Consider the following 53,674-nt stretch of genomic DNA (forward strand, 5'->3'; position numbering starts at 1 on the left):
GGCGCGCTCTTGGCGGGAGCGCATTTGCGCCGGGGCCAGGAGCGGGAGGCGCCGTGGGGTGGGGCCCCACAAGGCCTTCCGCGACGCCGCCCCGGCGCAAATGCGCCCCGTCCCGAAGGGATCCAGCGAAATCGGCCCGCTGCCGCGTTGCTCGTCGTCGAATATGCCCGGCATGTCCTTCCTCCTCGCGCCTAACAGCGGGCCGATTTCACTCGGACCAGGAGCGCGCCGTAACTGTCAACAGGCCCTAGGGGGCGGCGAACAAGAGGGAGTTGCGTCTCAGGCCGCGATCGCGTCGGCGCCGACCATGCGCACGCCGGCCTCGGTCATCGCCTGGCGCGCGGCGGCGAGCGAGCCCTCGAGGTCGATCGCCCGGCAGGCGTCCTCGATCACCAGGGTCTCGAAGCCTTCCCTGGCCGCGTCCACGGCGGAGAAGTGCACGCAGAAGTCGGTCGCCAGCCCGGCGGCGAAGACCCGGCGGAAGCCGCGCGTCTTCATGTAGCCGCTCAGCCCGGTCGCGGTCTTCCGGTCGTTCTCGTAGAACGCCGAGTAGGAATCGATCGCCGGGTCGAAGCCCTTGCGGACGATCAGCTCGGCGCGGTCTGTGTCCAGGGCGTCGTGGAAGGCGGCGCCGGGCGTGCCCTGGACGCAGTGGTCCGGCCAGAGGGTCTGGGCGCCGTAGGGCATCTCGACCGTCTCGAAGGGCTGGCGCCCCCCGTGGGAGGAGGCGAAGGAGCCGTGGCCCCGGGGATGCCAGTCCTGAGTCATGAGGACATGATCGAAGGCCGCCATGAGCCGGTTGATCACCGGCACCACCTGGTCGCCATCGGGCACGGCCAGCGCGCCGCCGGGGCAGAAATCGTTCTGCACGTCGATCACCAGGAAGACGTCTCCGGGCTGGCGCGCGATCTTTTCCATGTCGGGCTCCTCGGTCGGTCGGGCTCGCGGCCCAAGTCTAGTATCGGCGCCGTGCCGGCGCATGCCCTTCTTTGGCGCCCCTGCGACGCTCGTTCCAGGTCTTGTCTTGGTCCGCCTTCCGGCTATCTTGCCTGGGAAACCAGAGCAAGGGAGCGCGGGGAGGCGTCATGAGCGAGCTCATACAGCACTACATCGGCGGACGGCTGTCCGAGGGCAGCGGCGGCCGCCGCGGCGACATCTACAACCCGGCGCTGGGCGAGGTCATCCGCCAGGTCGCCTTCGCCGAGGTGAGCGACGTCGACGCCGCCGTCGCGGCGGCCAGGGAGGTCTTTCCCGAATGGGCGGCGACGCCGCCGCTCCGGCGCGCGCGGGTCATGTTCAAGCTGAAGGGCCTGATCGAGGCCAACATGGACGAACTGGCCGCGCTGATCACCGAGGAGCACGGCAAGACGATCACCGACGCGAAGGGCTCGATCACCCGCGGCCTCGAGGTCGTGGAGTTCGCCTGCGGCATCCCCCACCTGCTCAAGGGCGAGTACAGCGAGGACGTCGGCGCCGGCGTCGACAGCTATTCGGTGCGCCAGCCGCTGGGCGTGGTCGCCGGCATCACGCCTTTCAACTTCCCGGCCATGATTCCGCTCTGGATGGCGCCCATGGCGCTCGCCTGCGGCAACACCTTCGTGCTCAAGCCCTCGGAGAAGGACCCCTCCTTCTCGCTCAGGCTGGCCGAACTCTTCAAGGAGGCGGGCGTGCCGGACGGCGCGTTCAACGTGATCCAGGGCGACAAGGTGGCGGTCAACGCCATACTGGAGCACCCCGGAATCCAGGCCGTCAGCTTCGTCGGCGCCACGGCGACCGCCGAGCACATCTACCGGACCGGCTGCGCCCACAACAAGCGGGTCCAGGCCCTGGGCGGCGCCAAGAACCACATGATCGTCATGCCCGACGCCGACATGGAGCAGGCGACCGACGCCATCATGGGCGCGGCCTACGGCTCGGCCGGCGAGCGCTGCATGGCGGTCTCGGTCGCGGTCGCGGTCGGCGACGAGGTGGCCGATGGCCTGATCGACCGCCTCGCGCCTCGGGTGCGCGGCCTCAAGGTCGGCCCGGGCACCGACCCGGAAGTCGAGATGGGCCCCCTGGTGACCAGGGAGCACTACGACAAGGTCATGGGCTACATCGACCACGGCATCAAGGAGGGCGCCACGCTGGCGCTCGACGGCCGCGATCTCAAGCTCCAGGGCTACGAGAACGGCTACTTCATGGGTGGCTCGATCTTCGACAGGGTGACCACCGACATGAAGATCTACCAGGAGGAGATCTTCGGCCCCGTGCTCTCGGTGGTGCGCGCCCCCGACTACGGCGCGGCGGTCGAGATGGTCAACGGCCACGAGTACGGCAACGGCACGGCGATCTTCACCCGCGACGGCGACGCCGCCCGGCACTTCGCCAACTCGGTGCAGATCGGCATGGTCGGGGTCAACGTGCCGATCCCGGTGCCCATGGCCTTCCACAGCTTCGGCGGCTGGAAGCGCTCGCTGTTCGGCGACCACCACATGCACGGCCCCGAGGGCGTGCGTTTCTACACCAAGCTGAAGACCATGACCACGCGCTGGCCGACCGGCATCCGCGCCGGCGCCGACTTCAACATCCCGACCATGTAGCAGTCGCGGCGGGCGCCTTACGGCTTCCGCAGCACCATCATGCGCGAGAAGTAGACGCGCTCGACCTGCTCGACCTCCAGGCCCGCCTCCTCGAACAGGGCCGTCAGGTCCGTCTTCGCGTAGTCGATGTAGTAGGGCTCGTGGAAGGCAACGGGGAAGTAGGACAGCAGGCCGTCGAACTCGGGCCGGTCGCCGTACTGGATCGAGTCGATGAAGATCAGCTTGCCGCCCGGCTTCAGGATGCGCGCGATCTCGCGGGCGACCTCGGGCCGCACCTTCTTGGGCAGCTCGTGGAACAGGTAGATGCAGGTGACCACGTCCTGGCTGGCCTCGGCCAGGCCGGTCGCCTCGGCCGGCGCGACCAGGTAGTTGATGTCACGCCAGGACTTGAGGTCGTCGCGCGCTTTCTCGACATAGGGCCGGCTGAGGTCCAGGGCCGTCACCTTGAGCCGCGGGTAGTTGTCCTTGACGAAGCTTAGGAAGCGCCCGGTGCCGCAGGCGATGTCGGCGAGGCGCGTCTCGCTCTGGCGCCGGTCCTTCATGATCTCGTAGAGCGGCACCAGGGCCTGGCGGCGCATGGCGTCGGCGCCGCCTACGAAGAGCACCTCGACCTGGTGGTCGTAGAGTTCGGCGGACTCGCGGCTCAGGTAGCCGTCGGTCTGGAAGTGGAAGTTCTGGCGGTAGTAGTTCGGCAGGGCCGCCGAGTCGGGATGGGTCTGCAGCACGTCGCGCCCGCCGCGGCCGTGGCGCCGCTTCTCGACCTTGTTGAGGTCGGAAAAATAGCTGCCGGCCTGGGCCAAGGCCTTGAAGGGGCTGGCCGCGAGGTCGTGGGGCATGCGGTAGTAGCCCTTCTCGATGTTCTCGAGGTCCCGTTCCATCAGCTTGGCGAGGTCGACGAGAACCTGCCGGGTGTCCGGCATGGGGCCTTCGATCGGCTTCCGCGCCTTGACCGGCGTGGTCAGTCGCGCCGAGAGCCAGTACTGGCCCCAGTAGAGCCCGACGCGGGCGCCCTGCCCCAGGACGTAAGCGGCGCGGGAAAGCGGGTCCTGCATGCGTCAGCCTCCTGCGAACTTGCTGGTGGCGATCCGCCGGGTGCCGCTGCGCAGCACCGAGCGGGGCGCGAAGCGGCTGGCCAGGGCCGCCAGGCGGTTGCCGCCGCCGACCACGTGGACCGTGCGCCGGCCGAGCTGCGCGAGGCCTTCCCGCGCTACGCGCTCGGCGCTGGTCATGCCGAAGGGGTTCATCCCGACGATGCCCGCGCGGTCGAAGAAGTTGGTCCGGGTCGCGCCGGGGCAGAGCGAGAGCACGTCGACCGGCTGTCCCGAGAGCTCCGAGGCCAGGCTCTCGCCGAGCGCCAGGCCGAAGGCCTTGGTCGCGGTGTAGGTGGCGAGCTGCGGCAAGGGGAAGAAGGCCGCCGTGCTGGCCACGAAGATCAGGCCGGCGCGCCGGCGCCGCTCGCCGGCGCGGGCCAGCATGCCCGGCAGCAGCGCGCGGGTCAGGGAGACCGGGGCCAGGCAGTTGACCAGCACCATCTCCGACTCGCGCTCCGGCGGGTTGTCGGCCAGGGCGCCGAAGGCGGCCAGGCCCGCGTTGTTGATCAGGAGGTCGACCGGCCGCTCCGCGGCGAAGTCGATCAGGGCCGTTCGGCCCTCGGCCTCGGAGAGATCGGCCGCCAGGGTCTCGATCCGGCGTTCGCCGCCGCCCAGCTCGGCCGCGAGCGCGTCCAGCCGGCCGCGGTCCCGGCCCGTCAGGACCAGGTCGGTCGCCGGCGGCAGGGCGCGGGCGAAGGCTTCGCCGATCCCGCTGGTCGCGCCCGTGATCAGAGCCAAGGCGTAGGGCATGTTCCTCTCTCGCATGTCATCCTGCGGCTCCGCGCCGCCCTGTCAATCGCGGCGCCGCCGTTCCTCTTGCCCGGCCTCTCCGCCTTTCCTATCAATCCCCCGGGTCCGGGTGAAGGAAGGGGAACGACATGTCTGATACGCCGCGGTTCAAGACCTTGGATGACCTGGATATGGAGGGGCGGCGCGTACTCTTGCGCGCCGATCTCAACGTGCCGGTCAAGGACGGGCGCGTCACCGACGCGACGCGGATCACCCGCCTGGTGCCGACCCTCGAGGCGCTGCGCGGGCGCGGCGCACGGGTCGTGCTGATGTCCCACTTCGGGCGGCCCAAGGGCAAGGTCGTGCCCGAGATGTCGCTCGAGCCCCTGATCGGCCCCTTGAGTGACGCCCTGGGCGGCGCTCCAGTGGCCTTCGCGGGCGACTGCATTGGCCAGGCGGCCGAGGCGGCGGTCGCGCGCCTCGGCCCGGGCGAGGTCGTCCTGCTGGAGAACCTGCGCTTCCACGCCGGCGAGGAAGCCAACGACGCGGACTTCGCGGCCGCGCTCGCCGTGCTCGGCGAGCTCTACGTCAACGACGCCTTCTCGGCCGCCCACCGGGCCCACGCCTCGGTCGAGGCCCTGGCGCGGCTGCTGCCGGCGGCGGCCGGGCGCCTCATGCAGGCCGAGCTGGAGCACCTGGCGCAGTGCCTCGACGACCCGCGGCGGCCGCTCGCGGCCGTGGTCGGCGGCGCCAAGGTCTCGACCAAGCTCGACCTGCTTGGCAACCTGGTCCAGCGGGTCGATCTCCTGGTGATCGGCGGCGGCATGGCCAACACCTTCCTCAACGCGCTGGGCGTCGGCGTCGGCAGGTCACTGTGCGAGCACGACCTGGCCGAGACGGCGCGCGCCATCGTCGAGAAGGCCAAGGCCGCGGGCTGCGACATCGTGCTGCCGACCGACGCGCGGGTCGCCGGTGACCTGGCGCCCGGCCAGGAGGAGCAGATCGTCTCGATCAAGGCGGTGCCGGAAGACGCGATGATCCTCGACATCGGGCCGGCCTCGGCCGAGCACCTTATGCGCCGCCTGGGCGAGTGCTGCACCCTGGTCTGGAACGGGCCGCTCGGCTGCTTCGAGACCCCGCCCTTCGACCGGGGCACGACCGTGGTGGCCCGGGCCGCGGCCGAGCTGACCGAACAAGGCAAGCTGCTGTCGGTCGCCGGCGGCGGCGACACCGTGGCGGCGCTGGCCCAGGCCGGCGCGCTCGAGCGCTTCTCCTACGTCTCGACCGCGGGCGGCGCGTTCCTGGAATGGCTCGAAGGCAAGACCCTGCCCGGCGTGGCGGCGCTGGAGGCGGCCAACTAGCCCTCGCCCTTGGGAGACGGAGGGGACCGACGCCGAAGGCGTTGGGAGGGTGAGGGCCGGTCGTTTCGAGAATTGGGCAACTGGCTCACCCGAACTAACGCGCCCTCACCCGGCTCGGCGGTGCCTCGCCACCCTCTCCCGGGGGGAGAGGGTACTGATCAGTGCATCGTGATCAGCAGGTTCTTGAGCGTCGCCATCTCTTCCAGGCAGCGCCCCGTGCCGAGCACGACGCAGGACAAGGGGTCGTTGGCGAGCACGACCGGCAGGCCGGTCTCGCGGCGCAGCACCGTGTCCAGGTTGCGCAGCTGGCCGCCGCCGCCGGTCAGCACGATGCCCTTCTCGATGATGTCGGCGGCGAGCTCCGGCGCGGTGTCCTCGAGCGCGTCCTTGACCGCGTCGACGATGGCGCTGACCGCGTCGCCGAGGGCCTCGGCCACCTGGCGCTCGGTGATCACCAGCTCTTTCGGGATGCCCTGGGTCAGGTCGCGGCCCTTGACCTCCATGGTCAGGCCGTCGCCGGTGCCGGGCGCGCAGGCGGCGCCGATCTCCTTCTTGATCCGCTCGGCGGTGCTCTCGCCGATCAAGAGGTGATGGTTGCGCCGGATATAGTGGATGATCGCCTCGTCCATGGTGTCGCCGCCGACCCGCGCCGAGCGGGCGTAGACGATGCCGCCGAGCGAGAGCACGGCGACCTCGGTCGTGCCGCCGCCGATGTCGACTACCATGGAGCCGGTCGGCTCGGTCACCGGCAGGCCGGCGCCGATCGCCGCCGCGATCGCCTCCTCGATCAGGAAGACGTGGCGCGCCCCGGCCGACTCTGCGGCCTCCTGGATCGCCCGGCGCTCGACCGCGGTCGAGCCGGTCGGCACGCAGATGATTACCTGGGGACTGACGAAGCTGCGCCGCTTGTGCACCTTGCGAATGAAGTACTTGATCATTTCCTCGGCGACTTCGAAGTCGGCGATCACGCCTTCGCGCAGCGGCCGGATCGCGTGGATGCCGCCCGGCGTGCGGCCGAGCATCAGCTTGGCCTCGTTGCCGACCGCGACCACGCGGCGCCGGTCCTTGACCTCGGCGATCGCCACGACCGAAGGCTCGTTGAGCACGATGCCCTGGCCCCGGACCGCCACCAGCGTATTGGCGGTGCCCAGGTCGATGGCCATGTCGGCGGAGAAAAATCCGAGAAGACGAGAGATCATATCTGTTCTTCCAGCTCTTCCTGCTGTGCCGCGGTGCCGCGGCGTTGAACCACTCCCCTGGGTCCGCCCGTCCGCCGGCCGGACCCGGCTGTTCAGGTGCCCAGGCCGGGCTCCTTCGGCTTATGCGTCGCGCTGCGCCAGCCCTCACCGGCCATGAGGACACAGGTCTCGCCGCCGGGCTTGGAAACGATCAGGGTCCAGGTCTTGCCGTCGCCGGTCGACAGGACTTGGACCATCTGTCCGTCCTGGGTCAGCCCGCGGGCCACCGGCGCTTCGTCGTAGACTGCCGAGAAGCGGTCAAGAATCTTGTCGTGCGTGTAGCAGGCCGGCTGAGCCTGGGCCGGCAAGCTTGCCGCCGCGAGCAAAGGCATCGCCGCAACGACCCGCAAGATCCAACTGTTCACCATCGACGGCAATCCTTCCACAACCCCGCAAAATGGCCCTGAGCGGCCGGCATCAAGTCGCGCCGCACCGCCATTCCATCGTTAAGTAAGAGCGTTAAGATTTCCTCAATTTCCTGGCGGCGTGCCGCGCCGCAAGGCGCGCTTGTTCGCCGTCGGGCGCTGGTCCACACTGCCGCGATGACCCGAACAGAGCGCGGCGGCCCCAGCTTCGAGCGGAAGGTTCCCGAAGGCGACGACCACGCGCGCCTGGTCTGCATCGATTGCGGCTTCATCAACTACGAGAACCCCAAGATCGTGGTCGGCGCGGTGGTCTCCTGGCGCGAGGAGATCCTGCTCTGCCGCCGGGCGATCGAGCCGCGCGAGGGCTACTGGACCATCCCGGCCGGCTACATGGAGCTGCACGAGAGCGCGGCGGACGGCGCCCGGCGGGAGGCCTGGGAAGAGGCGCGGGCGCGGATCGAGATCGATCAGCTCATGGCGGTCTACTCGATTCCCAGGATCAGCCAGATCCAGCTGATCTACCGCGCACGGCTCGCCGATCCCGAGTTCGGACCCGGCCCGGAATCGACCGAGGTCGGACTCTACCGCTGGCCGGACATACCCTGGGACGATCTCGCCTTTCCCTCGGTCCACTGGGCGCTGAATCATTTTCATGACCTGCGCGACGAAAAGGCCTTCGCGCCGCGCGGCAACCCGCCTGACGCCAGCGGCTGAGCGGCGCGGCGCAGCGGCCGTCATGCGCACTGCGGGAGCCGCCCTGCTACTCCTCGGTCTCCTCGCCGTTGAGACGAGAGCGGGCTCACATGATCGCCCTGTCGACCTGGAGCTGGTCCTGGCGGTCGACGTCTCGGCCAGCGTCGATGAAGCGGAGTACCGTCTGCAGACGGTGGGACTGGCCGCGGCCTTTCGCGACCCGGCGGTGATCGCGGCGATCGAGGCCGCCGGAGACCAGGGCATCGCCGTCACCCTTGTCCAATGGGGCGTGGGACTGGAGCAGAAGCAGGCGGTCGGCTGGGCCCACGTCCGCGACCCAGCCTCGGCCGCCGCCTTCGCCGACGCCGTGCTCGCGAGCCCCCGTCTCTTCGTCGGCAACGGCACCTCGATCTCCCAAGCGCTGCTCTACGCGGCGCGCCTGTTCGAGGACAACGGCTTCGCCGGCCGCCGGCGGGTCATCGACGTTTCGGGCGACGGCCGCAACAACTCCGGCCCGGCGCCGGGGGTGGCCCGGGACCGGGTGCTGGCGCTGGGCATCACCGTGAACGGGCTGGCGATACGCGACCGCGACCGGGGCCTCGGGCGCTACTTCGCCGACCACGTGATCGGCGGCACGGCCTCCTTCGTCGTGGTGGCCGACGACTTCAGCGATTTTCCGCGCGCGATCCGCCGCAAGCTCCTGCGCGAGATCCAGGCGCCCCTGTCTCGGAGAGCGCCGCAACCCGGCGGCCTGACCGTCAGCCGGCGTTGAGCAGGACCGCGCCGGCCGCCACGGTGGCCGCCGCGGCGATCCGGCGCAGGCCGAAAGGCTCCTTGAGCGCCATGGCGCCGATCGCGGCGGCCATCACCACGCTGGTCTCGCGCAGGGCGACGACGTGGGCCATGGCGCCCAGGCTCATGGCCCAGATCACGATGCCGTAGGCCAGGGTGGAAATCGCTGCGGCGCCGAACCCAATCTTAAGGTTGGGCAGAAAGCTGACGCCGATCCGGCCGCGCCGGCGCCAGAGCGCATAGAGAAAGAGCGGCCAACCTTCGAGCGCGAAGAGCCAGAGGATGTAGCTGATCGCCGAGCCCGCGTTGCGCACGCCGATACCGTCGGTCACGGAGTAGAGCGCGATGCTGAGTGAGGTCAGCAGGGCGAAGGCGATCGAGCCGGCTTCGCCGGCCCGGAGGACATGACCCCGGCGCCAGGCGAGCGAGAGGATTCCCAGCGACACGACCGCCACGCCCAGCATCTCGCGCGGCCTGAGCGCCTCGCCGGCCCATATCCAGGCGGCCGCGGCCACCAGCACCGGCGCGGCGCCCCGGGCGATCGGGTAGACTTGACTCAGGTCGCCGTGCCGGTAGGCGTGGATCAGGAAGCCGTAGTAGGCGGAGTGGATCACGATGGACGCGACGAGATAGGGCCAGCTCGCGGGGTCGGGAAAGGGAACGAAGAGGGCGCCGAACAGGCAGAACGGGGATGCGAGGATCATCGCCAGCGCCATGATCACCAGGCGGTCGCCGCCCGCCTTCACGAAGGCGTTCCAGGTGGCGTGCATGACTGCCGCCAGGAGCACGAGGGCAACGACTCCGGTATCGAGGGCTATCGGGAGAACTCCTCAAATCGGAACAACCAAGTATCGTCGCCCCGCTACTAAGAGGGCGCGATTAGGTCGGGGCGGCCTTGCGGCGGACGATGGCCTCGGCCAGCGCGGCGAGCAGGCCTTCGAGGCGCTCGCGCCGCTCCGTGTCGATCAGCCGCCCGGCTTCGTCGAAGGCGGTTCGCGCCCCGGGGATCATGACCTCCGGGCGGTTGATCACGGCGGCGTTCAGGAAGACGAAGCACTGCCGCAGGTGGTACTGTGCCCGGGCGGTCCCCAGGCCCCCAGGGCTGGTGCCCATGATCGCGACCGGCTTGCCGTCGAACGGCTGGTCCGGCGCCCTCGAAGCCCAGTCGATGGCGTTCTTGAGCACGCCGGGAATGGAGTAGTTGTACTCGGGCGTCGCGATGAGGACGCCGTCCGCCCGGGCCAGGGCGGCACGAAACCCCGCCACCGCCGGCGGAAAGCCGACCTCGTAGACATCGTTGTCGTAGAGCGGGATCGGTCTCAGGTCGAAGCTCTCGATGGTCATGCCCGGCGGCGCCAAGTGCCGGGCGGCTTCGATCAGGACCTTGTTGAGCGACTGCTGCCGCAGGCTCCCGGCAAAGGCCAGGACCGTGCAGCCCGCGCCTTGGCTCATGCGGACGTGCCGCGACGCCGCCAGCGGGTCAGGAGCTTGGACATCCGGTTGGCCAGCGCCAGTCCGGGCATCCGCGCCCAGCTGGCCAGCCGGCCACGCAACGACCCCGCCACCTCGGCTTGCTCGAGGAGCACCTGCGCGCCCTCGCTGTCCGGCTCGCGGTTGAGGACGGCTTCGGCGATCAGGCGGGCCTTGGCCGTGTCTCCCTTGCGCAGCGCGGCGAAGCCGAGCAGGAGCTGGGCCAGGTCGTTCTCCGGCTCGCGGTGCAGGATGTCCTCGGCGCAGCCCTCGGCCTCCTGGTCCCAGCCGGCGTCCTCGGCGTTGGCCGCGACCGCGAGCAAGGCCTCGACGTTGTCGCCGGCGGCGGTTCGCGCCTCCTGGAGCGCCCGCCGGGCCTCCCGGTCCCGGCCCAGCTGCCGGCAGCACTCGACCAGTTCCAGGTGGCCGTCGACGTTGGAGGGATCGCTCTCGATCGCGGCCCGGTAGCTCTCGACCGCCTGATCCAGGGCGCCGCGGGCACGGTCCAGCCGGGCCTGGGTCAAGCGCACGTAGGCGGCGTCCGGGTCGATCTCGATCGCCCGCGCAACCGAGGGCTCGGCCGCATCGACGTCGTCCTGGAGCAAGGCGACGTGGGCCAGCATGGCGTGCCCGAGCGCGCTTCGCGGCGCCGCCTCGAGGTGCGCCTCGCAGGCGGCGCGCGCCGCCGCCAGGTCGCCCAGGCTGGTCAGGCTGTCGAGCAGGACCGCGAGCGCCTCGCTGTCCCTCGGCTCGTGCCGCAGGATCACGGCCGCGTTGTTCCGGGCTTCCTCGGGCCGGCCGGCGCCGAGCTCGACCGCAGCCAGGATACGCCGCGCTTCGAGGTCGTTCGGATCCAGCTTGATCGCCGCCTCCAGGCACTCCCGCGCCGTATCGCGGTCGCCGCCCAGCCAGGCGAAGCGGGCGCGCAGCACCAGCACCGAAGGGTCGAAGGGGTCGAGCGCCTCGATCTGCGCCAGCGTGACCCGGGCCTCGTCGAGCCTTTCCAGGGCGATCTGCGCTTCGGCCAGGGCGCAGAGGAAGCCGACCTGGTCCGGTTCCAGGTCGACCGCCCGGCCGTACCACAGCACAGCCTGGCGCCGGTCGCCCTGGACCTCGTCGATCAGGCCGGCCACGAAGTAGGCGGCGGCGAAGTCCGGGTCGATCTCCATGGCCCGGCCGACCGACTTCTTGGCCGCCGGCAGATCGCCGGTCAGGGTCAGAATCCGGCCGCGCAAGGCGTGGCCGCCGGCGTGCAAGGGCTCCTCGGCCAGCGCTTCGTCCACCAGGCTCAAGGCGCGCGACAGGTCGCCCCGGTAGAGCAGGTCGGAGGCGGTCTCAAGCTTGTCGTGGGCGCTCATCATGGGGGCGCTCGGTTCCTTCGCCTGCCCGTTCAGTCGTCCAGGCCTACCAGGGCGTTGGCGAACTCCCGCGGATCGAACGGACGCAGATCCTCGGGTCCCTCGCCGACTCCGACCGCGTGGACCGGAATGCCGAAGCGCTCCGCCAGCGCGACCAATACACCGCCGCGCGCCGAACCGTCCAGCTTTGTCACGACCAGGCCGGTCACCTCGACCAGCTGCTTGAAGGTCTCGACCTGGGCGTGGGCGTTCTGGCCGGTGGTCGCGTCGAGTACGAGGATACAGTGGTGCGGCGCCGCCGGGTCGATCTTTTTCAGGACCCGGCTGATCTTCTGCAGCTCGGCCATCAGGTCGGCCTTGTTGTGCAGGCGGCCTGCAGTGTCGATCAGCAGCAGGTCGCGCTCCTCCTTGCGGGCCTGCTCCAGGGCCTCGTAGGCGAGGCCCGCGGCGTCGGCGCCCGGCGACTTCGCGATCACCGGGCAGTCGGTGCGGCGGCCCCAGATCTGCAGCTGCTCGATCGCGGCGGCGCGGAAGGTGTCGCCGGCCGCCAGCATGACGCTGCTGCCCTCGGCGCGGTGCCGCTGGGCGAGCTTGCCGATCGTCGTGGTCTTGCCGCTGCCGTTGACCCCGACGATCAGCGCGACGTTAGGCGTGAGCGCCGGGTCGAGCCGCAGCGGCAGGGCGACTGGCGCCAGGATGGCCGCGATCTCCTCGGCCAGCACGGACCGCACCTCCTCGGGGCTGATCTCCTTGTCGTAGCGTCCGGCGGCCAGCTTCGCGGTCAGCTTGGCCGCCGTGGCCACCCCCAGGTCGCTGGTGATCAGCAGCTCCTCGAGCTCTTCCAGGGCCGCGTCGTCGAGCTTTCGCTTGACCAGGATGCCGCGCAGCCCCTCGCCGATCTTGGACGAGGAGCGCGACAGGCCGCTCTTCAGGCGGGCGAACCAGCCGCCCTTGCCCGCCTCGTCGGCCGGCGTCGCGGTCATGGCGCGGCGGTCCCGACCAGTGCGCCGTCCTCGACGGCGGCGATCCGGCAGGCCGCAACCGTGCCGACCGCCGGGCCTTCCGCTGGGCTGGTCAGGCGTACCGGCGCGTAGTGCTCGCTGCGGCCGAAGCCTGGCTTCTCGATCAGAACGTCGGCGCGGCCGCCGACCCGGCTTTGCAGGAAGCCGTCCAGCGCGCGCTCGCCCGCGGCGCGCAGGCGCGCCGCCCGTTCCCTGCGTTCGGGCCCCGGCACCTGGGGCATGCGCGCGGCCGGGGTTCCGGGGCGCGCGGAGTAGGGAAAGACGTGCAGGTAGGTCAGGCCGCAGTCGGTCACCAGGTCAAGCGAGCGCTGGAACATCGCCTCGCTCTCGGTCGGGAAGCCGGCGATCAGGTCGGCGCCGAAGACCGCGTCAGGGCGCCGCCGCCGCGCCTCGGCGCAGAGCTCGATCGCGTCCCGGCGCAGGTGGCGGCGCTTCATGCGCTTGAGGACCAGGTCGTCGCCGGCTTGCAGGCTCAGGTGCAGGTGCGGCATGAAGCGGGGCTCCTCGGCCAGCAGGCGCAGCACGTCCTCGTCGAGCTCGACCGGGTCGACGCTCGACAGCCGCAGGCGCGGCAGCTCGGGCACCTGCGCCAGCAGCCGGCGGATCATCTGGCCGAGGCGCGGGCGGCCTGGCAGGTCCCGGCCGAAATCGGTGATGTCGACCCCGGTCAGGACCACCTCGGCGACGCCATTCTCGGCCAGCAGGCGGACCTGGCGCACGATGTCGCCGAGCGGCACCGAGCGGCTCGGCCCCCGGCCGAACGGTATGATGCAGAAGGTGCAGCGGTGGTCGCAGCCCTGCTGAACCTGGACGAAGGCCCGGGTGCGGCCCTCGAAGCCCTGGATCAGGTGCGCCGCGGTCTGCCTGGCGGCGGCGATGTCGTTGACCTCGACCCGCGCCTCGCCCGGCGCGCCGTAGCTCTCGAGCTTGAGCTTCTCCTCGTTGCCGAGCACCCGGTCGACCTCGGGCATCTCGGCGAAGCCGGCCGGATCGATCTGCGCGGCGCAGCCGGTGACGATGATCCGCGATGCCGGGCGCTCGCGCCGCGCCCGCCGGATCGCCTGGCGCGCCTGCCGCTCGGCCTCGGCGGTCACCGCGCAGGTGTTGACGATCACCGCGTCGCCCAGGCCGGCGTCCCGGGCGTGGCCGCGGATGACCTCAGACTCGAAGGCGTTCAGCCGGCACCCGAAGGTGATGACCTCGGTCTCGCCGCCCGGGCCGCTCATGACGGCAGGCCTTCCGGCAGGCGGCCGTGGAACGCCGTCGCCGCGGGGCCGGTCAGGATCACGTGGCCGTCCTCGCGCCATTCGGTCTCGAGCTCGCCGCCGTCGAGCTGAAGCGTCACCTGGCGCTCGGCCAGGCCGCGGCGGGCCGCCGCGACCCCGGCGGCGCAGGCGCCGCTGCCGCAGGCCCGGGTGATGCCGACGCCGCGCTCCCAGACCCGGTAGCGCAGGCGCCGCCGCGACAGGACCTGGACCAGGCCCACGTTGCAGCGCTCGGGGAACAGCGGGTCTTGCTCGATCTGCGGGCCCAGGGCGGCCAGGTCGACCGCCTCGGCGTCGGCCACGAAGAAGACGGCGTGGGGATTGCCCATGTTGACCGCCACCGGGTCGCCGAGCGGACCCAACGCAAAATCGAGGTGCAGGGTGTCGCGGGGTTCGGCCAGGGGGATATCCCGCCAGTCGAGGCGCGCCGGGCCCATGTCGACCGCGACGCGGCCGCCGCCGGCCTCGGACGCGGCGAGGATCCCCGCCGCGGTCTCGATCCTGGCCGTGGCGCTGCCGCTCTCGTCCATCAGCAGCCGCGCGACGCAGCGGGTGCCGTTGCCGCAGGCGCCGACCTCGCGGCCGTCGGCGTTGCGGATGCGCAGGAAGATCTCGGCCGCGCCGTTGGTCGGCGGCTCCATGACCAGGAACTGGTCGCAGCCGACCCCGAGCCGGCGGTCGGCGATCAGCCGCGCCTCCAACTCCGTGGGCTGGAACGGCTCTCGGCGCGCGTCGATCACGACGAAATCGTTGCCGAGGCCGTGCATCTTGGTAAACGCGCGGGCCGTCATAACGCCCGGTTTATAGGGCCCCGGACGGTCACAAGTCCAGGATCACGGCGGGCCCGGATCTGCTCTACGCGCAGTCCATCGCGGTCACCGAGACGCCCAGCAGCTCGTTGCCCTTGATGCTGCGGTAGGAGTAGCGGATATGGGCGCCGCCATCGAGCGCGCGGCGGCTCATGCGGTCGCGGCACACGGCGCGCTTCAGCTCCCTGGTCTTCTCGTCGACGATGCTCCGGTCGATATGGGTGCCGCCGACGACACGGTAGTAGTAGACCAGCCGGGTGTCGGATTCGACCTTGGCCCCGTTGATGACGATGTTGTGGGCGGCTTTCTCGCCCACCATGTCGTTGGCTGCGGACGCCAGATTGGCCAGGATGTCCGAGACCGGCATGTCGCCAGCCTGCCGGTCGGTCTGCGTTGCCACGTTCGCGCCAAGGACGAAGAATAGCCCGAACATCATGGCGCCGAACAAAATTCCCAGGGTTTTGCCCATGATCCTGCTCGCTTGGTCGAGAAACAACTCAAGGGGAGTCTAGGGGGAGGAGGCTAACGGACTCTTGAGTTTTGCAACATTCTTGTTACAATAGAAATCGTGTTTTACTCAGGCAGCGAAGTGAAATGGCCTGGAAATAAAAAGACTGTTAAGAAAAGGCTGAAGATTTCAATGAAACACCTCAAGAAACTCCAGAACAGAATGGATCTCACCCTGCTCGAATGGGCCCTGATTCTCTCTCTCGTCTGCATCATCTGGGCCGGAGTGGCTGATCTTTACCGTTCCACCGGCGGGTTCTTCGGCGGCTGAACGAGCCGGGTGCGCGTGCCCGCCGCCGCAGCGCGGCGCGGGTTCGCCAGCTTCGGCTTGACGCCGCGCCGTCGGGCACCTAGGTTCCCGCCCGTTCTGGCCAAGGCTTAACCCCTGGCTGCCCGCGGCGACGCGGGCGCTCCGTCAGTCCGCGAGTGTCGCGCACTGGCGCGATCGGCGTTTGTCTCGACGCGGGGTGGTTGCCCGGGCCCGACCGGAGCGAGAGAGCATGTTCGAGAACCTTCAGGAACGTCTCGGCGCCGTCTTCGGCAAGCTGACCCGGCGCGGCGCCTTGTCGGAGGCCGATGTGGGCGCGGCCCTGCGCGAGGTGCGCGTGGCCCTGCTGGAAGCCGACGTGGCGCTGCCCGTGGTCAAGGACTTCGTCGAGGCGGTGCGCGAGCGGGCGGTCGGCCAGGACGTGCTGCGCTCGGTCACGCCGGGCCAGATGGTCGTCAAGATCGTCAACGACCACCTGGTGGAGATGCTCGGCGGCGAGGGCGAGGGCCTCAGCCTGGAGGCGACGCCGCCGGTCGTGATCATGATGGTCGGCCTGCAGGGCTCCGGCAAGACCACCAGCACCGCGAAGATCGCCCTGCGCTTGAAGGAGCGCGAGAAGAAGAAGGCCCTGATGGCCTCGCTCGACGTGCGGCGGCCGGCCGCGCAGCAGCAGCTGGCGGTGCTCGGTACCCAGTGCGACGTGCGCACCCTGGACATCGTGCCCGGCGAGCCGCCGGTCGCGATCGCCAAGCGCGCGGTTCAGACCGCCGCGCTGGAGGGCTTCGACGTGGTGCTGCTGGACACCGCCGGGCGCCTCGCGATCGACGAGGAGCTCATGGCCGAGGTCGCCGCCGTGGGCGCAGCGACCAAGCCCCACGAGACCCTCCTGGTCGCCGACGCCATGACCGGCCAGGACGCGGTCACCGTCGCGCGGAACTTCAACGAGACGGTCGGGCTGACCGGCATCATGCTGACCCGCGTCGACGGCGACGCGCGGGGCGGCGCGGCGCTCTCGATGAAGGCGGTCACCGGCTGCCCGATCAAGCTGCTCGGCACCGGCGAGAAGCTGGACGCGCTCGAGGCCTTCCATCCGGACCGGGTGGCCGGGCGCATCCTCGGCATGGGCGACGTCGTCTCGCTGGTCGAGAAGGCGGCCGAGACGATTGAGCAGGACGAGGCCGAGAAGCTGCTCAAGAAGGTGCAGAAGGGCCGCTTCGACCTCGACGACATGGCCCAGCAGCTGAAGCAGCTGACCAAGATGGGCGGACTGCAGGAGATGATGTCGCTGCTGCCCGGCGTGCCCAACGTCAAGCAGCAGATGCAGAAGGCCAACATCGACGACGGCATGGTGAAGCGCCAGCTGGCGATCATCTCCTCGATGACGCCGAAGGAGCGCCAGCGCCCCGAGATCATCAAGGCCTCGCGCCGCCAGCGCATCGCCCGGGGCTCCGGCACCTCGGTGCAGGAGGTCAACAAGCTGCTCAAGCAGCACGCCCAGGCCTCCAAGATGATGAAGCGGGTCCAGAAGATGGGCAAGAAGGGCATGATGCGCGGCGGGCTTCAGAACATGCTGCCGCCCGGCATGGGCGGCCCCGGCGGCTTCAGAGGCTAGGGGTAGCAGGCCTTCGCGATGCTCAGCCACCTGACCCTGGGATCGAACGACCTGGACCGCTCGCGCGCCTTCTACGACGCCGCGCTGGAGTCGCTCGGCGTCTCCTGCGTGTTCGAGCAGGACGGCGCCATGGCCTACTCACTGGCGCGCAAGTCCTATCCCTGGCTCTGGATCTTTCCCCCCTTCGACGGCCTGCCGGCGACCTGGGGCAACGGCACCCACGTGGCCTTCATGGCGCCCAGCCGGGAGGCCGTTGCGGCCTTCCATGCGATGGGGCTGAAGGCCGGCGGCCGCGACGAGGGCGCGCCCGGCCCGCGGCCCGACTACGCGCCCGACTACTTCGCCGCCTATCTGCGCGATCCGGACGGCAACAAGCTCCAGGCGGTTCACTACGGCGAGGGCCGCAGCTGCGCGCCGGGCCAGGCGCTGATCTCCCACGTCACTCTGGGCAGCAACGACCTGGAGCGCTCCCGCGCCTTCTACGACAGGGTGCTGGCGACGCTCGGCCTGGAACGGCTCTTCGACGAGGCCGACGGCACGGCCTACTGCCTGCCCGGCACCCGGCGGCCCGCGGTCTCGACCCGGCGGCCCTTCGACGGGCGGCCGGCGACCTGGGGCAACGGCACCCACGTTGCCTTCCTGGCGCCGGCCCGCGAGGCGGTCCACGCCTTCCACGCCACGGCGCTCCAGGCCGGCGGCATCGACGAGGGCGCGCCTGGCCTGCGTCCGCACTACGCCAAGAACTATTACGCCGCCTACGTGCGCGATCCCGACGGGAACAAGCTCCAGGCGGTGTGCCGCAAACCCGCATAGCAAGCTTTCGACAAACCAAGAGGAACCGAAATGTCACTGAGAATTCGTCTGGCCCGCGGCGGCGCCAAGAAGCGCCCCTTCTACCGCATTGTGGTGGCCGATTCCCGGAGCCCGCGCGACGGCCGCTTCATCGAGAAGATCGGCACCTACAACCCCATGGTCGCCAAGGATCATCCCCAGCGGATCACCCTCAACGGCGAGCGGGCCAAGCACTGGCTGTCGGTCGGCGCCAAGCCGAGTGACCGGGTCGCCCGCTTCCTGGGCCAGGCCGAGATCATTCCCATGCCGGCGCACCCCAGCCAGACCAAGAAGAACCAGCCCAAGGCCAAGGCCCAGGAGCGCCAGAAGGAGCGCGAGGAGGCCGCCAAGGCGGCCGCCGAGGCGCCGGCCGAGGAAGCCCCGGCCGAAGCGGCCCCCGCCGAGGAAGCCCCGGCTGAGGAAGCCCCGGCGGCCGAAGCGGCCCCCGCCGAGGAAGCCCCGGCTGAGGAAGCCCCGGCGGCCGAAGCGGCCCCCGCCGAGGAAGCCCCCGCCGAGGAAGCGCCCGCCGAGGAGGCCCCGGCTGAGAAGGCCGAGAAGGCGGCCGGCTGAGCAGCCTCGCGGCCGTGCCTGGTTCCCGCGTCTGCCTGGGCGCCTTCGCCGGCGCCCACGGCGTGCGCGGCCTGGTGCGGATCAAGACCTTCACCGAGGTCCCCGAAGACGTTGCCGCCTACGGACCGCTCTCGGACGAGGCCGGCGCCCGAAGCTTCCAGGTCACCGTGACCGGCCGCGCCAAGGGCGCGGTCCTGGCCAAGGTCGAGGGTGTGGCTGACCGCGATGCGGCCGAGGCGCTCAAGGGCGTGCGGCTCTACGTCGACCGGGCGGCCCTGCCGCCGCCCGGGGACGCCGACACCTTCTACCACGCCGACCTGATCGGGCTCACGGCCGAGACGCCGGGCGGTCAGTCCTTAGGTCAGGTGGTCGCGGTCCAGGACTACGGCTCCGGGCCGCTGCTGGAGGTCCGAGACCGGGCCCGGAACGCGGCCTTCTACCCCTTCACCCGCGCGGTCGTGCCCGAGATCGACATCGCCGGCGGCCGCCTGGTGATCGCCCCGCCGGACGAGGCGTGAGCAATCTCGACTGAAGCCGGAACAGACGTCATGCCGCTTTCAATCGGATTGATCGGGTACGGCCACTTCGGCGCCTTTCTCCACGCCCTGGCGCAGCGCTTCCTGCCGGAAGCCACCCTCAAGATCCACTCGGGCCGGCGCCAGCCGGACGGCCTCCTGTTCTTCTCCCTGGAAGAAGTCGCGGCCTGCGATGCCGTCGTGCTCTGCGTCCCGATCAGCGCCTATCCGGCGACCCTGGAGCGCCTCGCCCCGCGCCTGGGCGACAGGAGCGTGGTGGTCGATGTCGCTACGGTGAAGAAGTTCACCCAGGACCTGCTCGAGGATTCCGGGCGTCCCTTCCTCGCGACCCACCCCATGTTCGGGCCCGAGAGCTACGCCAAGCGCGGCGGCGACGTGACCGGGTTCAGGGTCGTCGTCACCGGCCATAGCCTAGCGCCCGATGGCTACGCGGCGCTGCGCAGCAAGCTGAGCGAGGCGGGCTTTTCGGTGATCGAGAAGAGCGCGGAGGCCCACGACAAGGATCTGGCCGAGACCCTGTTCCTCACCCACTACGTCGGCCAGGTGATCGCGCGGGGCGGGTTCGAGCGCACCGACATCGATACCGTCTCCTTCGGTTCCCTGATGGACGCGGTCGACGCTGTGCGTCACGACGCCCGGCTCTTCGAGGAGGTCTGCCGTTTCAACCCCTATTGCCGCCAGGTGATCGAGCGCTTTGACGCGAGCGACCGCCAGGTTCGCGACGCCCTGCTGGGTCTTCCGCCGCCCGACAAAGGCTGAACCTAGCCGGGAGACTCCCTGGTTTTCTGCGGGAGAACAGCGTCTTGCGCATCAAGAGCCGAGCGCGCTCAGGCATTCGCCGACCCGGGTGTCGTCACCGCTCCTCTCCTTGGTTAAGGGGTGGACAAGTCCAGCCGCAAGCGCCATAAAGCGCGGCTTTCCGACGAGGGATCACCATGTCTGCGGCCGATGCGCCCGGCGTCAAACCCTGGGAGGCGCGGGTGCTCACGCTCTTCCCCGAGGCCTTCCCCGGGCCGCTCGGCCTGAGCCTGGCGGGCCGGGCCTTGGAGCAGGGTTTGTGGGCGCTCAAGGTTCTGGACATCCGGGACTTCGCGCGCGATAAACACCGTTCGGTCGACGACCAGCCGTTCGGCGGCGGGCCGGGTATGGTCATGCGCCCCGACGTGGTCGACGCCGCGCTCGAGGCGGTTGCGGGCGAAGCGGGGCCGACGGTCTACCTGAGCCCCCGCGGCCGGCCGCTGAGCCAGGCGCGGGTCAGGGAGCTGGCCGGCGCGCCTGGGCTAACGCTGCTCTGCGGCCGCTACGAAGGGGTCGACCAGCGGGTGATCGAGGCCAGGGGCCTTGAGGAGGTCAGCATCGGGGACTATCTGCTGTCCGGCGGAGAGCCGGCGGCCGTGGTCCTGATCGACGCGGTGGTGCGCTTGTTGCCCGGAGTCATGGGCAACGTGTCGAGTTTGGAGGAAGAGTCGTTCGAGAGGGGCTTGTTGGAGTACCCCCTCTATACCCGCCCGGCCGAGTGGCACGGTTTGAAGGTGCCGGAAGTTCTGGTTTCGGGTCATCATGAGAAGGTCCGCCTGTGGCGCCGAAAGGCGGCCGAGGCGATCACGAGAGACCGCCGGCCCGACCTCTGGGCGACCTACCAGGCGGGTTTGAACAAGGACAAGGCCGGCGGCGCCGGCGACGCGTAAGGATGAAGGCGATGAACACGATACAGCAGCTCGAGCAGGAGCAGGTCACCAAGCTGATGGCGGCACGCGACGTGCCCGACTTCGCGCCCGGCGATACGCTGCGCGTCAACGTGAAGGTGGTCGAGGGCACGCGCGAGCGGCTCCAGGCTTTCGAGGGCGTGTGCATCGCGCGCAAGAACCGGGGGCTCAACTCCTCGTTCACCGTGCGCAAGATCTCCTACGGCGAGGGCGTCGAGCGTATCTTCCCGCTGCACAGCCCGAGGATCGACTCGATCCAGGTGGTGCGGCGCGGCGACGTGCGCCGGGCCAAGCTCTATTATCTGCGCGGGCGCCGCGGCAAGTCGGCGCGCATCGCCGAGAAGACCACAGGTGCCGCCGGCAAGCTGATCACGGCGGAACGCGAGGCGGCCCAGGCCGAGAAGGCCCAGGCCCGGGCGGCGGCCAAGGCCGCGAAGGTGGAAGCGGCCGAGTAGGCCGGCTGCGGGCCGGCGCCTGCCGAGGCGGCGCGCGACCCCGCGAAACCGAGAAACCTGTGAAGTTGTGAACCAAGGCGTCTGGCCTTAACCGGCGGGCGCGCCTAATCTTGTTGCGGGGGCCTGGGGGGCAAGCGCGGGGAAGGCTATGGCCGTTCGTCTCCTCTCGATCGTTTGTCTGGCGGTCCTCTGGACCGCGCCGCCGCTTCAGGCCGGCGAGCTCGGCCAGCGGATCGCCGTAGAACTGCTCTCGGGCGCCGAGGCGGCCGGCTCAGACCGCGAAGCGGCCGTGCTCGCCGAGGTGACCCAGTTCTACTGGGACCGGGACATGGCGCCGCTGTGGGTCAGCCAAGCGGGCACGAACGGCAGGGCCCGGCAACTCTCGGCGATCTTGAGCGCGGCCGCCGAAGACGCGCTCGATCCCGACGACTACGAGGCCGATGCCGTCAGGTCCCTGATCGCCGCGACCGACCCGGACCTTCTGGCGCAGCTCGAAGTGCGCCTCAGCATGGCGCTGGTTCAGCTCGCTTCCGACCTGGGCGAGGGGCGGGTCACGCCCCAGGTGGCCGATCTCGAGCTCTTCGTGCTGCGAGACGGGGTCCACCCGTCGCGGGTCCTGACCGCGGCCGCGGAAGCCGGGGACCTCGCCGCCCTGATGGCCAGCTACCGTCCCCAGACCCCGCGCTATGCCCGGCTGACGCGGGCGCTCGCCCATTACCGGGAGCTCGCGCGCGGCGGCGGCTGGCAGCCGATCCCCGAGGGTCACTCGCTGAAGCCCGGGATGACCGATCCCAGGGTCGGCCTGCTGCGCGAGCGCCTCAGGCTCTGGGGCGACCTGGCGCCGGACGACGACATGGCGGGCGCCGGCGGCGATCCCGATTTCTTCGACGAGCAGCTCGCCGAGGCGGTCGAGCGCATGCAGTACCGCCACGGCCTCGGGGTCGACGCCGCCGTCGGTCCAAAGACCCTGGCGGCCCTCAACGTGCCGGTCGAGGCCCGGATCGAGCAGATGGTCCTCAACCTGGAGCGCCGGCGCTGGATGCCCGACGACCTGGGCCAGCGCTACATCTTCGTCAATCTCGCCGACTTCTCGCTCAAGCTGGTCGACGAGCCCAAGACGCTGCTGGCGCAGCGCGTCGTGATCGGCAAGACCTTCCACATGACGCCGGTCTTCAGCGACGAGATGACCTACCTGGAGATCAACCCCTTCTGGCACGTGCCGCCGAGCATCGCCCGCCGCTCGATCCTGCCGAAGATCAAGCGCGACGTTAACTATCTGGCGGACAACAAGTTCACGCTTTTCAGCGACTGGAGCGGCGACGCCACCGTGGTCGACCCCAAGACGGTCGACTGGTCGGACTACACCGGCCGCTTCCCCTACAAGCTGCGGCAGGGCTCGGGCGACGGCAACGCGCTCGGCCGGATCAAGTTCATGTTCCCGAACCGCTTCAGCGTCTACCTGCACGGCACCCCGGCGAAATCCCTGTTCGAGAAGTCCCAGCGGGACTTCAGCTCGGGCTGTGTCCGGGTCGAGGACCCCCCGGGCCTCGCCGCTGGGGTTCTCTCCGGCGAGCCGGACTGGTCGCTGGAACAGATCCAGGCGGCCATCGATTCCGGTAAGCGGCGGGTCGTGACGCTCCCCGAGCCCCTGCCGGTGCACATCAGCTACCTGACGGCCTGGGTGAACAAAGACGGCAGCGTTCACTTCCGCCGGGACATCTACCAGCGCGACCGCCTGCTGGCCGAGGCCTTGCTCGGGCCGCGCGCGACGCGGATCAGCTATTGATAACCGGCGGTGCCGGCCGCTCCCGGAGATTGCACGCGGGCGTCGCGCGCTGTATCTAGGGGCGAATCGTCATGTTGGTTAAGAGGCATTATGGTTAATCAAGCAGTACCGATGAGCGGCCAGACCGGCCCGAACCTCCTGCCGTCGCGCCGGCGGTTCCTGTTCCACGTCGGCGCCGGCGCCGCAGCCGCCGCGACCGTCGGCCTCGTGCCCGCCGGGAGCGCCCTGGCCGCCCGGCTCGGCCTGCCGCCGGAGCGCAGCCTCTCGTTCCGCTCGCTGCATACCGGCGAGCGGCTGACGGCCCGCTACGTCCGTGGCGGCCAGCACGACGCCGAGGGTCTGGCCGCGATCGACCATATCCTGCGCGACTGGCGCACGGGTGAGGTGTACCGCATGGACCGGGGGGTCCTCGACCTGCTCTACGCGGTGCGGCGCCGGCTCGACAGCGACGCGCCGATCGAGATCATCTCCGCCTACCGCTCGCCCAAGACCAACGCCAAGCTGGCCGGCCGCAGCGGCGGGGTCGCCAAGCGGAGCCTCCACATGCGCGGCATGGCGATCGATTTCCGCCTGCCCGAGCGCGATCTCGCGGCGGTTCACCGGACGGCCCTCGACATGAAGGCGGGCGGCGTCGGGCTCTACACCCGCTCCGGCTTCCTGCACGTCGACACCGGCCGGGTCCGCCGCTGGGGCAGCTAGAGCGGATCTGCTCCAGCGGGCTGATTCGGGCGCCCGCGGCCTTTCCGTGGCGGGCCTGCCGCGCTATTCTCCAGCCTCTTGGGATGGACAGCCTTTTGTTGGGGGAGGCCGCGCCATGACGGGCGGAGCGCAGGGTCCGCGGACCCTGTTCGACAAGATCTGGGACAGCCACGTGGTGGACCGTCAGGAAGACGGTACCTGCCTGCTCTACATCGACCGCCACCTGGTCCACGAGGTGACCTCGCCCCAGGCCTTCGAGGGCCTGCGACTGGCCGGGCGGACGGTGCGCCGGCCCCAGGCGACCCTGGCCGTACCGGACCACAACGTGCCGACCAGCGACCGCAGCCAGGGCATCGACGACGAGCAGAGCCGGATCCAGGTCGAGACCCTGCAGAAGAACTGCGCCGAATTCGGCGTGCCGATCTTCGACATGGACGACATCCGCCAGGGCATCGTCCACATCATCGGGCCCGAGCAGGGCTTCACCCTGCCGGGCATGACCATCGTCTGCGGCGATTCCCACACCTCGACCCACGGCGCCTTCGGCTCGCTGGCCTTCGGCATCGGCACCTCCGAGGTCGAGCACGTGCTGGCGACCCAGACCCTTATCCAGAAGCCGGCCCGCAACATGCGTATCACGGTCGACGGCGCGCTGCCCACCGGCATCACCGGCAAGGATCTGGTGCTGGCAATCATCGGCAAGATCGGCACGGCCGGCGGCACCGGCCACGTGATCGAGTACGCCGGCCAGGCGATCCGCGACCTCTCGATGGAAGGCCGCATGACGGTCTGCAACATGTCGATCGAGGGCGGCGCCCGCGCCGGCCTGATCGCCCCCGACGAGACCACCTTCGAGTACCTCATGGGCCGGCCCATGGCGCCCAAGGCCGGGGCCTGGGAGCAGGCGGTGACTGCCTGGCGCGCCCTGCCATCCGATCCGGGCGCGGCCTACGACAAGGAGGTCACGCTCTCGACCGCCGAGATCGAGCCCCAGGTCACCTGGGGCACCAGCCCGGAGGACGTGCTGCCGATATCGGCCGCGGTGCCCGGCCCCGAGGCGGCACCCGACGAGAACAAGGCCCAGGCCATCGAGCGTTCGCTCGCCTACATGGGCCTCGCCTCCGGGACCCCGCTCAAGGAGATCGCGATCGACAAGGTCTTCATCGGCTCCTGCACCAACGGCCGGATCGAGGACCTTCGCGCCGTGGCCCGGGTCGCCGAGGGCCGCAAGGTGGCCGAGGGCGTGCACGCCATGATCGTGCCGGGCTCGGGCCTGGTGAAGGAGCAGGCCGAGTCCGAGGGCCTGGACCGGATCTTCGCCGAGGCCGGCTTCGACTGGCGCGAGCCGGGCTGCTCCATGTGTCTCGCCATGAACGCCGACAAGCTGAAGCCCGGCGAGCGCTGCGCCTCGACCTCGAACCGCAACTTCGAGGGCCGCCAGGGCCCGGGCGGCCGGACCCATCTGATGAGCCCGGCCATGGCCGCGGCGGCGGCGGTGACCGGCCGCCTCGCCGACGTGCGCGAGATCCTGGGGTAGGCGCCATGGCGCAGCCGATCATCCTCAAGCCCGACCAGCCGGAAGCGGAAGAGAGCGCGCCGGAGCTGACGGTGCGCGACCGCCGGACCGGCAAGCTGCGCAGCGTGCGCGGCGTGGTCTGGACCCTGGAGGCGCCCGAGCCGCGCCGGCGCCTCGAGCTCTGGGAGCGCGACCAGCGGCGCGGCGGCCTGACCAAGGTGCTGTCCTGGCAGGACCGCCGGGAAACGCCGCGCTGGGGCGAGCGCGATCCCGAAGAGGTCGACCTGGAGCTGCTCACCGCCTATTGGATGGGGTACTAGGAGGTACCGGGATGGACAAGTTCACGACCCTGACGGCCGTGGCCGCGCCTCTGCCGATGGTCAACGTCGACACCGACAAGATCATCCCGGCGCGCTACCTCAAGACGATCAAGCGCAGCGGCCTGGGCGAGGGCCTGTTCCGCGACCTGCGCTACGGGAAGGACGGCGAGAAGACCGACTTCGTGCTCAACCAGCCGGCCTACGAGAAGGCCCAGGTCCTGGTGGTCGGCGACAACTTCGGCTGCGGCTCGTCGCGCGAGCACGCGCCCTGGGCACTGCTCGACTTCGGCATCCGCTGCGTGATCGGCACCTCCTTCGCCGACATCTTCCACAACAACTGCTTCAAGAACGGGATCCTGCCGATCGTTCTTCCCAAGGAAGAGGTCGACAAGCTGATGGACGACGCCGAGCGCGGCGCCAACGCGACCATCACGGTCGACCTCGAGTCCCAGACCATCCAGGGCCCGGACGGCGGCACGATCCGTTTCGAGGTCGACCCTTGGCGCAAGCACTGCCTGCTGAACGGCCTCGACGACATCGGCCTGACCCTGGCGAAGGCCTCGGCCATCGACGCCTTCGAGGCCAAGCAGCAGCAGACCGAGCCCTGGCTCCAGCGGTAGCAACTTCCAAGGACGAGGCTAGCTGGCACCATCACCCTTCGACAGGCTCAGGGTGAGGGGGAGATGTTTCAGCATTTACCCTCATCCTGAGCTTGTCGAAGGATGACCGTGATCAAATGCTCCAGGCTGTTTCAGCTCTGTTAGAGCAAGTCTGGGTCTGACGGCATCGCCAGACGCAATTGATCAAACCCGGTAGCTCCGCTCCAGATTGGGAGCGGCTGATCTTGCGCCGCCCCGTCGTTTGGGCTACCCGAAACGCCGCGTAAGGCCGGAAGAAACCAAGGGGGGAGGCGCGCCATGCCGTCGAACAGAAGAGTCCTGCTGCTGCCCGGAGACGGCATCGGCCCGGAGTGCGTTGCCCAGGTGACCCGCGTCCTCGACTGGATGGGCGCCGAGGGCCTGGCTGGTTTCGACATCGAGGAGGACCTGGTCGGCGGCGCCGCGATCGACGCCCACGGCGTGCCCCTGGCCGACGCGACCCTGGACAAGGCCATGGCCGCCGACGCCGTGCTGCTCGGCGCGGTCGGCGGGCCGAAGTGGGACGGCCTGCCCTTCGAGATCAAGCCGGAGCGCGGCCTCCTGAAGCTGCGTAAAGAGATGGAGCTCTTCGCCAACCTGCGCCCTGCGCTCTGCTTCGAGGCCCTGGTCTCGGCCTCGACCCTGAAGCCGGAGATCGTGCAGGGCCTCGACATCATGATCGTCCGCGAGCTGACCGGCGGCATCTACTTCGGCGAGCCGCGCGGCATCGAGACCTTGCCGGACGGCTCGCGGCGCGGCGTCAACACCCAAACCTACACCACCGGCGAGATCCACCGGGTCGCCCGGGTCGCCTTCGAGCTGGCCGCCAAGCGCGACCGGCGGGTCTGCTCCGTGGAGAAGGCCAACGTCATGGAGTCGGGCGTGCTCTGGCGCGAGGAGGTGCAGAAGCTGCACGACGCCGACTACGCCGACATCGCGCTCTCCCACATGTACGCTGACAACTGCGCCATGCAGCTGGTGCGCGATCCCAAGCAGTTCGACGTGATCGTGACCGACAACCTGTTCGGCGACCTGCTGTCCGACGCGGCGGCCATGCTGACCGGCTCGCTCGGCATGCTGCCCTCGGCCTCGCTCGGCGCGGCCGACGCGGAAGGCAACCGCAAGGCGCTCTACGAGCCGGTCCACGGCAGCGCGCCCGACATCGCGGGACAGGACAAGGCCAATCCGCTGGCCTGCCTGCTCAGTCTCGCCATGATGCTGCGCTATTCCTTCGACGACGCGCGCGGGGCGGACTTGGTCGAGGGCGCGGTCGCCCGCGTGCTCGACCGGGGCCTGCGCACCGCCGACATCATGCAGGACGGCATGACCCAGGTCTCGACCGGCGCGATGGGCAACGCGGTGCTCGAGGAGCTTGGTTCACGGACGCGCTAAAGCAGATCCGTCGCGGCGGGTGACGTCGCCTCACAAGCCCTTGATTGGACTTCCCCTGGGGAAACCCCATTTGAGCTTAGTCTCTTCGGGATAAGAGGGTCGAGAGAACGAGAGCCCTCGGTGGCCATCGCAGCCCGCCCGGGCGGCGATCTGGCGGTCAGCCCTCCGCCGGCGCTGCCGCCCTCGAAGAACAGCTCCAAAGCCTCTCTGCGTTTTGGTAAACGCAATGGGCCGCCCCGTAACGGGCGGCCCCTTCTTCATCGTCTTCTAAAGTTCACACTGCCTCGAGTTGCACCGGGGGCCGGGAGCACTTAAGTTGGGGGTTCTGTTCCTCAAACGCGGGAGTCCCCGGAATGCTCAAGTATGCCCTGGTTGCAGCGGCTGTCATCGGCTTCACCGCCCCGGCCCTCGCCTGCAGCGGATCCATGAAAACGGCTAGCACCAGCAGCCTCGAGGTTGCCCAGACCGATCAGGCGACCAAGCCTCTGCCGCAGACTCAACGGCCCCAGGGCCGCACCCAGTAGAGCCTTGTTCCGGGCGACGCCCAGCGCGCGCCCGCATGCTTGAGCGCCGCCGCCGGCAAGCCGGCTGCGGCGCTTGAATTTTGCGCGGAGAGGGCGTACCTCCTAGCCTCCTTAATCGGATTGGGGCGGAGAGTTCCATGGGCTACAGAGTTGCCGTCGCCGGCGCGACGGGAGCGGTCGGACGCGAGATCCTGACCACGCTCTCGGAGCGGGCCTTTCCGGCGGACGACGTGATCGCACTGGCGTCGGAGCGTTCGGCCGGCGCCACCGTGTCGTTCGGCGAGGACGACGAGCTCAAAGTCCAGAACCTCTCGACCTTCGACTTCAAGGGCACCGACATCCTGCTCTCCTCGCCCGGGGCCAAGGTCTCGGCCGAGCAGGCGCCGCGCGCCGCCAAGGCCGGCGCCGTGGTGATCGACAACACCTCGCAGTTCCGCATGGACCCGGAGGTTCCCCTGGTGGTGCCCGAGGTCAATCCCGACGACATCGCGGGCTACACCCGCCGCCACATCATCGCCAATCCGAACTGCTCGACCATCCAGATGGTGACGGCCCTGAAGCCGCTGCACGACCTGGCGCGCATCAATCGGGTCGTGGTGGCGACCTACCAGTCGGTCTCGGGCTCCGGCAAGGACGCCATGGACGAGCTGTTCAATCAGACCCGCGGGATCTACGTGAACGAGCCGGTCCGCCCGGAACAGTTCACCAAGCAGATCGCCTTCAACGTGATTCCCCACATCGACGTCTTCATGGACGACGGCTCGACCAAGGAAGAGTGGAAGATGGTGGTCGAGACCAAGAAGATCCTCGACCCGGCGATCAAGATCAGCGCCACCTGCGTGCGCGTGCCGGTCTTCATCGGCCACGCCGAGGCGGTCAACCTGGAATTCGAGAACCCGATCGAGGTCGAGGAGGCGCGCGACGCCCTGCGCGCCGCGCCGGGCGTCACGGTGATCGACCACCGGCTCGACGAGGGCTACGTCACCCCAGCCGAGTGCGCCGGCGAGGACGCGGTCTTCGTCAGCCGCATCCGCAGCGACCCGACGGTCGAGCACGGCCTCGCGCTCTGGGTCGTCTCGGACAACCTGCGCAAGGGCGCGGCGCTCAACGCCGTGCAGATCGCCGAGAAGCTGACCAGCGACTACCTTAACTGATCCGCTCTCGGCTCGAAATCCGCCGGGACCGAGGTGAGATGCGCCGGGCAGCGCCGGCAGTCTGAGCTGCCGAATCCCGGGACCGGGACGCCCGCGCCTCTGACCGCCAGAACCCGCCTTAGCAATGCGCACTCCTGGCCCCCGGGCACGCCGGCCAGGACGGTCACGCGGCCGGCCGACGTCAGGTGGTCGATATGCCAGCGCAACGCCTTGTCCGGGCGCAGGTGGCGGCCGATCCGCGCCCGCAGACCGCCCGGTCCATAGGCGCTGCCACAGTAGGCGTAACGGCCGGGGGCGAGCACCACGGCGCTGCGCGCCTTGAGATCGAGCGCGAGCTCCCGCGTCAGGTCGATGACCAGAACGTAGGCGCCCGGTTCCCGGGGCAGGCGGCAGAGTTCTCGGCTGGGGACGATCATCGGCACGCCGGATTTCAACAAACCGGTCGGTGGTGTATCAAGCTTGCATCTTAGGTCGATTCGGCGCGGAGGTGGGCCATGTCGCTACTCGGACAAGCCGCCGTCTTTCTCGGTGCGGCGGTCGTCGCCGTCCCGATCTCCAAGCGGCTCGGGCTGGGTTCCGTGCTGGGCTACCTCGCGGCCGGCGCGGTCATCGGCCCCTGGGGGCTGAAGCTGATCAGCGACGTCGACTCGATCCTGCACTTCGCCGAGCTCGGCGTCGTCCTGCTGCTGTTCATCATCGGACTGGAGCTGCAGCCGAACCGCCTCTGGGTCATGCGCAAGTCGGTCTTCGGCTACGGCGGCCTCCAGGTCGGCCTCTCCGCCCTCGTGATCGGCGGGGTCGGCGCGCTCTTCGGCTGGCCGTGGCAGACGTCGGTGATCGCCGGCCTGGCGCTGGCCCTCTCCTCGACCGCCTTCGCCCTCCAGATCCTCGCCGAGCGCAGCGAGCTGACCACCCGTTACGGCCGGACCGCCTTCTCGATCCTGCTGTTCCAGGATATGGCGGCGATCCCGCTGATCGCTGTCGTGCCGGTGCTCGGCGCCGACATCGCCGACGAGCTGGACCGTTCGCTCCTGTTCGAGATGCTCGCCGTCGTCGGTGTCCTGGCCGCCGTGATCATCGTCGGCCACTTCCTTCTGCGTCACGTCCTGCGCATCGTCGCCTGGACCCGCATCCGCGAGGTCTTCACTGCGATGACCCTGCTGACCGTGATCGGCACCGCACTGATCGTCTATCAGGTCGGGCTGTCCATGGCGCTGGGCGCCTTCATCGCCGGCGTGCTGCTCGCCGAGTCCGAGTATCGCCATGAGCTGGAGGCCAACATCGAGCCCTTCAAGGGTCTGCTGCTCGGCCTCTTCTTCATCGCCGTCGGCATGTACATCGACTTCGGCCTGGCGGCGGAGAAACCTTTGACCATCCTCGCCGTGGCCTTGGGGCTGACCGCGCTGAAGTTCGCGATCCTCTTCGGACTTGGCAAGTGGGTCGGCCTGAACAGCGAGGGCGCGCGCCATCTCGCCATCTCGATCTCCCAGGGCGGCGAGTTCGCCTTCGTGGTCTTCGCGCTGGCGGTGCAGACCGGCGTCATCGATCGGGACCTCGTCAGCCTGCTGGTCTTGGGCGTGATCGTGTCGATGATCCTGACGCCGCTGCTCTACCTGTTCGACGACAAGGTCCTGCGCAAGACCGCCGAAGCGGCCGACCCCGGTGACTACGAGATTCCAGACGGCGAGGAGAACCAGGTGATCATCGCCGGCTTCGGCCGCTTCGGCCAGATCATCGCGCGCATTTTGCGGGCGAAGCACATCGGCTTCACGGCGCTGGAGATCAGCCAGCAGCAGGTCGACTTCGTCAAGAAGTACGGCAACAAGGTCTACTACGGCGACCCCGCGCGCCTCGACCTGCTGCACGCCGCCAAGGCCGACAAGGCCGTGATCTTCGTCCTGGCGGTCGACGACGTGAAAGACTCCCTGGCGACCGCCGAGACCGTCCGGCGGCACTTCCCCCATCTCAAGATCTTCGCGCGGGCGCGGGACCGCCGTCATGCGCTCAAGCTGATGGAGGCCGGGGCCCATGTCGTGATCCGCGAGACCTATCTCTCCAGTCTGGACGTGGCGCGTGGTGTGCTCGAGGAGCTTGGCCTCGACGACTACCAGGCGGAGAAGGCGATCAAGATGTTCCGGGCGCACGACGAGTCGCGCCTGGCGAGCCATCTGGGCGAGGACCACGACGAGGCGCGCCTGATCGATGCGGCCAAGCAGGCGGCGGCGGAGTTGGAGGAGATCTTCGCCGAGGACGCCGAGGCCGAACGGAAGCAGGGCTCGGTCGTCGATTAGGCGGCTAGAGCGGATCATGTTTTGACGGAAACGCTTCGCGGTTCCGGCAAAGACATGTGAATCCGCTCGATATCAACTTGTTAGAGCAGATGGACCGGGTTTGATGGATCGCCTCCGGCGATTCAGCCAAACCCGGATCTGCTCTAGTGACGGCATTCGTGGCCATTCAGCCGCTAAAGGGGCTAGAACTCGGATCGCGACTCGCGATAGACCTTAAGTGATGATCCAGTCCCTGGCGGCGCTCGGACGCCTTTTCCTCCAAAGCTCGCGCGATCTTGCCCCGATCGTTCTGGTGGTCGCCTTCTTTCAGATCGCGGTCCTGCAGCAGCCCTTCCCCGACCTGACTGAAACGCTGATCGGCCTGCTCTTCGTAACGACCGGCCTGACCCTCTTCATCAGGGGCTTGGAGATGGGCATCTTCCCGCTCGGCGAGACCATGGCCGAGGCCTTTGCGCGCCGGGGTGTGCTCGTCTCGCTTTTGGTATTCGCTTTTGCTCTCGGCTTCGGGACCACGGTGGCCGAGCCGGCCTTGATCGCCGTGACCGAGGAAGCAGCCGAGGTGGCGGCTGAAGCAAAAGCGATTCCGGCCAGCGAAGAATCCCAGGAAAACTATGCCGACGGCCTGCGGCTGACCGTGGCCATTTCCGTCGGCGTCTCTCTTGTGATCGGTGTGTTCAGGATCCTCAAGGGTTGGCCGATTCAGTTTTTCATCATCGGCGGCTACCTGCTCGTCGTGCCGATGACCTTCGTTGCGCCGGAAGAGATCGTCGGCGTGGCCTTCGATTCCGGCGGCGTCACCACCTCCACCGTAACGGTGCCGTTGGTCACCGCCCTGGGAGTCGGATTGGCTAGCGTACTGCGCGGCCGCAATCCCATGATCGACGGATTCGGGCTGATCGCCTTCGCGAGCCTGATGCCGATCATTTTCGTCCTGATCTACGGCATGGCGGTGCACGGATGAACGAAGGCTGGATAGTTGGCTTCGCGCAGTCGCTTTTCGAGACCGTCCTCGACGTCCTGCCGATCATTGTCATCCTGGTGGTATTCCAGGTGGCAGTGCTGCGGGCGCGCATCCCTCGGCTGAAGCGCGTCCTGCTCGGCTTCGTCTATGCCATCGTCGGCCTGGCGCTGTTTCTCGTGGGCCTGGAGAAGGCGCTCTTTCCGCTGGGCGAGGTCATGGCCCGGCAATTGACCAACCCGGAATTCGTCGGCAACGCGAGCGACGTCGCGGCCGGCCAGGTCGATTGGCGCGACTATGCCTGGGTCTACGTTTTCGCCGCCGCGATCGGCTTCGCCACCACGGTCGCCGAGCCCGCCCTGATCGCCGTCTCGATCAAGGCCAACGAGATTTCCGGCGGCAGCCTGAGCGCCTGGGGCCTCAGGCTGGCCGTCGCCGTCGGCGTCGCGGCCTCGATCGCGCTCGGCGCCTTCCGGATCATCACCGGCACGCCCCTCTACATCTACATGATCATCGGCTACCTTCTGGTCATCATCCAGACGGTCTTCGCCTCGCGCGCGATCATCCCGCTCGCCTACGATTCCGGCGGCGTGACGACCTCGACCGTGACCGTGCCCCTGGTCACCGCGCTCGGGCTCGGTCTCGCATCGACCATCCCGGGGCGCAGCGCTCTGATCGACGGTTTCGGACTGATCGCCCTCGCCAGCCTGTTTCCCATGATCACGGTCATGGTCTATGCCCAGATAACCGGCTGGCTCGCCGGCCGCCGCAAGCGCGCCGGGTCCGTCACTACAGAAGAATAGGAGCCCGAATGAAGTTCAAACTGATCGTGGCCCTGGTCACCGACGACCTGACCGACGCCGTCATCGACGCCGCGCGCGAGACCGGCGCGACCGGCTGCACGGTCATCACCTCCGCCCGCGGCGAGGGGCTCAAGCCCTCCAAGACCTTCCTCGGCCTGACCGTGGAGGGTTTGCGCGACGTGGTCCTGCTTCTGGTCGAGCAGCATCTCAGCCGGCACATCCTGGAGACGATCGCCAAGGCCGCGCGCTTCGAGGAGGTGCCGGGCAGCGGCATCGCCTTCCAGGTCGACATCGAAGACGCGGTGGGCCTGCGGTCTCAGATCTCCACCATCGAGAGCGAAATCGAGGATCAGATATGAGCGAAGACAGCTACCTCAAAGTCCGCGACGTCATGACGCCGTCGCCCCATATGATCGACGGCCTCGCCTCAGTCACCCATGCCATGGACGTCATGAAGCGCCACCAGGTCAGCTCCCTGGTTATCGACCGCCGGCACGACGGCGACGAATACGGCATCCTGGTCGTGCAGGACATCGCGGCTAAGGTGATCGGCGAAGACCGCTCGCCGGATCGAACGTCGGTCTACCAAATCATGTCGAAGCCGGTCATCGTCATGGACGCCGACATGAACATCAAGTACGCGATCCGCCTACTCGTGCGCTTCGGACTCTCGCGCGGATTGGTGCTCGAGCACGGCAAGGTGGTCGGGATCGTGACCATGCGGGACATGGTCTATCGCTATATACCGATGGACGCCGGTGACGATTCCTGACGCCGGAGATCCACGCTCGTCCACGGCCCCGGCCGAGCGCGCTTTGGATTCTCTACCAGAATCACGCAGTTGCGGGCAGAATCCTGCGATAACTCCTGGGGATTGTGCTTGATATGCTTGGACTAACTTCTTTATATACATAAGATAGACAACTAGAATTTCTTTGGGAGCGCCTCAACCCATGGTTTCTGCCAAGGGTCCCGTTCTCTTCAACGAGCTCCACCGCCTGGAAGCGCTGCGCGGCTACGAAATCCTCGATACGCCCCCCGAGCCGGCCTACGATTCGATCACCCGACTCGCCGCCACGGTCCTCGATGTCCCGATCGCACTGATCGTCCTGGTGGACGCGCAGCGGCAGTGGTTCAAGTCGCGCTACGGCCTCGGCGCCGACGAGACGCCGCGCGAGGTCTCGTTCTGCGCCCACGCGATCCTCGACGACAGCGTGATGCAGGTGCCCGATGCGACCAAGGACCCGCGCTTCGCCGACAACACGCTGGTCACCGGCGAGGTGAAGCTGCGGTTCTACGCAGGCGCACCGCTGATCTCGCCGCAGGGTTTCCGTCTGGGTACCCTCTGCGTCATCGACCGGAAGCCCCGGCCGCTCCTGAACGAAGAGCAGATAGCCCGGCTGACCGATCTCGCGAACCTCGCGATGAGCGAGCTGGAGCTGCACAAGCTGCGTCTCAGGCTGAAACGGGTCAAGGCGACGGAGTTCCACAGCCTGCTCTCGCCGCCCGAACTGAACCTCCTGCGCGAGGCGCGCTTCGGCGTGCTCGCCGCGATGGCGCACGAAATGCGGACGCCGCTCAACGCGGTGCTGGGCTTCGGCGAGACCATGCAGGCCGAAATCTTCGGGCCGCTCGGCAATGAAAAGTACCTGGAGTATGCCGACTGCATCTGCCGCAGCGGGCGCCACCTGCTGGAGTTGGTGAACAACATCCTCGATTTCGCGCGGCTCGAGCACGGCGATCTCCGCCCCAACGACCGGCCCTTCTCGCTGCCCGACCTAGTCGACGAGTGCTTCCACATCTTCGTCGAGGAGAGCCGCCGCGGCGACGTCGCGCTGAAGACGCGGCTCATGTCCGACGCGACCCACCTCAAGGCCGACCGGCGGCTGGTCGGCCAGATCCTGCTCAATCTGATCGGCAACGCGCTCAAGTTCACCGAGCCGGGCGGCACGATCACGGTCGCCGAGTCCCGCGACGCGAGCGGCGGCGCGACGGTCGAGATCGTCGACACCGGCAGCGGCATGTCGCCGCGTCAGATCAAGGCGGCCCTGCGGCCCTACGGGCGCCCCGGCCGGACCATTACGCGCGGCCAGGTCTCGGGGCTCGGCCTGCCGCTGTCCAAGCGGTTGATGGAGCTTCACGACGGCAGTCTCGAGATCCGCAGCCGGCCGGGCGCCGGCACGATCGTGTCGCTGCATTTCCCGCCTTACCGGGTCCAGCCCGACGACCCCATCGCCCAGCACGCCTGATCCGCCGCCGCGGACTACTTCACGGCGGCCGCGGGAAAACGCCCGGCGGGCGATGCGAGCGCGTCCTGGGCGCCGATCAGCTGGAGCTCGCGGGTGCCGGCCGCCCTGGTCTCCTCTATCACGGCGAAGATCGCGTCGGCCGCGAGCGAGAGGGCCCACGGGATCCGCTCGTCGCGACCGGCGCTGCGCAGATAGAAGGCGAGAAAGAGCGCGGCCAGGGCGTCGCCCGCGCCGTTCGCCGGCGGGTCGAGAGCGATGAAGGGCGTCACCACCTGCCAGGCCGCCTCGGCGGTGACGGCGACCATGGCGACCTCGCCGGCCCCGACGCCCGGATGGCGGACGCTGGTCACCAGCACCAGCCCCGGGCCGAGATCGATCAGGCGCCGCGCGCCGGCCAGGACCGCGTCCAGGCTGTCGGCCGCCCGGCCCGCCAGAACCTCCAGCTCGAAGGGGTTCGGCGTGACGATGTCGGCCAGGGGCATGGCCCGGCGGCGCATGAAGTCCGGGATCTCGGGCTGCACGAAGAGGCCCTGCTCCCGGTCGCCCATGACCGGATCGCAGACGTAGAGCGCGGCGGGGTTCGCCGCCTTGACCCGGGCGACGGCGTCGGCGATCGCGGCGCCGACCGCGGCGCTGCCCAGGTAGCCCGAGAGCACGGCCTCGCAGGTGCCGAGCACCCCCCGCTCGGCGACGCCGCGCACCAGCTCCTCGACGTGCGCCGCCTCGAACACCCGCCCGGTCCAGCCGGGGTAGCCGGTGTGGTTGGAGAACTGCACCGTGTGCACCGGCCAGACCTCGAAGCCGAGGCGCTGCAGGGGAAAGACCGCGGCGGCGTTGCCGACGTGGCCGTAAACGACGTGGGACTGGAGGGATAGGATGGCCATGGCGGTGATGTTTCCCGGTGGCGCGCCCGCCAGCTTGCCTGGGGCGCGCCATTGTTTATAGTCGCGGCCCGAAAACGCCAGCCGCCGGCCGCCATGATGCCCGACGGCGCCCGCTTCGCAAGAAGGACCGACCATGACAGCGACCGCCCGGCCCCGCCGTTCCGTTCTCTACATGCCGGGGTCCAATGCGCGTGCCCTCGAAAAGGGCCGCAGCCTGCAGGCCGACGCCTTGATCCTGGATCTGGAGGACGCCGTCGCGCCCGACGCCAAGGCGACAGCGCGCGACCAGATCGTCGCGGCGGTCAAGGCCGGCGGTTACGGGCTGCGCGAGCTGATCGTGCGGGTTAACGGCTTCGACAGCCCTTGGGGCGAGGACGACGTCAAGGCCATGGCGACCAGCGGGGCCGACGCGATCCTGCTGCCCAAGGTCGAGAGCGCGGCCATGGTCCAGGCACTGGAGTCCAAGATGGCGGCGGCCGGCGCGCCGGCCGAGATGGCGATCATGTGCATGATGGAGACCCCGCTCGGCATGCTCCACGCCGAAGAGATCGCGGCGGCCTCGCCACGGGTCTCCTGCTTCGTCATGGGGACCTCCGACCTGGTCAAGGACCTCCAGGCGGCCCATACGCCCGAGCGCCTGCCGGTGCTCGCCAGCCTCAGCCTCTGCCTGCTGGCGGCGCGCGGCTACGGCCTGGCGATCCTCGACGGGGTGCACCTCGACCTGCAGGACGACGAGGGCTTCGCCGCTTCCTGCCGCCAGGGCCGGGAACTCGGGATGGACGGCAAGACCCTGATCCACCCCAAGACCATCGCCAAGGCCAACGAGGTCTTCGGCCCCTCGGAGCAGGACGTCGCCTGGTCGCACCGCATCATCGAGGCCCACGCCCAGGCCAGCGCCGAGGGCAAGGGCGTGATCGTGGTCGACGGCAAGCTGATCGAAAACCTCCACGTGGAGAACGCCAAGCGCCTGGTCGCCCTGGCCGAGGCGATCGCCGAGATGGAACAAGCGACGGCGGCGGAGTAGCCGTGTCCAGGACCGATCCGGGCAACTTCTTCGAGGACTTCATCCAAGGGGTTTCGTTGTCCCACGGTCCTGCGCGGACCGTTACGGAAGGCGAGCAGGCCCTTTACACGGCCCTCTACGGTAGCCGCTTCGCCGTGCAGGCCTCGACCCCGGCCGCCCGGAAGATCGGCTACGAGCGGGCGCCGCTCGACGATCTCTTGGTGTTTCACTGTGTCTTCGGCCAAAGCGTGGCGGATATCTCGCTCAATGCCGTCGCCAACCTGGGCTACGCCAACTGTCGATTCCTCGCGCCGGTCTACCCCGGAGACACCCTGAGCGCCATCAGCACCGTGATCGGCCTCAAGGAGAACTCGAACCGCAAGACCGGGGTGGTCTATGTACGCACCGAGGGCTTCAAGGAGGATGACGAACGCGTGCTCGACTACATTCGTTGGGTCATGGTGCGCAAGCGCGATCCCGAGGCCGAGGTCGGGCCGCCCCGGGTGCCGGAACTGCCCGGGCAGGTGACCGTCGACAAGCTGGTGATGCCGACGGGCGTAAGGATCACGGCGGAGAACGCCGAGGGCGGCGCCTGGGAGGATTACAGGGCCGGCGACCGCTTCGACCACCAGGACGGGATGACCATCGAGGAAGCCGAGCACCAGATGGCCACCCGTCTCTATCACAACACGGCCCGGGTGCACTTCAACCACCACGTCGAGAAAGACGGCCGCTTCGGGCGCCGGATCGTCTACGGCGGCCACGTCATCTCGATTGCCCGGGCGCTGAGCTACAACGGCCTTTCCGGGGCGTTCCACATTGTGGCGATCAACGGCGGTTCCCACACGGCGCCGAGCTTTGCCGGCGACACGATCTACGCCTGGTCGGAGATCCTGGAGAAGCTCGAGATACCTGGGCGAAACGACCTCGGCGCCCTGCGTGTGCGCACCGTGGCGACCAAGGATCGGGCCTGCGGCGACTTCCCTTACAAGGATTCCGACGGCAATTACGACCCCGCGGTCGTACTCGATCTTGATTACGTGGTGCTCTTGCCGCGGTGCTGGTGGCGTGCGCCAGTTTCGCGAGGCGCCGGCGAGGACCACAATATCTAGAAGAAAATTTTCCGAAGAACACAAAATTTTGTTGACGGACGCGGCGAATCGCCATAAGGACGAGGCGCCGGGTTCGAGAGATCACTCTCTCGACCGTGCCCCTGGAGAGGCACAAAACCCCGACGCCTCGTGGAACCTGTGACGGCTCCTGCCCACGAAGCGGCGGGGTTTGTCTTTGCGGCTCCCCGCGTCGGCGGACCCGGTTCCGAAGATCCGAAGTCCGCCCGGCGGGGACGCGGCCCTCAATTCGGCCGACCCGAAGGCTGACGCCCTCAAGGACCACAAACCCTAGTCGGTCGGCGGGGCCATCGAGAACCCTGGGGCTTCCGGCTACACCGGGGACCGGCGCCGGCACGAGGCCGGCAGCGAACGATCCCTAATGCAAGGCCGAGGGGAACGGAGCCCGAGGGCTCGCCGATCTAGGCTTCGCGCTCCAAGGACGCCCGCGAAGGTATCCCGCAACCCGGAGCCGCCGATCCGGTCCCGCGAGGGACCGCCTCTCAACCCAGCCGCCGCGCCGCACGAGGCGAGCGGCAGCTAAAACCGGAAGGCGATAATTCCCGTGTCCGCCGCCTTCCGGGCCGATGACCGGGGCCGCGACCGGAAGCAAGCCTCCGACCTAGACCCCACGACCTGCCGAAGCAGGCCTCACCGGCCTCGCCGAGCCTCTTGACCCCCGAAGGGACCTCGAGGCCCCCGGCGCCATCAAACGTGGATCGCTTGATCTGACTTGACCTCCCCCTCCCGGCGGAAACCATTCGGTGGAAGTCTCGCCCTCTCGAGCGGCCCGCGCTGTCCGACACCGGCGCTATCGCGTGCAGGTTCAGGGTGGCTCTGTTGCGCTTTAGTCTCAACAAGCAATGCCGCATCAATTTCATTTTCCTGTGCATAATCGCGTGTCGCTTGCACAGGTGCTCCCGGCGTCCTCCACAGGCTTTTCCACAGGCCGTCACGTTCGCCGGCGCGGCGCGCGCGAAGACCCGCAGAGGGGTTCCAAGCGGCTCTCCGAACGCCGCGTCCGGCGGTCTCTGAAGGTTCTAGCGAACCTGCCGGGGCTTCGTTGACTTGGGGGGGCCTGCGGTCTAAACCAGATGACGGCCCCAGACGTAAACAGGTGGGATTACGGTGGCATAGGGCCGCCGCGCCGGGCCGCGTTGGTTCCCAGCAAAGGACGTCATGGCAAGCAGCAATCGGCCGCTCTCCCCGCACCTGCAGGTCTACCGCCCGCAGCTCACGTCGGTGCTCTCGATCATGCACCGCCTCACCGGAGTCGCGTTGGCCTTCGGCACGCTGCTGCTGATCTACTGGCTCGCCGCCGCCGCCGCCGGGCCCGAGGCTTTCGGCCAGGCCCAGGCTTTGACCGGGTCGATCATCGGCCGGCTGCTGCTGTTCGGCTGGACCTTCGCGCTGTTCTATCACCTCTGCAACGGCATCCGGCATCTCTCCTGGGACGCCGGCTGGGGCTTCGATCTCCCGGTGGTCTACCGGACCGGCTGGGCGGTCCTGGTCGGCAGCCTGACACTGACCCTGGCCGCCTGGGGCCTCGGGTATTTCGTTATGGGCGGGGCAGGCCTATGAGCCAGCGATCGGCACTGGGCCGGGTGCGCGGCCTCGGCGCCGCGAAGGAAGGCGTCGGGCACTGGTGGGCGCAGCGCCTGACCGCGCTGGCCATGATCCCACTCGCGCTCTGGTTCGCCGCCTCGACCGCCTCCCTGGCCGGCGCGGACCATGCCGCCATGATCGCCTGGATCGGCTCCCCGGTCGTCGCCGGGCTCTTGATCCTGCTGATCGGCGCGACCTTCTTCCATGCGCAGCTCGGCCTCCAGGTCGTGATCGAGGACTATGTCCATCACGAAGGCTGGAAGCTGGCGCTGCTGCTCCTGGTCAAGGCCGCGGCCATCGTCCTCGCGTTGATCGGGGTCCTCTCGGTCCTCATGATTCTCTTCAGGGTGTAGCGACATGACCACGACCGCCTACGAAATCGTCGACCATACCTACGACGTCGTCGTGATCGGCGCCGGCGGTGCCGGTTTGCGCGCGACCCTGGGCCTGGCCGAGGCCGGCCTGAAGACCGCCTGTATCAGCAAGGTCTTCCCGACCCGCAGCCATACCGTTGCGGCCCAGGGCGGCGTCTCGGCCGCGCTCGGCAACATGGGCGAGGACGACTGGCGCTGGCACATGTATGACACGGTCAAGGGCTCCGACTGGCTCGGCGACCAGGACGCCATCGAGTACATGACCCGCGAGGCGATCCCCGCGATCATCGAGCTCGAGCACTACGGCGTGCCCTTCAGCCGCACGCCCGAGGGCAAGATCTACCAGCGCCCCTTCGGCGGCATGACCACCCGCTTCGGCGAGGGCATCGCCCACCGCACCTGCGCCGCCGCCGACCGCACCGGCCACGCCATGCTGCACACGCTCTACCAGCAGAGCCTGAAGCACCGCGCCGAGTTCTTCATCGAGTACTTCGCCCTCGATCTCATGATGGAGGACGGCCAGTGCCGGGGCGTCGTCGCCTGGAACCTGGACGACGGAACGATCCACCGCTTCACGGCGCACAACACGATCCTGGCGACCGGCGGCTACGGCCGGGCCTACTTCTCCTGCACCGGCGCCCACACCCAGACCGGCGACGGCAACGCCATGGTGCTGCGCGCGGGCCTGCCGCTCCAGGACATGGAGTTCGTCCAGTTCCACCCGACCGGCATCTTCTCGGCCGGCTGCCTGATCACCGAGGGCGTGCGCGGCGAGGGCGGCTATCTGACCAACTCCGAGGGCGAGCGCTTCATGGAGCGCTACGCGCCCAGCGCCAAGGACCTGGCCAGTCGCGACGTGGTCAGCCGGGCCATGTCGCTGGAGATTCGCGAGGGCCGCGGCGTCGGCCCGGAGAAAGACCACATCCACCTGCATATCGAGCATCTCGATCCGGAGGTGATCGCCAAGCGCCTGCCCGGCATCTCCGAGACCGCGCGGATCTTCGCCGGGGTCGACGTCACCAAGGAGCCCATGCCGGTGCTGCCGACGGTGCACTACAACATGGGCGGCATCCCGGCGGTCTATACCGGCGAGGTGGTGACCAAGGCGAACGGCGCGAACGGATCCGGGGCCGAGACCCCGGTGCCGGGGCTGATGGCGATCGGCGAGGCGGCCTGCGTCTCGGTGCACGGCGCCAATCGCCTGGGGTCGAACTCGCTGCTGGACCTGGTCGTGTTCGGCCGGGGCGCGGCCAAGCGCTGCGCCGAGGTGATGAAGCCGGGCGAAAGCCACCGGCCCCTGCCGCTCGACGCCGACGAGCTGGCGCTGACCCGCCTCGACAAGGCGCGCCACGCCAAGGGCGAGGTTCGGACCGCCGCGCTGCGCCTCGAGATGCAGAAGATCATGCAGAACCACTGCGCCGTCTTCCGCACCGGCGATGTGCTGCAGGAAGGCGTCGACCTCATGGACCAGGCCTGGGCCAAGCGCCAGCAGATCGGCGTCGAGGACCGCTCGATGATCTGGAATTCGGACCTGGTCGAGACGCTGGAGTTCGACAACCTGATCTACCAGGCCGCGGTCACCATCCACGGCGCCAACAACCGCACCGAAAGCCGCGGCGGTCACGCCCGCGAGGACTACCCCGAGCGCGACGACGAGAACTGGATGAAGCACAGCCTTATGTGGTGCGGCGAGGACGGCAAGGTCTCGATCGACTACCGGGCCGTGCGCCTCCAGCCCATGACCAACGAAGTCCAGTCCTTCCCGCCCAAGGCGCGGGTCTACTGAGGGGCGGCGCATCAAAACGATGTTGGAACACGCCCTCCCATTGGTGTCATAGCAAGGTCCAGTCCGCGCATGACACGAGGTTGTTGGACGCACGTTAGACAGGAGCCATAGCTGGCCATGGTCGAATTCGCCCTCCCCGCTAACTCGAAGATCCGGCAAGGCGCGAGCCATCCGGCACCGAACGGCGCGACCCGGACCAGGACTTTCAAGGTCTATCGCTGGAACCCGGATTCCGGCGAGACGCCCTCGGTCGACAACTATGAGGTCGATCTCGACGACTGCGGCCCGATGGTCCTGGATGCGCTGATCAAGATCAAGAACGAGGTCGACTCGACGCTGACCTTCCGGCGCTCCTGCCGCGAAGGAGTCTGCGGCTCCTGCGCGATGAACATCGACGGCAGCAACACGCTGGCCTGTACCAAGTACATCAGCGAGGTGCAGGGCGACGTGAAGGTCTATCCCCTGCCGCACATGCCCGTGGTCAAGGACCTGGTGCCCGACTTCACCCAGGTCTACGCCCAGTACACCTCGATCGAGCCGTGGCTCAAGGCCGAGACCCCGGCGCCGGAGCGCGAGCGCCTGCAGTCGCCGGAAGAGCGCGAGAAGCTCGACGGCCTGTGGGAATGCATTCTCTGCTTCTCCTGCTCGACCTCCTGCCCGAGCTACTGGTGGAACGGCGACCGCTACCTGGGGCCGGCGATCCTGCTCCAGGCTTATCGCTGGATCGCCGACTCCCGGGACGAGGCAACCGGCGAGCGGCTCGACCAGCTGGAGGACCCCTTCCGGCTCTACCGCTGCCACACGATCATGAACTGCACGCGGACCTGTCCCAAGCATCTGAACCCGGCGAAAGCCATCGCCGACATCAAGCGACTCATGGTGGCCCGCCGGGGATAGAGTAGGCCCCTCACCGGCCCTCTCCCCGCTGTGGAGAGCGCGGAGCGGGGAGCGCTGGACCTCCGGTCCCGGCAAAGCCGCAGAGGGATAGAGACAGACAACGCGAGACGCGGGGGCGCTAGACCTTGCGCGCCGCCCTGACCTCTTTCGAGCGCAGGTACCTCTCGATGTCCTTGTAGCGCTCGCCCCGGTTGGAGAACTCGACGTAGTTGTCGGCCCGCTGCAGCCAGTCCAGGGTGCTGGGGCGCAGGTCGGAAAGCGCTTCCTCGAAGTGCGGCATGGCGAGGGAAACCTCGTCCTCCGCCTCCAGGGAGTCCTCGATTGCGCCGTCGATCGCCCGCTCGATCAGCGCGGCGAGGTCGGCGCCGCTGAACAAGGGCGTCCGGGCGACCAGGCCCGCGACGTCGATGTCCCGCTTCGGCCGCTCCTTCAGGGCCGTCTCCAGCAGGTCCCGGCGCGCCGCGGCGTCCGGCGGCGGCACGAAGATCCGCCGGCCCAGGCGCCCGGGGCGCTGCAGGGCGTCGTCGACGTCCCAGGGCGCGTTGGTCGCCCCCATCACCAGCAGGTTCTCGTTTTCCGAGCCGATCGAGTCCAGTTCCTGCAGCAGCTGATCGACCAGGGCGCGCCCGGCGCCGCCGTAGTGCTTCCGCCGGGCGAAGGCGAGCGCGTCGATCTCGTCGAGGAAGACCACGGCGGGCGCGTTGACCCGCGCCTCCTCGAAGGCCCCGTGCAGGTTTCTCTCGCTCTCGCCGATATAGGGGCTAAGGATCTCCTCGATCCGGATGTTGAAGAATGGCAGGTCGCATTCGCCGGCGGTCGCCCGCGCCAGCATGGTCTTGCCGCAGCCCGGCGGCCCGTAGAGCATGACGCCGCCGCCGCCGCTCCGGCCGAAGCGCTCGTAGAGCTCGGGCCGGCGGAACGGCAGGATGATCATGCGGTGGACCACCTTCTTGGTGTCCTTGAGGCCGGCGATATCGTCGAACAGGATGGCGGGTTCCGGGCTCGCGGCCTCCGGCTTCTCTTCGGTCGCCGCCGTGCGCACCCGGGTGAGTTGGACCACGCCATCCTTGGAGAGCAGCTGGGTCAGCGCGTCTTCCAGCGCGCTCAGTCCCTCGACCACGCCGCGTTGCCGGGCCTGATTCAAGCAGCGCATGGCCAATTCGCGCTGCCCTGCGTCCAGGGCCAGGGTGCCGACCTGGACCAGGGCCTGGTCGGGCAGGGCGCCGGCCTGCATGACCGTCTCGTACTCGGCGAGCGCCTCGGCCGTGTGGCCGCCGGCGGCGAGCTCCTCGGCGAGCAGGAGGCGCAGGCCGTGGTTGTCGGGCCCGAGCTCCAGCGCCTGGCGGAGCGAGTCGATTCGGTCTGCGGTCATGCGCGTCCTCGCTGCAGGATCTTCCGAACAACCCAGGGACCGATCCAGGAATAGGCGGCCAGCGAGAGATAGACGGCCAGCACGACGATTGCGGCCGTCTTCAGGCCCGCCAGGTTCAGGCCGATGAAGAGCACGATGAAGCCGAACCAGAAGGCGCCGGGCCCCAGCCGGTTGATCGGCGCCAGGATTGCCAGCGACCAGTGGGACCGGACCTTGATGTCGCGCAGTTCCTCCTGGTAGCCCTCGGCGGTCTCGGGGCTGAGGGCGACGGCGTTGCCGGTCTGCTTGCGCGCTTCCGACAGGTGGCCGAGCTCGGCCAGGGTCAGGCCGCTGGCCAGCAGGGCGTTGGGGTTGTCCGGATCCTGACCGACCAGCTCCCGGGCGATCTTGGCGGCTTCCCGGTTCCGCCCCTGGAAGACCGCCAGGGTGTAGCGGCTCGGCAGGATCGCGGGCGACTCCGGGTCGATCTCTGCCGCGCGCTCGATCAGCTTTCCGGCCTTGTCGAACTGCAGCGCCTGGCCGACCAGCCGGGCGTACTGGCAGAGCAGGAAGGGCTCCTCGGGATCGACTTCGAGGGCACGGAGGATCATGCGCTCGGCGCCCGAGAGGTCGTTCCTGTCCTGGCAGGATTCCGAGGCCAGCGCGAGCAGGGCGGTGTCCTCCGGGTCGATCTCGAGGCCGGCCACGATGGCCCGGTCCGCCTCGTCGGGCCGCTCCAGCCGGCGCAGGCTTCGGGCGCGCAGAAGATGGAAGTCGCTGAGCTGCGCGGCCTCGCCTTCAGCGGACGCGAGCGCCGCCAGCGCCTTGTCCGGCGACTCGATGGCCAGATAGTGCTCCGCCAGGGCCAGGCGTTCTCGTGTTTCCTGCACTAGAGAAGCCCTTCCCGCTGCGCCCCGATGAAAAAGGCGATGATCGCCACCTGAAGGGCGGCGAAGCCTACGATCGCCAGCAGGCCGGGGACCCAGAGCGAGGCATAGGGCTCCTCCGCCCTGGCATAGCGGTAGCCATAGGCCCGGTCGGGTTTCTGCTGGAGCAGGTAGAACAGGCCGAAGAGCAGTAGCGCGAAGGCCTTGCCGACGATGCGGAGCAGCGTTTCCGGCGCGACGCCGCTGCCGACCAGCTCACCGCTGGCCTCGAGGTTCATGAAGCCGTGAATCACGACGGCGAGGCCAATGAGGCCCCAGACCAGGCCGACCCCGAGCATCGACCAGCGCCGCCCGGCGGGGAGCCCCAGGCGCCCGGCGTTCAGGAAAGCGATCAAGGTGATGGCCAGGCTGCCGCCGAAGAAGGCGACGAAGAACTGCGGGCCGAGGCGCCAGGGCCGCTTGGCCGGCGGCTCGACCGTGTAGACCCGGCCCTGCAGGGAGGGGGCCAACAGATCGTCGCTAAAGCCTTCGGCCACTTTCGCCTCGCTCTGCCGCGCTTTCTCCGTCGCGGCCTTCTTTTGCATTCGGCTCCATAAGAAAGCAGGCGCGGTTAATTTCCTGTTTACCCGGGTTGGACCGGAATTTTCCCCGCCCGCGGGCCTTGCGGCGCTGGCCCGGCGCTCGGGCTTCGCAGTAGACTCGCGCCATGTCCGCCGATTCGCGCGAGATCCTGCAGAACGTCTTCGGCTTCGAGGCCTTTCGCGGTCAGCAGGCCGAGATCATCGACCACGTCATGGCGGGCGGCGACGCCCTGGTCCTCATGCCGACCGGCGGCGGCAAGTCGCTCTGCTACCAGATCCCGGCGCTGGCCCTGCCGGGCACGGCCGTGGTGGTCTCGCCCCTGATCGCCCTAATGCGCGACCAGGTCGAAGCGCTGCGCCAGGCCGGGGTCAGGGCGGCGGCGCTCAATTCCACCCTTCCCTACGGCGAGGCGATTCATATCGAGCGGTCGCTCGAAGCCGGCGAGCTCGACTTGGTCTACGTCGCCCCCGAGCGGCTCAACACGGAGAGCTTCCTCGCCCTGCTCGGCCGCTGCCGCCTCGCGCTCATCGCGATCGACGAGGCCCACTGCGTCTCCCAGTGGGGCCACGACTTCCGGCCCGAGTACCGCAGGCTGAGCGCCCTCAAGGAGCGCTTTCCCGGCGTGCCGCGCCTGGCGCTGACGGCGACCGCGGACGGTCCGACCCGGCGCGACATCCTGGCCCAGCTCGACCTGCCGGACGGCCGCGTCTTCGTCGCCGGCTTCGACCGGCCGAACATCCGCTACCGCGTCCAGGCCAAGACGCGGCCGCGCCAACAGCTTCTCGCCTTTCTCGAGCAGGAGCACCGCGGCGACGCCGGCATCGTTTACTGCCAGACCCGCGACCGGGTCGAGACGACGGCCGAGTGGCTCAGCCAGCGCGGCTTCACGGCCCTGCCCTATCACGGCGGTCTCGAGGCAGGGACGCGGAACGCCCACCAGGAACGATTCCTGAAGGAGGACGCCGTGGTTATCGTCGCGACCATCGCCTTCGGCATGGGGATCGACAAGCCCGACGTCCGCTTCGTCGCCCACCTCGACCTGCCGAAATCGGTCGAGGCCTACTACCAGGAGACCGGCCGGGCCGGGCGCGACGGCCTGCTCTCGGACGCCTGGATGGTCTACGGCCTGGAGGATCTCTTCACCCACAGCCGCTTCATCGAGGGCTCGGCCGCGCCGGACGGCCAGAAGCGAATCGAGCGCCAGAAGCTCGACGCCCTGCTCGGCTACTGCGAGTCGACCCGCTGCCGGCGTCAGGTGCTGCTCGACTACTTCGGCGAGACCCTGGAGGAGCCCTGCGGCAACTGCGACGTCTGCCTCGATCCCCTGCCCGTGTTCGACGGCACGGTCGCAGCCCAGAAGGCGCTGTCCTGCGTCTACCGGACCGGCCAGATCTTCGGCGCGGGGCACCTGATCGACGTGCTGCTGGGCGGCCAGACCGAACGCGTCGCACGCTTCGGCCACGACAAGCTCAGCACCTACGGCATCGGCAAGGAGCACGGGCGCGACGAATGGCGCTCGATCTTCCGCCAGCTGGTCGCCCACGGCCTCCTGACGGTCGACATCGAGGGCCACGGCGGCCTGCGCCTCGGGCCCGGCGCGCGCCCGGTGCTGCGGGGCGAGCGGAGCATCGAGCTGCGCCGCGACCTCGCCCGGGCGCTCAAGGAGAAGGGGGCCAAGGACAAGCCCAAGCGGCGGATCTTCGACCAGCCGCTCGACGAGAGCCTGTTTTCGGCGCTGCGCGCCAAGCGCCTGGATCTCGCCAAGGCCCAGGGCGTGCCGCCCTACGTCATCTTCCACGACACCACCCTGGCCGAGCTGGCCCGGCTCAAGCCGGACCGGCTGGAACAGCTGACCGGCATCACCGGGATCGGCGAGAGCAAGCTGGCCCGCTACGGCGAGACCTTCCTCGGCGTGATCGCCGAGCACGCCCAGGGCTGAGGCCCTCTCTCCGTTGTCATGCCCGTGCTCGACACGGGCATCCAGGGATGCCGGTCGCCATTGTGCGGTGGCTCTGGATGGCCGGATCAAGTCCGGCCATGACAAGGGTGATTATGCCGTAACTGTGGTCCCACAATCGGGCGGGAGAGTGGCCCTTTCGTCGTTCCGCCAATTTCCATAGGGTGCGCCTCCCGCCAAGAGGAGCGCGCGCCATGTATGTTCCACAGGTCTTTGCCCTGGACGACAAAGCCGAGATCGACCGGATAATCCGGCAGTTCTCCTTCGGCCTTCTCGTGACCGCGCCCGGCGGCGCGCCCCAGGCGACGCACCTGCCGTTCCTCTGGGACGCCGCCGCGGGGCCGAAGGGGACCCTGCTCGGCCACATGGCGCGGGCCAACGCCCACTGGCGGGACTTCGCGCGTTTGGCGGCGGCAGAGCAGGAGGCCTTGGTGGTGTTCCAGGGGGAGCACGGCTATGTCTCGCCCAACTGGTACCAGCCGGGCCCGGCGGTGCCGACCTGGAACTACCTCGCGGTCCACCTCTACGGCCGGCCGCGGCTGGTCGAGGCCCCGGCGGAGATGCGCGCGATGATGGTGCGCCTGGCCGACGGCTACGAGCAGGGCTTCGAAACACCCTGGACTTTGGACAGCCAACCGGCGGACTACGAAGCCAGGATGATGCGCGGCATCGTCGCCTTCGAGATCCCCGTCACGCGAGTCGAGGCCAAGGCCAAGCTCAGCCAGAACCGCCCGGCGGAGGACCGGACCGCCGTCATCGCGGCGCTGGAAGCCAGCGGCCGGGCCGGCGACCGGGAACTGGGCGGCGTCATGCGCAAGATCCTCGCGTGACGCGGCGGACACCAGGGAGCTTATCTTGCGGGTGACGAGATCCGCGAAGCTGCTCTTGGCGAGCCTTTTCGCTCTTGGGCTTGTCGGCGCCCATTCCGCACGGGCCGAGACGCCGGTCTCGATCGAGCTGGTCCTGGCGGTCGATACCTCGCAGAGCGTCGACGGCTTCGAGTTCGCGCTGGTCATGGAAGGGATCGCCGGGGCGCTGCGGGATCCCGAGGTGGTCGACCGCATCGGCCAGCTCGACGGCGTCGCCGTCGCGCTGTTCCAGTGGAACTCCGAGATCGACGAAGGCTACATGATCCCCTGGCACCTGATGAAGGACCCGGGCAGCGTCGAGGCCTTCGCGGCGAAGGTGGCGCAGGCGGAACGCGACCCGCTGCGCGGCTTCACGGCGATCGGCCGGGCGGTCGAGTTCGGCCTGCGGCAGATCGCGGGCAACGCTTTCGAGGGCCGCCAGAAGAAGATCGACGTCTCGGGCGACGGCCGCAACAACAGGGGGCGCTCGCCGCTGGTCTTCCGCGCGCAGGCGAAGCACCAGGGCGTCGTCATCAACGGTCTGCCGATCATGACCCAGAGCAGCGCCAAGTCGGCCGAGCTGGACCGCTACTACCGCGAGGAAGTGATCTCCGGCCCGGGGGCCTTCGCCGAGGTCGCCGACGGCTACGAGGACTTCGCCCGCGCCTTCCGGCGCAAGCTGCTGCGCGAGATCACCCCGGTGATCAGCGAAGGGGAAAACGACGGCCGCGAGGCGCTCGCCTATTCCTCGCCGCGCGGGTCCTCCGCGTCGGAATGAAAGGTCGGCTGCGGCGTCATGGTCATGACGGTCACGCCGCCCGGCGCCTCGAAGCGGTGCCAGCAGTTGCGCGGCACGACGGTCAGCATCCCGGCCCGCATGTCGAGCACCTGGGGCCCCTCGTCGGTCAGCACCGTTACCCGCGCGGCGCCGCCCAGGATCTGGACCAGCTCGTCGCCGTTCGGATGGCGCTCCCAGGGACTGCTGCCGTCGAAGCTGCCGGCGAAGACGCCGCCGGCCTCGTACTCGGCCAGCGTCGCGAAGGCGGCGCCGGCCTCGGCCTCGCTCGTCTCGGGGCCGCGTCCGCGCAAGACCGGCAGCGGCGCGATCGTGGCTTTGATGTCGACGGCCTTGACCACCGCGTCCTCCCTCTGATCTGAGAACCCACGGGTATCAGACCGCCCGAACGGCGACAAGCCGCGCCAGCCGCCCAGCTGGCTTAGGCGCCCTCGGCCTCGAGGTCGGCGATCAGGCGCTCGAGCACGGTCGGTTCGACGCTGAAGGCGCCCTGATAGGGGTCGCTCAGGGCCAGGACGAGATAGAGAACGAAGCCGATGAAGGCGGTGTAGAGCGAAACCAGGACGACGAGCGGGCCCTGCGGCCGGTAGGCCCCGAAGCAGGCCATCGTCACGAGAAATCCGAACATGACCACGTAGACGAAGATCGGCGGTTCGGCCAAGGCGTTGTCCAAGCGGTTCAGGCGGTGGTCGGACATCGCGTCCACGTCGGCGACGATCAGCGACCACAGCTTCTCCTGCTCAGGGGTCGCCGGGTTCATCCTCATGACCCGGTTCACGAGATCTCTTTTCAAGGCCCTGGTTCGGTCGCTGAGGCGGTCATCCGCCAGGGCCGGCCAGTCGTCTTCGACCACCGACTCCGCATAGCGGATCAGAAGGACCCGCAGCTCCCGGGTGCTTTCCGCGTCATAGGACTGCAGGTCGTAGAAGGTGTCCGAGATCGCCACTGCCTCACGCCCCAGGGCATTCTGGATTGCCCTGAACTGGATGATCACGTCCGCGAACGCCAGAGAGAGCATGAGGCTGACCAGCACGCCGACCAAGCGGAACAGGCTGCTGGTCGGGTCCTTCAGGTCTTCGCGTTGGTGTTTCGAGATCAGCTTGTGCGCGGCGAAATAGACCACAAGGCCGACAAACGTCGTGATTGCCATCGCGACGGCGGCGCCGATCACATCAGGCAGCGAAAGCAGGTACTCGGTCATCGGGCCCCGGTTGCGCGTCCATGCCTCGCGGATTGCACGCCGTCCAGCGGGTCTCGACAATGATTCAGGTCAACGGGTTGCCGCCGAGCCGTCCACCCCATAAGAACGGCAACCAGCGCTCGGGCGCTCGGCCCAGCATGATCCGGGAGGTTGTTTCGTCTTGGCACGGCGTCTGTCCACCGCCTCGATCGCCTCGCTCGTCGTCTTTCTCCTGCTCCTGGGCGCGGCGGTGCTGTCCTCTCTCCGCTACGAAGGCCCTCCCGTTACGGCGGTGTCGGCCTGGCCCGCCTTCGACCTGCAGGGCCATCGTGGCGCGCGCGGCCTCATGCCGGAGAACAGCCTGCCCGGCTTCGAGGCCGCGCTGGCGCTCGGCGTCACCACGCTGGAGATGGACGTCGGCGTGAGCCGCGACGGCGTGCTGGTGGTCCATCACGACCGCCGGATCGACCCGGTTCGCACGCGCAATCCCGACGGAAGCTGGTTCGAGGGCGCGCCGCCGGCGCTGACCGATCTGACATTGGCCGAGCTGCAGGCCTTCGATCTCGGCCGGGTCGACCCGGAGAGCGAGGCGGCCGGCCGCTTTGCCGAGCAGCGGGGCCTCGACGGCGTCGCCATGCCCACGCTGGAGGCCGTGCTGCGGCGCGCCGAGGCGCTCTCGGGCGGCGCGGTCCGCTACAACATCGAGACCAAGATCTCGCCCCTGGCGCCGGAGGAGTCGCCCGACCCCGAGACTATGGCCGAGATCATGGTCGCGCTGCTTCGGGAGACCGGCACGGCGGAGCGCGCCACGATCCAGTCCTTCGACTGGCGCAGCCTGCAGGCGGTGCAGGCGCTCGACCCGGACATCGTCACCGTCTACCTCACGGCGGAGCGGGACTGGCTCGACAACCTCGGGCGCGGTCGGGACGGCGTCTCGCCCTGGACCGCCGGCTTCGACATCGACGCCTTCGAAGGCTCGATCGCGGAGATGATCAAGGCGGCGGGCGGCGCGGTCTGGTCGCCCTACTACCGCGATCTCCGAGCGCCCGACCTGCGCGAGGCCAGGAACCTCGGCCTCCGGGTCGTCCCCTGGACGGTCAACCGCCCGGCCGACATGGCATCGCTGATCGATCTCGGCGTCGACGGCATCATCACCGACTATCCCGACCGACTGCGCGCGGTCATGGCCGGCAAGGGCTTGGCGTTGCCGCCGGCCTATGCCGCGGCGTCTGCCCCGGACTAGAGACCAATCAACTCAGCGCGATCTCGCCCTCGATGTCTTGGCCCAGGTCGAGCCCCTCGACGGTCAGCCGGACCTTGGCCTTGAGGGTCTCCGTGCCGCTCAGCTTGCCCGAGTCGAGCGCGGCGCGGACCGCGCCCTCGATCTCCCGCTGCGAGGTCACCCCGACCTTTTTCAGGAACTTGCGCAGCTCCATGTTGAACACGTCCTCGTTCATGTCCCGCCCCTTCCGTTTTGTTTCACAGGCTTGCGCCAGTGATAGAAGAAGCGCGGGCGCGGCGCTAGGGCGGCGTGTCCCGGCCCTTCCCCGAAGGGATGGCGGGGACTAGAATGCGCAGCCAACCGGGAGGCCGCCGCCATGCGCCTGAGCGACGCCGAGATCGCGCGCTTCGAAGCCGAGGGCTATCTCTTCTTCCCCGCGCTGCTCTCGGGCGCGGAGATATCGCCCTTGCTGGGCGACCTGCCGGGCCTGCTGGCGCGGACGGGCCCCGAGGTGGTGCGCGAGGCAGACGGGGACGAGGCGGTGCGGGTGATGTACGGCAGCCACGCGTTCTCCGAGGCCTATCGGCGCCTGAGCCGCCACCCCAAGCTGGTCGGCCCGGCCGAACAGCTCCTCCGGGACGGGATCTACATCCACCAGATGCGGCTCAACCCCAAGCTGGATTTCGCCGGCGAGACCTGGAGCTGGCACCAGGACTTCGCCAGCTGGCACCACTCCGACGCCATGCCCGAGCCCCGCGCCCTGGTCACCGCGGTCTTCCTCGACGAGGCGAGCGCCGCCAACGCCCCGCTGCTTGTGGTGCCCGGCTCACAGAGCCACGGCCTGGTCGACGAGGTGACGCTCGACCGCGCCGACGAGGGCTATACCCTGCTGGAGATCGATCCGCCGACGCTCAAGGCCATGGTCGAGGCGCGGGGGCTGAAGGCCCTAACCGGCCCGCCCGGCTCGGTCGCCTTCCTCCACTGCAACATCGTGCACGGCTCGGCCAACAACATCACGCCGCTGCGCCGGGCGGTGATCTACGCTATCTACAACGCGGTCTCCAACGCCTGCGTCGGCGGCGGTCGCGCCTGGCACCACGCGGGACGGGACTTCACGCCGATCGAGGCGCTGGCCGAGGACTGCCTGCTGGCTCTGGCGGCGGAACGGGATGGCGACGCCATCGGGAGAGAAAGCGCATGAAACTGACCGAAGAGCAGATCGCCCGCTTCGAGGAGGAGGGGTATCTCTTCCTGCCGGACGTCTTCGACGCCGAGGAGGTCGCCGTGCTCAACCGCGAGGTGCCGCGCATCTTCGCCGACGAGCGCGAGGAGGTCTGGCGCGAGAAGGACGGCAAGGCCGTGCGCACCGCCTTCGCCGCCCACCACTACAACGAGGCCTTCGGCCGCCTGGGCGGCCATCCGCGGCTGATCGAGCCGGTCCAGCAGCTCTTGGGCGGGCCGGTCTACATCCACCAGTTCAAGATCAACGGCAAGGCGGCCTTCGACGGCGACGTCTGGCAATGGCATCAGGACTACGGCACCTGGGCGCGCGACGATCTCATGCCCGAGCCCAGGGCCATGAACATCGCGCTCTTCCTCGACG

Annotated in this window: 57 protein-coding genes and 1 pseudogene (1 of these 58 cut by a window edge); 38 read left to right on the forward strand and 20 right to left on the reverse strand. The window is 68.9% G+C overall.

Annotation, left to right across the window (positions count from 1 at the left end):
• Positions 1 to 279: 279 nt before the first annotated feature.
• Entirely contained in the window at positions 280 to 918 is a 639-nt protein-coding gene (pncA, locus tag QNJ67_10530) for a bifunctional nicotinamidase/pyrazinamidase (protein MDJ0609401.1), read from the reverse strand.
• Positions 919 to 1,085: 167 nt separating this feature from the next.
• Between pncA and QNJ67_10535 the strand changes: the two genes are divergently transcribed.
• On the forward strand, positions 1,086 to 2,582 hold the full coding sequence (locus QNJ67_10535; protein MDJ0609402.1) for a CoA-acylating methylmalonate-semialdehyde dehydrogenase: 1,497 nt from the start codon (positions 1,086 to 1,088) through the stop codon (positions 2,580 to 2,582).
• Positions 2,583 to 2,599: 17 nt separating this feature from the next.
• On the opposite strand, the gene QNJ67_10540 is transcribed toward QNJ67_10535, so the two are convergent.
• Both QNJ67_10540 and QNJ67_10545 read right to left on the reverse strand, forming a co-directional pair.
• Positions 2,600 to 3,634 carry a class I SAM-dependent methyltransferase gene (locus QNJ67_10540; GenBank protein MDJ0609403.1) on the reverse strand — a complete coding sequence of 345 codons (1,035 nt, stop codon included), beginning with the start codon at positions 3,632 to 3,634 and terminating at the stop codon, positions 2,600 to 2,602.
• Positions 3,635 to 3,637: 3 nt separating this feature from the next.
• On the reverse strand, positions 3,638 to 4,438 hold the full coding sequence (locus QNJ67_10545) for an SDR family NAD(P)-dependent oxidoreductase (GenBank protein ID MDJ0609404.1): 801 nt from the start codon (positions 4,436 to 4,438) through the stop codon (positions 3,638 to 3,640).
• Positions 4,439 to 4,551: 113 nt separating this feature from the next.
• Here QNJ67_10545 and QNJ67_10550 point away from each other — a divergent pair, with 113 nt between their 5' ends.
• Positions 4,552 to 5,763, forward strand: coding sequence for a phosphoglycerate kinase (locus QNJ67_10550; GenBank protein MDJ0609405.1), 1,212 nt, complete (start codon positions 4,552 to 4,554; stop codon positions 5,761 to 5,763).
• A 158-nt stretch (positions 5,764 to 5,921) separates the two neighbouring features.
• On the opposite strand, the gene QNJ67_10555 is transcribed toward QNJ67_10550, so the two are convergent.
• Positions 5,922 to 6,962, reverse strand: coding sequence for a rod shape-determining protein (locus tag QNJ67_10555; GenBank protein ID MDJ0609406.1), 1,041 nt, complete (start codon positions 6,960 to 6,962; stop codon positions 5,922 to 5,924).
• A gap of 92 nt (positions 6,963 to 7,054) precedes the next feature.
• Positions 7,055 to 7,369, reverse strand: a complete 315-nt coding sequence (locus QNJ67_10560; protein MDJ0609407.1) for a hypothetical protein — start codon at positions 7,367 to 7,369, stop codon at positions 7,055 to 7,057.
• 174 nt (positions 7,370 to 7,543) lie between these two features.
• On the opposite strand from QNJ67_10560, the gene QNJ67_10565 reads away from it, so the two are divergent.
• Together QNJ67_10565 and QNJ67_10570 are read left to right on the forward strand one after the other, a co-directional pair.
• Complete coding sequence (locus QNJ67_10565) at positions 7,544 to 8,080, forward strand: NUDIX hydrolase (protein MDJ0609408.1); 537 nt, start codon at positions 7,544 to 7,546, stop codon at positions 8,078 to 8,080.
• A 22-nt stretch (positions 8,081 to 8,102) separates the two neighbouring features.
• Positions 8,103 to 8,831: a DUF1194 domain-containing protein gene (locus QNJ67_10570; GenBank protein ID MDJ0609409.1), complete on the forward strand. Its 729-nt coding sequence runs from the start codon at positions 8,103 to 8,105 to the stop codon at positions 8,829 to 8,831.
• Here QNJ67_10570 and QNJ67_10575 read toward each other — a convergent pair.
• The 7 genes from QNJ67_10575 to QNJ67_10605 all read right to left on the reverse strand — a co-directional run bounded on the left by QNJ67_10575 (position 8,818) and on the right by QNJ67_10605 (position 15,244).
• Entirely contained in the window at positions 8,818 to 9,639 is an 822-nt protein-coding gene (locus QNJ67_10575) for an EamA family transporter (GenBank protein ID MDJ0609410.1), read from the reverse strand. The genes QNJ67_10570 and QNJ67_10575 overlap by 14 nt on opposite strands.
• A 91-nt stretch (positions 9,640 to 9,730) precedes the next feature.
• Positions 9,731 to 10,303 (reverse strand): NADPH-dependent FMN reductase, encoded by a 573-nt coding sequence (locus QNJ67_10580; protein ID MDJ0609411.1) that lies wholly within the window; start codon positions 10,301 to 10,303, stop codon positions 9,731 to 9,733.
• Positions 10,300 to 11,682 (reverse strand): tetratricopeptide repeat protein, encoded by a 1,383-nt coding sequence (locus tag QNJ67_10585; protein MDJ0609412.1) that lies wholly within the window; start codon positions 11,680 to 11,682, stop codon positions 10,300 to 10,302. Before QNJ67_10585 ends, QNJ67_10580 begins: the two co-directional genes overlap by 4 nt.
• Positions 11,683 to 11,711: 29 nt before the next feature.
• Positions 11,712 to 12,662 carry a signal recognition particle-docking protein FtsY gene (ftsY, locus tag QNJ67_10590; protein MDJ0609413.1) on the reverse strand — a complete coding sequence of 317 codons (951 nt, stop codon included), beginning with the start codon at positions 12,660 to 12,662 and terminating at the stop codon, positions 11,712 to 11,714.
• Positions 12,659 to 13,927, reverse strand: a complete 1,269-nt coding sequence (mtaB, locus tag QNJ67_10595; protein MDJ0609414.1) for a tRNA (N(6)-L-threonylcarbamoyladenosine(37)-C(2))-methylthiotransferase MtaB — start codon at positions 13,925 to 13,927, stop codon at positions 12,659 to 12,661. Before mtaB ends, ftsY begins: the two co-directional genes overlap by 4 nt.
• Positions 13,924 to 14,757, reverse strand: a complete 834-nt coding sequence (gene dapF / locus QNJ67_10600; protein ID MDJ0609415.1) for a diaminopimelate epimerase — start codon at positions 14,755 to 14,757, stop codon at positions 13,924 to 13,926. Before dapF ends, mtaB begins: the two co-directional genes overlap by 4 nt.
• Positions 14,758 to 14,821: 64 nt before the next feature.
• On the reverse strand, positions 14,822 to 15,244 hold the full coding sequence (locus tag QNJ67_10605; protein MDJ0609416.1) for a hypothetical protein: 423 nt from the start codon (positions 15,242 to 15,244) through the stop codon (positions 14,822 to 14,824).
• Positions 15,245 to 15,415: 171 nt separating this feature from the next.
• Here QNJ67_10605 and QNJ67_10610 point away from each other — a divergent pair, with 171 nt between their 5' ends.
• The 16 genes and pseudogenes from QNJ67_10610 to QNJ67_10685 all read left to right on the forward strand — a co-directional run bounded on the left by QNJ67_10610 (position 15,416) and on the right by QNJ67_10685 (position 29,289).
• Positions 15,416 to 15,553 (forward strand): hypothetical protein, encoded by a 138-nt coding sequence (locus QNJ67_10610; GenBank protein ID MDJ0609417.1) that lies wholly within the window; start codon positions 15,416 to 15,418, stop codon positions 15,551 to 15,553.
• A 229-nt stretch (positions 15,554 to 15,782) separates the two neighbouring features.
• The gene (ffh, locus tag QNJ67_10615; protein ID MDJ0609418.1) at positions 15,783 to 17,162 is read left to right on the forward strand and encodes a signal recognition particle protein; all 1,380 of its coding nucleotides are present in this window, start codon (positions 15,783 to 15,785) and stop codon (positions 17,160 to 17,162) included.
• Between the two features lie 18 nt (positions 17,163 to 17,180).
• Positions 17,181 to 17,975 (forward strand): VOC family protein, encoded by a 795-nt coding sequence (locus QNJ67_10620; GenBank protein ID MDJ0609419.1) that lies wholly within the window; start codon positions 17,181 to 17,183, stop codon positions 17,973 to 17,975.
• A 30-nt stretch (positions 17,976 to 18,005) separates the two neighbouring features.
• A pseudogene (gene rpsP / locus QNJ67_10625) lies at positions 18,006 to 18,365 on the forward strand (30S ribosomal protein S16).
• A 212-nt stretch (positions 18,366 to 18,577) separates the two neighbouring features.
• Positions 18,578 to 19,081: a ribosome maturation factor RimM gene (rimM, locus tag QNJ67_10630; protein ID MDJ0609420.1), complete on the forward strand. Its 504-nt coding sequence runs from the start codon at positions 18,578 to 18,580 to the stop codon at positions 19,079 to 19,081.
• Between the two features lie 30 nt (positions 19,082 to 19,111).
• On the forward strand, positions 19,112 to 19,858 hold the full coding sequence (locus QNJ67_10635) for a prephenate dehydrogenase/arogenate dehydrogenase family protein (GenBank protein MDJ0609421.1): 747 nt from the start codon (positions 19,112 to 19,114) through the stop codon (positions 19,856 to 19,858).
• A 176-nt stretch (positions 19,859 to 20,034) separates the two neighbouring features.
• Positions 20,035 to 20,787: a tRNA (guanosine(37)-N1)-methyltransferase TrmD gene (trmD, locus tag QNJ67_10640; protein MDJ0609422.1), complete on the forward strand. Its 753-nt coding sequence runs from the start codon at positions 20,035 to 20,037 to the stop codon at positions 20,785 to 20,787.
• Positions 20,788 to 20,798: 11 nt separating this feature from the next.
• Positions 20,799 to 21,260: a 50S ribosomal protein L19 gene (rplS, locus tag QNJ67_10645; GenBank protein ID MDJ0609423.1), complete on the forward strand. Its 462-nt coding sequence runs from the start codon at positions 20,799 to 20,801 to the stop codon at positions 21,258 to 21,260.
• Between the two features lie 148 nt (positions 21,261 to 21,408).
• A complete protein-coding gene (locus QNJ67_10650; protein ID MDJ0609424.1) occupies positions 21,409 to 23,046 on the forward strand; it encodes a L,D-transpeptidase family protein in 1,638 nt (545 codons plus the stop codon).
• Positions 23,047 to 23,157: 111 nt separating this feature from the next.
• Positions 23,158 to 23,745, forward strand: a complete 588-nt coding sequence (locus QNJ67_10655) for a DUF882 domain-containing protein (GenBank protein MDJ0609425.1) — start codon at positions 23,158 to 23,160, stop codon at positions 23,743 to 23,745.
• Between the two features lie 115 nt (positions 23,746 to 23,860).
• Positions 23,861 to 25,282, forward strand: a complete 1,422-nt coding sequence (gene leuC / locus QNJ67_10660; protein MDJ0609426.1) for a 3-isopropylmalate dehydratase large subunit — start codon at positions 23,861 to 23,863, stop codon at positions 25,280 to 25,282.
• Positions 25,283 to 25,287: 5 nt separating this feature from the next.
• Positions 25,288 to 25,581: a hypothetical protein gene (locus QNJ67_10665; protein MDJ0609427.1), complete on the forward strand. Its 294-nt coding sequence runs from the start codon at positions 25,288 to 25,290 to the stop codon at positions 25,579 to 25,581.
• Positions 25,582 to 25,592: 11 nt separating this feature from the next.
• Positions 25,593 to 26,201 (forward strand): 3-isopropylmalate dehydratase small subunit, encoded by a 609-nt coding sequence (gene leuD, locus QNJ67_10670; GenBank protein ID MDJ0609428.1) that lies wholly within the window; start codon positions 25,593 to 25,595, stop codon positions 26,199 to 26,201.
• 297 nt (positions 26,202 to 26,498) lie between these two features.
• On the forward strand, positions 26,499 to 27,611 hold the full coding sequence (gene leuB / locus QNJ67_10675; GenBank protein MDJ0609429.1) for a 3-isopropylmalate dehydrogenase: 1,113 nt from the start codon (positions 26,499 to 26,501) through the stop codon (positions 27,609 to 27,611).
• Between the two features lie 353 nt (positions 27,612 to 27,964).
• Positions 27,965 to 28,135, forward strand: a complete 171-nt coding sequence (locus tag QNJ67_10680) for a hypothetical protein (protein ID MDJ0609430.1) — start codon at positions 27,965 to 27,967, stop codon at positions 28,133 to 28,135.
• 137 nt (positions 28,136 to 28,272) lie between these two features.
• Positions 28,273 to 29,289 (forward strand): aspartate-semialdehyde dehydrogenase, encoded by a 1,017-nt coding sequence (locus QNJ67_10685; GenBank protein MDJ0609431.1) that lies wholly within the window; start codon positions 28,273 to 28,275, stop codon positions 29,287 to 29,289.
• On the opposite strand, the gene QNJ67_10690 is transcribed toward QNJ67_10685, so the two are convergent.
• Positions 29,277 to 29,705, reverse strand: coding sequence for a GIY-YIG nuclease family protein (locus QNJ67_10690; protein ID MDJ0609432.1), 429 nt, complete (start codon positions 29,703 to 29,705; stop codon positions 29,277 to 29,279). The genes QNJ67_10685 and QNJ67_10690 overlap by 13 nt on opposite strands.
• Before the next feature lie 78 nt (positions 29,706 to 29,783).
• Between QNJ67_10690 and QNJ67_10695 the strand changes: the two genes are divergently transcribed.
• From QNJ67_10695 to QNJ67_10720, 6 genes are all read left to right on the forward strand, one after another.
• Complete coding sequence (locus QNJ67_10695; GenBank protein MDJ0609433.1) at positions 29,784 to 31,580, forward strand: monovalent cation:proton antiporter-2 (CPA2) family protein; 1,797 nt, start codon at positions 29,784 to 29,786, stop codon at positions 31,578 to 31,580.
• Between the two features lie 220 nt (positions 31,581 to 31,800).
• A complete protein-coding gene (locus QNJ67_10700; GenBank protein ID MDJ0609434.1) occupies positions 31,801 to 32,541 on the forward strand; it encodes a DUF1538 domain-containing protein in 741 nt (246 codons plus the stop codon).
• Positions 32,538 to 33,341 carry a DUF1538 domain-containing protein gene (locus QNJ67_10705; protein MDJ0609435.1) on the forward strand — a complete coding sequence of 268 codons (804 nt, stop codon included), beginning with the start codon at positions 32,538 to 32,540 and terminating at the stop codon, positions 33,339 to 33,341. Before QNJ67_10700 ends, QNJ67_10705 begins: the two co-directional genes overlap by 4 nt.
• An 8-nt stretch (positions 33,342 to 33,349) precedes the next feature.
• Positions 33,350 to 33,700 carry a P-II family nitrogen regulator gene (locus QNJ67_10710; GenBank protein ID MDJ0609436.1) on the forward strand — a complete coding sequence of 117 codons (351 nt, stop codon included), beginning with the start codon at positions 33,350 to 33,352 and terminating at the stop codon, positions 33,698 to 33,700.
• On the forward strand, positions 33,697 to 34,113 hold the full coding sequence (locus QNJ67_10715) for a CBS domain-containing protein (protein MDJ0609437.1): 417 nt from the start codon (positions 33,697 to 33,699) through the stop codon (positions 34,111 to 34,113). Before QNJ67_10710 ends, QNJ67_10715 begins: the two co-directional genes overlap by 4 nt.
• A 181-nt stretch (positions 34,114 to 34,294) precedes the next feature.
• The gene (locus tag QNJ67_10720) at positions 34,295 to 35,590 is read left to right on the forward strand and encodes a GAF domain-containing sensor histidine kinase (GenBank protein MDJ0609438.1); all 1,296 of its coding nucleotides are present in this window, start codon (positions 34,295 to 34,297) and stop codon (positions 35,588 to 35,590) included.
• A 14-nt stretch (positions 35,591 to 35,604) separates the two neighbouring features.
• Here QNJ67_10720 and pdxY read toward each other — a convergent pair whose 3' ends face one another.
• On the reverse strand, positions 35,605 to 36,474 hold the full coding sequence (gene pdxY, locus QNJ67_10725; protein MDJ0609439.1) for a pyridoxal kinase PdxY: 870 nt from the start codon (positions 36,472 to 36,474) through the stop codon (positions 35,605 to 35,607).
• A 133-nt stretch (positions 36,475 to 36,607) separates the two neighbouring features.
• On the opposite strand from pdxY, the gene QNJ67_10730 reads away from it, so the two are divergent.
• The 6 genes from QNJ67_10730 (at position 36,608) to QNJ67_10755 (ending at position 43,248) form a co-directional block, all read left to right on the forward strand.
• Positions 36,608 to 37,498, forward strand: coding sequence for a CoA ester lyase (locus QNJ67_10730; GenBank protein ID MDJ0609440.1), 891 nt, complete (start codon positions 36,608 to 36,610; stop codon positions 37,496 to 37,498).
• Positions 37,499 to 37,500: 2 nt separating this feature from the next.
• The gene (locus QNJ67_10735) at positions 37,501 to 38,589 is read left to right on the forward strand and encodes a MaoC family dehydratase (protein MDJ0609441.1); all 1,089 of its coding nucleotides are present in this window, start codon (positions 37,501 to 37,503) and stop codon (positions 38,587 to 38,589) included.
• 1,176 nt (positions 38,590 to 39,765) lie between these two features.
• The gene (gene sdhC / locus QNJ67_10740; GenBank protein ID MDJ0609442.1) at positions 39,766 to 40,167 is read left to right on the forward strand and encodes a succinate dehydrogenase, cytochrome b556 subunit; all 402 of its coding nucleotides are present in this window, start codon (positions 39,766 to 39,768) and stop codon (positions 40,165 to 40,167) included.
• Complete coding sequence (gene sdhD / locus QNJ67_10745; protein ID MDJ0609443.1) at positions 40,164 to 40,544, forward strand: succinate dehydrogenase, hydrophobic membrane anchor protein; 381 nt, start codon at positions 40,164 to 40,166, stop codon at positions 40,542 to 40,544. The genes sdhC and sdhD overlap by 4 nt, the downstream gene beginning before the upstream one ends.
• A gap of 4 nt (positions 40,545 to 40,548) precedes the next feature.
• Positions 40,549 to 42,351 (forward strand): succinate dehydrogenase flavoprotein subunit, encoded by a 1,803-nt coding sequence (gene sdhA / locus QNJ67_10750; protein MDJ0609444.1) that lies wholly within the window; start codon positions 40,549 to 40,551, stop codon positions 42,349 to 42,351.
• Between the two features lie 117 nt (positions 42,352 to 42,468).
• Positions 42,469 to 43,248: a succinate dehydrogenase iron-sulfur subunit gene (locus QNJ67_10755; GenBank protein MDJ0609445.1), complete on the forward strand. Its 780-nt coding sequence runs from the start codon at positions 42,469 to 42,471 to the stop codon at positions 43,246 to 43,248.
• A gap of 118 nt (positions 43,249 to 43,366) precedes the next feature.
• Here QNJ67_10755 and QNJ67_10760 read toward each other — a convergent pair whose 3' ends face one another.
• The 3 genes from QNJ67_10760 to QNJ67_10770 are packed head-to-tail and all read right to left on the reverse strand — an operon-like array spanning position 43,367 to position 46,070.
• On the reverse strand, positions 43,367 to 44,620 hold the full coding sequence (locus tag QNJ67_10760) for an ATP-binding protein (protein ID MDJ0609446.1): 1,254 nt from the start codon (positions 44,618 to 44,620) through the stop codon (positions 43,367 to 43,369).
• On the reverse strand, positions 44,617 to 45,489 hold the full coding sequence (locus QNJ67_10765; GenBank protein ID MDJ0609447.1) for a tetratricopeptide repeat protein: 873 nt from the start codon (positions 45,487 to 45,489) through the stop codon (positions 44,617 to 44,619). Before QNJ67_10765 ends, QNJ67_10760 begins: the two co-directional genes overlap by 4 nt.
• Positions 45,489 to 46,070, reverse strand: coding sequence for a hypothetical protein (locus QNJ67_10770; GenBank protein MDJ0609448.1), 582 nt, complete (start codon positions 46,068 to 46,070; stop codon positions 45,489 to 45,491). Before QNJ67_10770 ends, QNJ67_10765 begins: the two co-directional genes overlap by 1 nt.
• A 122-nt stretch (positions 46,071 to 46,192) precedes the next feature.
• On the opposite strand from QNJ67_10770, the gene recQ reads away from it, so the two are divergent.
• From recQ to QNJ67_10785, 3 genes are all read left to right on the forward strand, one after another.
• Positions 46,193 to 48,007 (forward strand): DNA helicase RecQ, encoded by a 1,815-nt coding sequence (recQ, locus tag QNJ67_10775; GenBank protein MDJ0609449.1) that lies wholly within the window; start codon positions 46,193 to 46,195, stop codon positions 48,005 to 48,007.
• Between the two features lie 212 nt (positions 48,008 to 48,219).
• The gene (locus QNJ67_10780) at positions 48,220 to 48,855 is read left to right on the forward strand and encodes an FMN-binding negative transcriptional regulator (GenBank protein ID MDJ0609450.1); all 636 of its coding nucleotides are present in this window, start codon (positions 48,220 to 48,222) and stop codon (positions 48,853 to 48,855) included.
• A 31-nt stretch (positions 48,856 to 48,886) separates the two neighbouring features.
• Complete coding sequence (locus tag QNJ67_10785; protein MDJ0609451.1) at positions 48,887 to 49,651, forward strand: DUF1194 domain-containing protein; 765 nt, start codon at positions 48,887 to 48,889, stop codon at positions 49,649 to 49,651.
• On the opposite strand, the gene QNJ67_10790 is transcribed toward QNJ67_10785, so the two are convergent.
• Both QNJ67_10790 and QNJ67_10795 read right to left on the reverse strand, forming a co-directional pair.
• Positions 49,615 to 50,010, reverse strand: coding sequence for a cupin domain-containing protein (locus tag QNJ67_10790; GenBank protein ID MDJ0609452.1), 396 nt, complete (start codon positions 50,008 to 50,010; stop codon positions 49,615 to 49,617). The genes QNJ67_10785 and QNJ67_10790 overlap by 37 nt on opposite strands.
• An 80-nt stretch (positions 50,011 to 50,090) precedes the next feature.
• Positions 50,091 to 50,870 (reverse strand): DUF4239 domain-containing protein, encoded by a 780-nt coding sequence (locus QNJ67_10795; GenBank protein ID MDJ0609453.1) that lies wholly within the window; start codon positions 50,868 to 50,870, stop codon positions 50,091 to 50,093.
• 160 nt (positions 50,871 to 51,030) lie between these two features.
• On the opposite strand from QNJ67_10795, the gene QNJ67_10800 reads away from it, so the two are divergent.
• Entirely contained in the window at positions 51,031 to 52,092 is a 1,062-nt protein-coding gene (locus tag QNJ67_10800) for a glycerophosphodiester phosphodiesterase (protein ID MDJ0609454.1), read from the forward strand.
• Positions 52,093 to 52,099: 7 nt separating this feature from the next.
• Here QNJ67_10800 and QNJ67_10805 read toward each other — a convergent pair whose 3' ends face one another.
• Positions 52,100 to 52,306: a DUF6494 family protein gene (locus tag QNJ67_10805; GenBank protein ID MDJ0609455.1), complete on the reverse strand. Its 207-nt coding sequence runs from the start codon at positions 52,304 to 52,306 to the stop codon at positions 52,100 to 52,102.
• A 141-nt stretch (positions 52,307 to 52,447) separates the two neighbouring features.
• Between QNJ67_10805 and QNJ67_10810 the strand changes: the two genes are divergently transcribed.
• Both QNJ67_10810 and QNJ67_10815 read left to right on the forward strand, forming a co-directional pair.
• Complete coding sequence (locus QNJ67_10810; protein ID MDJ0609456.1) at positions 52,448 to 53,272, forward strand: phytanoyl-CoA dioxygenase family protein; 825 nt, start codon at positions 52,448 to 52,450, stop codon at positions 53,270 to 53,272.
• On the forward strand, positions 53,269 to 53,674 hold the 5' portion of the coding sequence (locus tag QNJ67_10815; GenBank protein MDJ0609457.1) for a phytanoyl-CoA dioxygenase family protein. 395 nt of this gene lie beyond the right edge of the window; only the first 406 of its 801 coding nucleotides appear in the window; its start codon is at positions 53,269 to 53,271; its stop codon lies beyond the right edge, outside the window. Before QNJ67_10810 ends, QNJ67_10815 begins: the two co-directional genes overlap by 4 nt.

The sequence above is a fragment of the Kiloniellales bacterium genome (assembly GCA_030064845.1).
GTDB lineage: Bacteria > Pseudomonadota > Alphaproteobacteria > Kiloniellales > JAKSDN01 > JASJEC01.

What these genes read in the sequence shown, in the direction of transcription:
- pncA (MDJ0609401.1), bottom strand. Translation starts at nt 918, where the DNA reads ATGGAAAAGATCGCGCGCCAGCCCGGAGACGTCTTCCTGGTGATCGAC.
- QNJ67_10535 (MDJ0609402.1), top strand. Translation starts at nt 1,086, where the DNA reads ATGAGCGAGCTCATACAGCACTACATCGGCGGACGGCTGTCCGAGGGC.
- QNJ67_10540 (MDJ0609403.1), bottom strand. Translation starts at nt 3,634, where the DNA reads ATGCAGGACCCGCTTTCCCGCGCCGCTTACGTCCTGGGGCAGGGCGCC.
- QNJ67_10545 (MDJ0609404.1), bottom strand. Translation starts at nt 4,438, where the DNA reads ATGCGAGAGAGGAACATGCCCTACGCCTTGGCTCTGATCACGGGCGCG.
- QNJ67_10550 (MDJ0609405.1), top strand. Translation starts at nt 4,552, where the DNA reads ATGTCTGATACGCCGCGGTTCAAGACCTTGGATGACCTGGATATGGAG.
- QNJ67_10555 (MDJ0609406.1), bottom strand. Translation starts at nt 6,962, where the DNA reads ATGATCTCTCGTCTTCTCGGATTTTTCTCCGCCGACATGGCCATCGAC.
- QNJ67_10560 (MDJ0609407.1), bottom strand. Translation starts at nt 7,369, where the DNA reads ATGGTGAACAGTTGGATCTTGCGGGTCGTTGCGGCGATGCCTTTGCTC.
- QNJ67_10565 (MDJ0609408.1), top strand. Translation starts at nt 7,544, where the DNA reads ATGACCCGAACAGAGCGCGGCGGCCCCAGCTTCGAGCGGAAGGTTCCC.
- QNJ67_10570 (MDJ0609409.1), top strand. Translation starts at nt 8,103, where the DNA reads ATGCGCACTGCGGGAGCCGCCCTGCTACTCCTCGGTCTCCTCGCCGTT.
- QNJ67_10580 (MDJ0609411.1), bottom strand. Translation starts at nt 10,303, where the DNA reads ATGAGCCAAGGCGCGGGCTGCACGGTCCTGGCCTTTGCCGGGAGCCTG.
- QNJ67_10585 (MDJ0609412.1), bottom strand. Translation starts at nt 11,682, where the DNA reads ATGATGAGCGCCCACGACAAGCTTGAGACCGCCTCCGACCTGCTCTAC.
- ftsY (MDJ0609413.1), bottom strand. Translation starts at nt 12,662, where the DNA reads ATGACCGCGACGCCGGCCGACGAGGCGGGCAAGGGCGGCTGGTTCGCC.
- mtaB (MDJ0609414.1), bottom strand. Translation starts at nt 13,927, where the DNA reads ATGAGCGGCCCGGGCGGCGAGACCGAGGTCATCACCTTCGGGTGCCGG.
- dapF (MDJ0609415.1), bottom strand. Translation starts at nt 14,757, where the DNA reads ATGACGGCCCGCGCGTTTACCAAGATGCACGGCCTCGGCAACGATTTC.
- QNJ67_10605 (MDJ0609416.1), bottom strand. Translation starts at nt 15,244, where the DNA reads ATGGGCAAAACCCTGGGAATTTTGTTCGGCGCCATGATGTTCGGGCTA.
- QNJ67_10610 (MDJ0609417.1), top strand. Translation starts at nt 15,416, where the DNA reads ATGAAACACCTCAAGAAACTCCAGAACAGAATGGATCTCACCCTGCTC.
- ffh (MDJ0609418.1), top strand. Translation starts at nt 15,783, where the DNA reads ATGTTCGAGAACCTTCAGGAACGTCTCGGCGCCGTCTTCGGCAAGCTG.
- QNJ67_10620 (MDJ0609419.1), top strand. Translation starts at nt 17,181, where the DNA reads ATGCTCAGCCACCTGACCCTGGGATCGAACGACCTGGACCGCTCGCGC.
- QNJ67_10635 (MDJ0609421.1), top strand. Translation starts at nt 19,112, where the DNA reads ATGCCGCTTTCAATCGGATTGATCGGGTACGGCCACTTCGGCGCCTTT.
- trmD (MDJ0609422.1), top strand. Translation starts at nt 20,035, where the DNA reads ATGTCTGCGGCCGATGCGCCCGGCGTCAAACCCTGGGAGGCGCGGGTG.
- rplS (MDJ0609423.1), top strand. Translation starts at nt 20,799, where the DNA reads ATGAACACGATACAGCAGCTCGAGCAGGAGCAGGTCACCAAGCTGATG.
- QNJ67_10650 (MDJ0609424.1), top strand. Translation starts at nt 21,409, where the DNA reads ATGGCCGTTCGTCTCCTCTCGATCGTTTGTCTGGCGGTCCTCTGGACC.
- QNJ67_10655 (MDJ0609425.1), top strand. Translation starts at nt 23,158, where the DNA reads ATGAGCGGCCAGACCGGCCCGAACCTCCTGCCGTCGCGCCGGCGGTTC.
- leuC (MDJ0609426.1), top strand. Translation starts at nt 23,861, where the DNA reads ATGACGGGCGGAGCGCAGGGTCCGCGGACCCTGTTCGACAAGATCTGG.
- QNJ67_10665 (MDJ0609427.1), top strand. Translation starts at nt 25,288, where the DNA reads ATGGCGCAGCCGATCATCCTCAAGCCCGACCAGCCGGAAGCGGAAGAG.
- leuD (MDJ0609428.1), top strand. Translation starts at nt 25,593, where the DNA reads ATGGACAAGTTCACGACCCTGACGGCCGTGGCCGCGCCTCTGCCGATG.
- leuB (MDJ0609429.1), top strand. Translation starts at nt 26,499, where the DNA reads ATGCCGTCGAACAGAAGAGTCCTGCTGCTGCCCGGAGACGGCATCGGC.
- QNJ67_10680 (MDJ0609430.1), top strand. Translation starts at nt 27,965, where the DNA reads ATGCTCAAGTATGCCCTGGTTGCAGCGGCTGTCATCGGCTTCACCGCC.
- QNJ67_10685 (MDJ0609431.1), top strand. Translation starts at nt 28,273, where the DNA reads ATGGGCTACAGAGTTGCCGTCGCCGGCGCGACGGGAGCGGTCGGACGC.
- QNJ67_10690 (MDJ0609432.1), bottom strand. Translation starts at nt 29,705, where the DNA reads ATGATCGTCCCCAGCCGAGAACTCTGCCGCCTGCCCCGGGAACCGGGC.
- QNJ67_10695 (MDJ0609433.1), top strand. Translation starts at nt 29,784, where the DNA reads ATGTCGCTACTCGGACAAGCCGCCGTCTTTCTCGGTGCGGCGGTCGTC.
- QNJ67_10700 (MDJ0609434.1), top strand. Translation starts at nt 31,801, where the DNA reads ATGATCCAGTCCCTGGCGGCGCTCGGACGCCTTTTCCTCCAAAGCTCG.
- QNJ67_10705 (MDJ0609435.1), top strand. Translation starts at nt 32,538, where the DNA reads ATGAACGAAGGCTGGATAGTTGGCTTCGCGCAGTCGCTTTTCGAGACC.
- QNJ67_10710 (MDJ0609436.1), top strand. Translation starts at nt 33,350, where the DNA reads ATGAAGTTCAAACTGATCGTGGCCCTGGTCACCGACGACCTGACCGAC.
- QNJ67_10715 (MDJ0609437.1), top strand. Translation starts at nt 33,697, where the DNA reads ATGAGCGAAGACAGCTACCTCAAAGTCCGCGACGTCATGACGCCGTCG.
- QNJ67_10720 (MDJ0609438.1), top strand. Translation starts at nt 34,295, where the DNA reads ATGGTTTCTGCCAAGGGTCCCGTTCTCTTCAACGAGCTCCACCGCCTG.
- pdxY (MDJ0609439.1), bottom strand. Translation starts at nt 36,474, where the DNA reads ATGGCCATCCTATCCCTCCAGTCCCACGTCGTTTACGGCCACGTCGGC.
- QNJ67_10730 (MDJ0609440.1), top strand. Translation starts at nt 36,608, where the DNA reads ATGACAGCGACCGCCCGGCCCCGCCGTTCCGTTCTCTACATGCCGGGG.
- sdhC (MDJ0609442.1), top strand. Translation starts at nt 39,766, where the DNA reads ATGGCAAGCAGCAATCGGCCGCTCTCCCCGCACCTGCAGGTCTACCGC.
- sdhD (MDJ0609443.1), top strand. Translation starts at nt 40,164, where the DNA reads ATGAGCCAGCGATCGGCACTGGGCCGGGTGCGCGGCCTCGGCGCCGCG.
- sdhA (MDJ0609444.1), top strand. Translation starts at nt 40,549, where the DNA reads ATGACCACGACCGCCTACGAAATCGTCGACCATACCTACGACGTCGTC.
- QNJ67_10755 (MDJ0609445.1), top strand. Translation starts at nt 42,469, where the DNA reads ATGGTCGAATTCGCCCTCCCCGCTAACTCGAAGATCCGGCAAGGCGCG.
- QNJ67_10760 (MDJ0609446.1), bottom strand. Translation starts at nt 44,620, where the DNA reads ATGACCGCAGACCGAATCGACTCGCTCCGCCAGGCGCTGGAGCTCGGG.
- QNJ67_10770 (MDJ0609448.1), bottom strand. Translation starts at nt 46,070, where the DNA reads ATGCAAAAGAAGGCCGCGACGGAGAAAGCGCGGCAGAGCGAGGCGAAA.
- recQ (MDJ0609449.1), top strand. Translation starts at nt 46,193, where the DNA reads ATGTCCGCCGATTCGCGCGAGATCCTGCAGAACGTCTTCGGCTTCGAG.
- QNJ67_10780 (MDJ0609450.1), top strand. Translation starts at nt 48,220, where the DNA reads ATGTATGTTCCACAGGTCTTTGCCCTGGACGACAAAGCCGAGATCGAC.
- QNJ67_10795 (MDJ0609453.1), bottom strand. Translation starts at nt 50,870, where the DNA reads ATGACCGAGTACCTGCTTTCGCTGCCTGATGTGATCGGCGCCGCCGTC.
- QNJ67_10805 (MDJ0609455.1), bottom strand. Translation starts at nt 52,306, where the DNA reads ATGAACGAGGACGTGTTCAACATGGAGCTGCGCAAGTTCCTGAAAAAG.
- QNJ67_10810 (MDJ0609456.1), top strand. Translation starts at nt 52,448, where the DNA reads ATGCGCCTGAGCGACGCCGAGATCGCGCGCTTCGAAGCCGAGGGCTAT.